The sequence below is a fragment of the Peribacillus sp. NPDC097225 genome (assembly GCF_044761955.1).
In the GTDB taxonomy this organism is placed as follows: Bacteria; Bacillota; Bacilli; order Bacillales; family DSM-1321; genus Peribacillus.
Map to the genome: position 1 here is coordinate 1 of NZ_JBIWDJ010000012.1, position 53,255 is coordinate 53,255.

The window sequence follows — 53,255 nt, forward strand, 5'->3', positions numbered from 1 at the left end:
CCCGTTCCCATTCCGAACACGGCAGTTAAGCTCTTCAGCGCCGATGGTAGTTGGGGGTTTCCCCCTGTGAGAGTAGGACGCCGCCAAGCCATTTCAAAGGTCAGCCATTAGGCTTGGCCTTTTTTTGTGTGCAGAAAGAACGAGTTGCATTATGGAATCTGATCATTGAACTTCAAATGAGAAATTGTTTTTTATGAAAACAATCTCGGAGACGGGGAATTTTTATATAGACATACACCTAATGTAAGCCATTATCATACATTATTAAAAGCAGCCCCGAGTTCTCTTAAACTATTTTAATTCTATGTATGCGGACAATGGTTTTTGGGGAGAATGCAGCTATGGAGGTGGAGATGTTGGGGAAAACAACAACCAAAACAACAGCAGGGGAATCGTGCGTGGTATGTGAACAAGTAAAAGGCATGGGGATACACCTATATACGACTTTCATCTGTGAAGAATGCGAAAGGGATATGATTGGGACGGATACGAATGACCCCAGGTATAAGTACTATTTGAAACAGTTAAGGAAAATTACGAATCCGGAAATTTGTTCATAATGTAAGTAGTTGTAGATAGTTGTAGAGTTAGAGAATAAAGAAATGGCGATTTCTTTATTCTCTAACTCTTTTTCCATGAGGAGGGAAATGAACCGCTTGATTGAACTTTTACCTTTTAGATAAGATAATCTTGGACAAATTTGATAAAATGAAGAACATTATGATGTTGAAGGAAGAGGGAAATGAATCAATTACATACGCCATTGTTCGATGCGATGAGCAATTTATATAAAAAGGGACCCATTTCATTACATGTCCCGGGCCATAAAAATGGTCAAGTGTTCAATGAAAAAGGTCGTGCACTCTATAAGCCCCTACTTGGAATAGACGCTACAGAAATAAGTGGCCTGGATGATTTACATGCTCCAGAAGGTGTCATATTGGAAGCTGAGAGACTACTTGCTGACTTATATGGAGTCCAGAAGAGTTATTTTTTGGTCAATGGAACAACTGTAGGTAACCTAGCCATGATCCTTGCGGCCTGTGGGGAGGGAGACAAGGTACTGGTTCAAAGGAATTGTCATAAATCCATCTTGCATGGCCTGATGTTGGCAAATGTACGGCCTGTTTTTTTACAACCTATATTTTATCGGGAATGGGAAGTAGCGGGTGGCATCAGTTCAGATCTATTGGGTGAGGCCTTGGATGTACATTCGGATGCCAAGGCTGTCATATTGACCAACCCGAATTACTATGGACTTGCTGAAAAAGGATTGTCTGGCCTTGTAAAAATGGCACATGAAAGAGGTATTCCCGTGTTGGTAGATGAGGCACATGGTGCTCACTTTCAATTGGGAAGCCTTTTTCCCGACTCCGCGATACTGGCGGGAGCCGATGCAGTTGTACACTCAGCCCATAAAACATTGCCAGCCATGACGATGGGGTCCTACCTTCATATTCATTCTGATTTGTTGGATTTGGACAAGATGACTTTCTATTTACAAATGCTACAATCGAGCAGTCCTTCTTATCCCATCATGGGGTCTCTTGACTTAGCGCGCGGATATCTAGCATCATTTACAATAGAAGACCAAAACCAGCTCATCAAAAGGATTTCAGACTTCAGAGGGGAGTTGGGCAAGCTCGGCACGATACGAGTACTGGAGGCACCATTGGGAACGTCTGCCGACCCCTTGAAAGTCGTCATCCAGTCCACGACAGGCTTAAGTGGATTTCAGTTACAGAAGTTATTTGAAGGGGAAAACCTATATCCGGAACTTGCGGATCCCTACAATCTTTTGATGACTCTTCCTTTAGTAAAGGAAGAACAGGATTTTCCTTTTAAGGAAATCATCAAAAAAATCGAACGAGCATCAAGTGCGATGAAAGATAGATCAGGAGAACAAAATGAAGAAGTTGTTCCACAAAGTGCACTCGGTAAAAACGCCATGACGAGCCTTGCCTATCCATACTCTGTCATGAAACAAAAAAGTACGGTCCAAGTTGAGTTTGGAAAAGCAATCGGTGCGGTATCTGCGGAAATGGTCATTCCTTATCCTCCTGGCATCCCCTTGATTATGACCGGGGAAATGATTACATCAGAGCATATCGATAATTTAGGGAGACTGTTAGCATTGGATTCAAGATTCCATGGAGGTTCTTTCCTTTCAAGCGGGAAGCTGATTGTTTATGAGGGCAGCCAGGTTGGATAAAATGATATACTACAAACAAAGAACCTTGGAGGTACACCAATGAATCGTGGGATTTTTATAACAATGGAAGGGCCTGAGGGAGCAGGGAAAACAACAATCATTCACATGCTCGGGTACGCCCTCCAACAAGAAGGTTATCAAGTTTTGCTAACACGGGAACCAGGTGGCATCCCGATATCCGAACAAATAAGAGAAGTTATCTTGAATAAAGACAATACAGCAATGGATTCAAGAACGGAGGCTTTACTATATGCTGCTGCAAGGCGGCAGCATTTGGTGGAAAAAGTCATCCCTGCACTAGAAAAGGGGACCATCGTCCTCTGTGACCGATTCATTGATAGCTCTTTGGCCTATCAAGGCTATGCAAGGGGCTTAGATATAGAAGATGTATACAATATTAATAAATTTGCAATTGGTGACATGATGCCTGATGCGACGTTCTTTTTCGATATAAAACCTGAAGAGGGTTTAAGACGGATACAGTCAAACGGGGACCGTGAAGTGAATCGACTGGATTTGGAGGCTCTGGAGTTTCATGAAAAGGTATATGAGGGTTATCAGCTAACCATTAGCAGATGGAAGGATCGTTACGTTATCATTGATGCCGATCAATCAATCGAGGAAGTTTTCCAAGAAGCGAAGAATCAATTAATGATAGCTTTGAAGAAGAGATAACGGTACGCTAGGATTTCCATATTATTCAACTGCACCCTATTCCATGTAAGCACAAATTGTTATAATGGGAGTAAGGTAGTGAAAATTCATAGTAAGCGGAGGATGATGAGAATGAAAATGATCATTGCTGTCGTTCAAGATAAGGATAGCCATCGGCTGCTTAATGAATTAGTGGATCATAATTTCAGGACAACCAAGCTCGCCAGTACGGGTGGGTTTTTAAAATCAGGGAATACAACCTTTATGATTGGCACGGAGGATACACGTGTCGATCAGGCGATTGAGATAATCAAGCGGAGTTGTCAGTCGCGTTCTCAATTAGTCTCCCCGGTCTCACCAATGGGTGGCAATGCCGAATCGTATGTACCATATCCGGTGGAAATTCAAGTAGGCGGTGCAACCATATTTGTCCTGCCGGTTGAAAATTTTCTGCAATTTTAACGGCTAGATATATGGAGGTTCTTTATGAAAATCAACCATGACATACCTATTAATTTGGATAAAGCCCGGCAGGATAATAAACAAATGCAATCAGGTAATGGAAGGTTTCAACAACTGGTTCAAACACAGGACCAGAAGATGCAGGTTCAAACTTTGAATCGTTTAATCGGGGACATTGAAGGGGCAGGTCAGCGCCTGGTCCGATCCCGGACCTTTAGGGAACTAGCCAAATATAAGGCATTAGTGAAGCGGTTTGTGCGCGAAGCTGTTGAGTATGGTCTTGAACTGAAGCAGTCCACGAGCTGGAATCAATACGGACAGAGTCGACCATTGAAGACCGTGGAAACGATTGATGCGAAACTGATCGAGTTAAGCGAGGAAATTTTAAATAAAGAGAAGAGTTCGCTTGAGATATTAGAAATGATAGGCGAAATTAAAGGACTGCTGATTAATTTATATACGTAAGTGAGTGATGATGTTGGATAAAACATGGCAGGAAATGAGACAAATTCAGCCGCAGGTTATGACGATGTTGCAAAATAGCATCACGAAGAACAGAGTGGCTCATGCGTATATATTTGAAGGGGATACAGGTACAGGTAAGAAAGAGGTAAGCAAAACTTTTGCAAAAAGCTTACTATGCGAGAACCCGGTCGAAGGCTTTGAGCCATGCGGACAGTGTAAGAACTGCAAACGAATTTCTAGTGGAAACCATCCGGATATCCATTTGATTGAAAAAGATGGACTGTCCATTAAAAAGGAACAAATTAAGAGTCTTCAAGAGGAATTCTCAAAGAAAAGTGTGGAAGCCAATCGGAAAGTGTACATGATTACCGATGCGGATAAGATGTCAGTCGGGGCAGCGAACAGTCTCTTGAAGTTTTTAGAAGAACCTGTAGGAGATACGGTAGCCATACTGATGACCGAACAAGTTCAGCGCATTCTACCGACCATTTTGTCGAGGTGCCAATTGATCTCGTTTAAACCGTTATCACCGGAGAATGTCAAACGAAAGCTGATGGAACAGGACGTGGACCCACAGATGGCCGCTGTCGTCGCTCATTTAACACAGAATGTGGTAGACGGAATTGACATGAGTCATGATGAATGGTTTGTACAAGGCCAAAAAATAGTGGTAAAATTGTATGAAGTGTTAAAACAGAATTCCCTGAAGGCCTTATTGTTCCTTCAGACGGATTGGTTTTCGCACTTTAAAGATAGAGAACAGGTAGACAGAGGCCTTGATTTGTTACTTCTTATTTATAAGGATTTATTATATATTCAATTGGACAAGAAGGACCTGATTGTATTTCAAAATAAACTGAAGGAATTTGAAACTCACGCTCTTCATCTTTCTCCGAGACGACTCGCTGAACATATGGAGTTTATTTTGGAAGCGAAAAGGAAGTTGATGTCCAACACAAATCCACAGCTGTTGATGGAACAGCTTGTGCTGAATTTGCAGGAGGGATCATGATTTGTATGATGTTGTAGGTGTCCGTTTTAAAAAAGCGGGCAAAATATACTACTTTGATCCGGGCGAATTCGCCATTCCCAAGGACGATTTTGTTATAGTGGAGACTGTCCGCGGTGTTGAATTCGGTAAGGTTGTTACAGCCCGTAAACAAGTAGATGAAAATGATGTTGTCCTGCCATTGAAAAAAGTACTTCGGGTTGCAGATGCGAAAGATAAGCTAATTGTTGAGGAAAACAAGTCTGCTGCAGAAGAAGCTTATTATATATGTTGTCAAAAGGTCGATGAGCATAAGCTGGATATGAAGCTCGTTGACGTGTCCTATACCTTTGATAGAAATAAGGTAGTGTTTTACTTTACTGCGGATGGTCGCGTGGATTTCCGTGATTTAGTCAAAGATTTAGCAGCCATATTCAGAACCAGGATTGAACTTCGACAGATTGGAGTCAGGGATGAGGCTAAAATGCTTGGTGGCATTGGACCATGTGGCAGAATGCTTTGTTGCTCGACATTTCTGGGAGACTTTGAACCTGTTTCCATTAAAATGGCGAAAGATCAGAATTTATCACTAAATCCTACAAAAATCTCAGGATTATGTGGTCGATTGATGTGCTGTCTGAAATATGAAAATGACGAGTATGAGAGTGCGAAGGAAATGCTTCCTGATTTAGGTGAGATGATTGATACGCCTGGTGGCAAAGGCAAGGTAGTGGGGCTTAATATTCTAGAACGCGTACTTCAGATTGAACTAATCGAGCAGGAAAGAGTATTAGAGTATACTTTAGATGAGATTCTAAAAGAGGGAGCCGTTTCTATTCAAGCCACAGATTATTAAGGTGGTGGGAGAGCGTGGATAAGAAAGATATTTTTGAGTCGGTTACCAATATGGAAGCCCAGATAGGCCAATTATATAAACAGCTTGGAGAATTGAAGGAGAATCTTGCGGAAATCCTCGAAGGAAATCAATCGCTCAAGTTAGAAAATGAGCACTTGCGTCATCGATTGGGCCTTGCGGATGCCGAGAGTGAACCTGTTTCTATAAAAGAGAAACAAAAGACGAAGAACCGTACTGAGAGTACGAATAAGGTTATGGATATAGGGGAAGGCTATGATAATCTAGCCCGTATCTATCAAGAAGGCTTCCATATTTGTAATCTGCATTTTGGCAGTTTACGTAAAGAAGGAGATTGCCTGTTCTGTTTATCTTTTTTAAACAAGAAGTGAAAATGGAATAATATAAAAGAATGTTCCATCTCTTTTACGTGATAGATAGACCGTTTACAATATATAGTGATTCGGGGTCTGACGCATACTATGAGTCAGGCCCTTTTTGTTACGAGTGAGGGTTAAAGTAAGGGCTTAATCCTGCTTTTTCTACATATATAGGAGGGTTAATAGCAATGGTAGAACTAAAAGGGGATGAACGGCTGGATTACCTGTTGGCGGAGGATTTACGGATCATCCAGAGTCCATCGGTGTTTTCTTTTTCATTAGATGCCGTTTTATTATCCAGGTTTGTAAGCGTACCGATCCAAAAGGGAAGGCTAGTGGATCTTTGTTCAGGCAATGGCGTCATACCCTTGTTGCTAAGCACAAGGACTAAAGGGTCCATTACGGGCATCGAAATCCAGGATCGCCTATATGACATGGCTCAAAGAACCATGGAGTATAACGGGGTTTCCTCGCAGATTGAAATGGTCCATGCTGATATAAAAGAAATCCCAAAGCAAATAGGATACAGTAAATATGATGTGGTAACGTGTAACCCACCGTACTTCCCGACTCCGTCCATTGAGGAAATCAATAAAAATGAACACTTTGCGATTGCCCGTCATGAAATCATGTGCACATTGGAAGACGTCATGCGTGTTTCAAGTCAGTTACTTCGTCAGGGTGGAAAAGCGGCATTCGTCCATAGACCTGGTCGTTTGATGGATATCCTACGACTGATGAGGGAGTATCGGATTGAACCGAAGAGGTTGCAATTCGTTTATCCAAAAAGTACAAAAGAGGCCAATACGATTCTCATTGAAGGAATTAAAGACGGAAACCCGGATTTGAAAATCCTACCTCCACTCGTTGTGTACAATGAACAGAATGAATATAATCCTGAAATCAGAAAGATTTTATATGGAGACGAATAGGCACTATTTCTACGTCTTAAAATGCAGCGATGATAGTTATTACGCGGGATACACCAATAATTTAGAACGAAGGATCAATATGCATAATCAGGGGAAAGGCGCTAAATATACGCGTGGACGGACCCCTGTGGAACTGATTTATCATGAAACGTTTGAAAACCAGACTTTGGCCATGAAGGCAGAATACCAGTTCAAGCAACTAACCAGAAAACAAAAAGAAAAGTGGATGGCAAAGGAGGAGACATAATCTATGTGGCAGCAAAAGAGTTTTGAAAAAGAGGGGTTGGAACCGGCTTTATATCTAGTCCCTACTCCTATAGGCAATCTTGAAGATATGAGTTTCCGCGCTCTTAGGATTTTAAAGGAAGCAGATGTCATAGCTGCCGAGGATACGCGAAATACAAAAAAACTATGTAATTACTTTGAGATTTCTACACCTATCGTCAGTTATCATGAGCATAATAAGGAAAACAGCGGACGGCAAATGCTTGAGCGACTTCGTTCAGGCCAAGTGATCGCTCTCGTCAGTGATGCCGGTTTACCAACGATTTCCGATCCAGGCTATGAACTTGTGAGGGAAGCAATTGCTGAACAGTTTAAGGTTATCCCCTTGCCAGGAGCCAATGCGGCATTAACGGCGTTGATTGCCTCAGGGCTTTCCCCTCAACCCTTTTATTTCTATGGTTTCCTAAAGCGGGGAGCAAAAGAAAAGAAACAAGAGTTGGAAAAGTTAAAAAAAATGGAAGCTACTTGGATTGTATATGAATCGCCTCACCGCTTAAAGGAAACCTTGAAACATATGCATGAAATCCTAGGAGACCGACAAATAGTCCTATGTCGTGAATTAACCAAGAAGTTTGAAGAGTTTATTCGCGGTACATTAAGTGAGGCAATGAATTGGGCGGCTGAAAATGAGGTGCGCGGTGAGTTCTGTTTGATAATAGAGGGTGCTCAAGAACAGGAAGAAGACCCAGAAGAAGCATGGTGGTCAGCTTTCGACATTGTTGGGCATGTCAACTATTATATCGAAACGAAGAAAATGCCTTCAAAGGATGCCATAAAGCAAGTTGCAAAAGATCGAAATATGCAAAAACGCGACGTATACCAGGCATTTCATATAGATGCCAACTAAATGGACAAAAAAAAACTTCCGATATTCGGAAGTTTTTTATCTATATTAGTTAGAAGTTGCAAAGTTTTGTTGAATTTCTTTAATTAACATTTCTGCACCTTCACGGCTAAGAATTAACTTACCATTAGCAAGTGTAAGATTGTTATCAGAAACTTCACCAGTTACTTGACAAGTCATGTTAGGTTTATATTTTTTTAAGATAATGCGCTCATCATCCACATAGATTTCTAAAGCATCTTTCTCAGCGATGCCTAATGTACGGCGAAGCTCGATTGGAATAACTACCCGGCCTAACTCATCAACTTTACGAACGATTCCTGTAGATTTCATTGAAAATTCCCCTCTCAAAATACAATTTAGTACCTTTTTCTATTTTTTTCGTCATTATTCGACAATTTTTTTTATAAATTTATAATACCAGCCATTCCCATATTCGTCAATGATTTATTTTCATTTTTCTGTAAGAGCTCATTATCGCTTTTTATAAAGGATACGAAAAGTAATAAAGCAAAAAAGCCTTAGTCCTAGCTTGTCTGCGGAACCATTTACTTCACCAAGATTCGACAAACTATGATAATGGAGCTCTATCTCTTCCCTATTATAAGAGTAATGTTATTTTAGTTTCAAATCAAAAATTCGGAATATAGGATAATATTCCTGTAAAACGTCCAAATAGAATGGGAGATGTTGCGCAAAATATGAATAGTAAGGTATATTTTGTTGAGGTAAGAGGAAATGCTGAAAATAGGGTGAAGACAACCTTGCAAGCATTAAGCACTGATTAGAAATTCTTTGCCTTTCATTCGAATTTCAGGATGAAATGATTGTTGATTCTTGTCGCATAGAATGACAGATAGGGTTAAAATAGAGATAATAGTTTTACTGTGCTCTAATTGGCAGGGGCAAGTCCTTAGCCAGTTTTGCAAATGATGAGGAGGCAATAAAATGCAGGAAAAATCAAATACATTTTATATTACAACACCCATATATTATCCAAGTGGTAATTTACATATAGGGCATGCGTATACGACGGTGGCAGGAGATGCCATGGCTCGTTACAAAAGGATGCGTGGCTTTGACGTTATGTACTTAACGGGAACGGATGAACATGGTCAGAAAATCCAGCGCAAAGCAGCTGAACAGGGCATCACACCTAAACAGTATGTGGACAATATCGTGTCTGGAATAAAAGAGCTTTGGAATAAGCTTGATATATCTTATGATGACTTCATAAGGACGACAGAAGACCGCCATAAAGAGGTTGTGGCAAAAATATTCAAGAAGCTGCTGGATCAGGGCGACATATACTTGGATCAATATGAAGGATTATATTGTACACCATGTGAATCTTTCTTTACGGAACGCCAAGTCGAAGAAGGTAATGGGAAATGTCCAGATTGTGGCCGACCAGTCGAGAAGGTTAAGGAAGAGTCATATTTCTTCAAGATGAGTAAGTATGCTGACCGTTTATTGAAGTTCTATGAGGAAAACCCTGAGTTCATCCAGCCTGAATCAAGAAAAAATGAAATGATCAATAACTTTATCAAACCGGGATTAGAAGATTTGGCCGTTTCTCGTACAACTTTTGACTGGGGAATTAAAGTACCGGGAGATCCGAAGCATGTCATTTATGTCTGGATTGATGCGTTGACTAACTATATTACAGCTTTAGGGTATGGGACGGATGATGATTCTAAATACAGGAATTACTGGCCGGCGGACGTTCACCTAGTAGGGAAGGAAATCGTTCGTTTCCATACCATATACTGGCCGATCATGTTAATGGCTCTCGATATGCCGCTTCCGAAAAAGGTATTTGCCCACGGCTGGTTGCTTATGAAAGACGGCAAAATGTCGAAGTCAAAAGGGAACGTGGTCGATCCGGTTACATTGATTGATCGATACGGTTTGGATTCCTTACGTTATTACCTTCTTCGTGAAGTCCCATTCGGTTCTGACGGGGTATTTACTCCAGAGGGATTTGTAGAACGGGTTAACTTTGACTTAGCGAATGATCTAGGTAATTTATTGAACAGAACCGTAGCCATGGTCAATAAGTATTTCGACGGTGTGATTCCAAACTATCAAGGGTCGAATGGCGAATTTGAAACAAACTTGCTTGAAATGAATCAAGATACGGTACATAAATATGAAGAAGCCATGGAAAAAATGGAATTCTCCGTTGCCCTTACGTCCATTTGGCAGCTTGTGAGCAGGACCAATAAGTTCATCGATGAAACCCAACCGTGGACGTTGGCTAAAGATGAAGCCAAAAAAGGGGAACTTGCAAGTGTTATGGTCCATTTGGCTGAATCTTTACGCCGGACAGCCGTCCTATTGAAACCATTTTTAACGCAGGCACCGGAAAAAGTCTTTACTCAGCTAGGCATTCAGGATGAGAACTTGAAGACATGGGATAGTCTCAGCGAGTTTGGATTAATTCCTTCCGATACAAGAGTGTTAAAAGGGGACCCTATCTTCCCGCGTTTAGATATGGAAGAGGAAGTTCAATATATTAAAGAACAAATGCAGGGTGGCACGTCCAAAGAGGAAGAAAAGGAAGAAGTCGAAATTCCGGAAGTTGATGAAATCACAATCGATGATTTCACAAAGGTTGAGTTGCGTGTAGCGCAGGTAATGGAAGTCGAGCCCGTAAAAAAAGCCGACAAACTGCTTAAGCTACAGTTGGATCTTGGGTACGAGAAGCGGCAGGTCGTATCCGGGATTGCTCAGCACTACAAACCAGAAGAATTAGTAGGGAAAAAAGTGATATGCGTGACCAATCTTAAACCAGTGAAATTACGTGGGGAGCTTTCTCAAGGAATGATTTTGGCTGGCAGCCAAGATGGCGTCCTATCTGTTGCTACAATAGATGCTTCCATTCCTAATGGATCGAAAGTGAAATAACTCAAAAAAACATAAAAGTGTTTCATATGAAACACTTTTATGTTTTTTATTTATATGCCCCAGTGCAGCAGGCATCTACTGAGACCATTCTTTAGTCCCTGCCTTCAGGGAGGGACTATGTAATCTTTTTGTTACCTAATTGAGAAACATAAAACTCTCATTACGAAATAAAATAGTGCTAGAAAGGAAGAATAAACATGCTTTTCGATACACATGTACATGTAAATGCAGAGCAATTCAATGAAGATCTTGAAGAAGTCATAGAAAGAGCGCAGGAAGCGGGCGTAAAAAACATGGTTGTCGTCGGCTTTGACCGCCCTACCATCACTAGAGCAATGGAACTAGTGGAAATATATGATTTTATGTTTGCGGCAATCGGTTGGCATCCTGTTGATGCAATAGATATGACGGAAGAAGATCTCCAGTGGATTGAAGAACTCTCCGCACATCCTAAGATAGTTGCTATAGGGGAAATGGGCCTTGACTATCATTGGGACAAATCGCCGAAGGAAATTCAAAAGGAAGTTTTCAGAAAACAAATACGCCTAGCAAAAAAGGTAAAGTTGCCTATCATCATTCATAATCGTGAAGCAACCGCAGATATCGTGAGCATATTAAAGGAAGAAGGTGCTTCAGAAGTGGGAGGCATCATGCATTGCTTTAGTGGTAGTGCCGAAACAGCTTTGGAATGTATCGATATGAACTTTTATATTTCATTGGGGGGACCCGTTACCTTCAAGAATGCGAAGAAACCAAAAGAAGTAGCAGCAGCTGTGCCATTGGATCGTCTATTAATTGAGACGGATTGTCCTTACCTAGCACCCCATCCCTTTAGAGGAAAGCGTAATGAACCATCCTATGTGAAACTCGTCGCCGAGCAAATTGCAGACATCAAGCAACTTTCCGTGGAAGAAGTATCCCAGGCGACAACGAGTAATGCCAAGAAATTATTCGGCATTAATTGACATCATTTTGGGTCACGTTCTCCCGGGATTTGCTATTTAGAAAGCATTTTTTGAAGTTTCTACAAATCTCTCTCCCTACATAGGTGTTTTATGTCGAGAAGTCACCCTTTCCTTTTCTATGAGGAATATGCATAATAGGTAATAATTTCCTAAATGAGAAGTGGATGGGTTGACAGCTCGATAAGTATGTCTATATAATCACCGGGAGGAAGGAGGAGTTTTTCATTCTATCAAAAACTATGAAAAACCTTATTTCCAGACTTGTAGGTAAGAAGCGAATAGCGGTTGCGATATGCACGGCAATTCTCGTCACTACGGCGCTGGGAATACTGATCCATAAAGGAACAATGCATACAGTCACAATCATGCTTGACGGGAAAAAAGAGGTAGTGCGGACACACGCGGCTACTGTAAATGATATGTTAAAAGATTTAGAGATTACGGTTCAAGCCGCAGATTATGTACATCCTTCTGTTGACAGTGAAGTAGCTGATGATCTAGAGGTAGTGTACAAGCAGGCTCGAAAAATTGTCATGGTACAAGATGGTGAGCAAGAGGAAGTCTGGTCAACCGCCGATACCGTAGAGGAATTTATCAAGGAGCAGGAGCTCGGAGTAGATGAGAAGGATAAAGTTACTCCTTCAAAAGACACGAAGCTTAAAGCAGATATGGAAGTTAGCATCGATAGAGCCTTTTCACTGAACTTGGTGGTAGGTGGAAAAGAAAAGCAGGTTTGGTCAACTTCGACTACGGTCGCTGACTTTTTAAAGCAACAAGGTGTCAAACTCAATGATTTAGATCGAGTTGAACCAGGATTAGTGGAAAAAGTTGAAGCAAAGAATACGGTAAACGTTATTCGAATTGAAAAAGTCACCGATGTAGTGGAAGAACCTGTCGATTATGCTGTCATTACTAAAAATGATGATTCTTTATTAAAAGGGAAAGAAAAGATCGAAAAAGAAGGAAAAAAGGGTATTACTTCCAAGGAATACGAAGTGATCAAAGAAAATGGAAAAGAAGTCAAAAGGAAATTGCTTTCTGAAAAAGTTGTGAATAAAAAGCAGGATAAGGTCGTAGCGGTCGGAACTAAGAAGCTTGAAACCCAAGAATCACCGAGAGCAACGAATGTGAATTCTACCAGCGGAAAAGAAATTTACGTCTCATCAACGGCCTATACAGCAAGTTGCCACGGCTGTTCAGGTGTTACTTCAACAGGAGTGGATCTGAAAAGTAATCCTAATGCCAAAATCATAGCAGTCGATCCAAGCGTGATTCCCATGGGCTCGAAGGTCTATGTCGAGGGTTATGGCTATGCTACTGCTGCCGATAAGGGCGGAGCGATTAAGGGAAACAGAATAGATGTATTCTTTTCATCGAAAAACGACGCTTATCGTTGGGGTGTAAAGAAAGTGAAAATCCGAGTACTGGATTAATAAGTTTTCTCTCGCAGGAGATAAATTGTCTCCTGCTTTTTTGACGTTTTATTTTACCATTTGTTGAAACCAACAGTATAAACCTGCTTTAATAAAAGAGACGATTCAATAAGTTATAAAATTTCAGTGTAAACTAAAAGTGAATCGAGTGATGGCGTGAGAAGCCATCCCGATGGAAAAGTCGTGGCAAGGTCTGTTACATAGTAAGTCTTGCGCTTTTCTGTATGGAGGAAAACATGAAAAAGATTAAAGAAATCATTGTTGTTGAAGGTAAAGATGATACAGTAGCGATAAAAAGGGCGGTCAATGCGGATACCATAGAAACGAACGGTTCCGCCGTGAATCAATCCTGTATAGATCAGGTAAGGTTGGCACAAGTCACACGTGGTGTTATCATTTTTACGGATCCGGATTTTCCAGGACAAAAAATCAGAAATATCATTTCAGAACAAGTAAAGGGCTGTAAACATGCCTTTTTAACGAAGAAAGAGGCGTTGCCTAAGTCAGGCAGGGGAATAGGCGTGGAGCACGCTTCACCTGAAGCGATTCGTAATGCCTTGAAAGACGCACAACTCATGGATGAGGAAGCCCAAGAGGAAATATCCCAGCAGGATTTAATAGATGCAGGTTTAATCGGTGGTGCGGGAGCTAGAGAGCGAAGAGAAAGACTTGGTTCCATCTTAAAGATCGGTTTTACAAATGGTAAGCAATTATACAAGCGATTAAAAATGTTTCAAATATCAACTGAGGCTTTTAGCGAAGCGATTGTACAGATAAATCAGGAGGAAAATCATGAATAAAGATATAGCAACCCCTGTCAGAACGAAAGACATCCTAAAGAAGTACGGATTTTCGTTTAAAAAGAGCCTAGGGCAAAATTTCCTAATCGATACGAATATCCTGAAGCGGATTGTCGAGCATGCGGAGTTGACAGAGGAAAGTGGAGCGATTGAAATTGGGCCAGGTATAGGGGCGCTGACTGAACAATTAGCGAAAAGCAGCAAAAAGGTCACAGCCTTCGAAATAGATCAGCGCTTACTTCCGATACTAGCCGATACACTGTCTCCATACGACAATGTGAAAATCATCCATGGGGATGTCTTGAAAGCGGATGTCAAGCAGGCCATCGAGGAAGAGTTCAAGGATATCAAGGATATAATGGTCGTAGCCAACCTTCCTTACTATGTTACTACTCCCATCATTTTGAAGCTTTTGTCAGAGGACTTACCGATTAGAGGCATCGTATGTATGTTGCAAAAGGAAGTCGCCGATCGAATCGCAGCTAAGCCAGGCACGAAGGAATATGGTTCTTTATCGATTGCCATTCAATATTATACGGAAGCAGAGACGGTTATGATCGTTCCAAAAACGGTGTTCATGCCGCAACCGAATGTCGATTCGGCTGTTATTCGCCTCACAAGACGGGTTACACCGATTGTCGAAGTACAAGATGAGGACTTTTTGTTCGTCGTGACCCGGGCGAGCTTTGCACAGCGCCGAAAAACGATATTAAATAACTTAACAAGTCAGTTGCCGGAAGGAAAAGCGAAAAAGGAATTGATTCTTGCTGCTCTTAAGGCCGTAGAAGTCGACCCGACTAGGCGAGGGGAAACATTGAGCATTGAGGAATTTGGACGCTTGAGTGATGCATTACTGCCGAATTTTAAATAACCATTACCAATCTAACGTCGGAAAGGGGTTCTATTCTCCCTCATCCGGCTTTTTTTTTGGATTAGAGCGGGTAGTGAACCGATTCCCGCATATGATATACCCCAATTTTCACTTTCACCATTCGTGGAGCGTTAGCATAACTTAAGAAAGAAAACAATCTAGGGTGGGCTTTAAAATAAGTCTTCTCATGGGGTGGAGCAATGAATGTTCAGATAAATGATATTGTCGGTCGGCTCTCTTATAAATGCGACGTACTATTTCGGGTAATTGATATCCGTGATAATTACGGCAAACGTGAAGCGGTTCTTTACGGGGAAGATATTCGGCTAATCGCAGATGCACCTTTTCAGGATTTGATGATTATAAACGATAATGAGCGAAGTGTCCGTCAAAAGTCCAATGAAGCACTCCAAGAACAATCCTACCGCCTATTAACGCAAGATTTAGAGCTTCAGCAGCAAAAAAGCGGATATCAATCAAGTAATGGGTACCGCTATAGCGGAGAATACTTTCAAATACCAGGCAGAGTGCTACATGTAGACGGGGATGCTTCCTATCTTCGAAAATGCCTGGACCTTTACCAGAAATTCGGCATACCGGTGAATGGCGTCTATTGTAACGAAAAAGAAATGCCCCAGAGAATTGGCAGCCTACTGGACCATTACCGTCCAGATATCCTTGTCGTCACGGGTCATGACGCCTATTCTAAATCAAATGGACCGATGTCCGATATCAACGCCTATCGTCACTCCAAGGATTTCGTGCAAACCGTCCGTGAGGCGAGAAAGAAGGTATCACATCTAGATCAACTAGTTATATTCGCTGGTGCTTGTCAATCCCACTTTGAATCGATCATCCAAGCAGGGGCTAATTATGCAAGTTCCCCTTCGCGCGTGAATATTCATGCGCTTGATCCCGTATATATTGTCGGTAAGGTAAGTTTCACGGCCTATATGGAGAATCTTCATGTTTGGGATGTTCTTCGCAATACGTTAACAGGCGAAAAAGGATTGGGCGGGATTGAAACAAAAGGCATGCTTCGAACAGGACTCCCCTTTAAACCTTTCCAGGAAGAATGATGAGCTGCATTTTGAAAGAATGCAGCTTAATTTATTGCTTGAAATTTCGGATATCAATAATTCTGACAGGATTTTTTTAATCGAAAAAGGGAGCAGAGGACTCAGTAGCGAAAATTTTTCCTTTTTGATAATGAATAGTTCGCTTACATATATTTTCAATTACTAGGAGATAATAAAAATGTTAACGATTTTTGCGGAATTAAGGTAAAAATATATTGACTACATTTTTAACTGCTGATATAATTTATTATTTTGTTTGCGTATATTAACAATTTGTGATATACTATAATTAGTGAGGTGGACCGAAAATGCCAAAAACTCTAGCTGATATTAAAACTGCACTTGATTCAAACCTAGGTAAAAGATTGCTTTTGAAAGCAAACGGTGGAAGAAGAAAGACTGTAGAACGTTTTGGAATTTTGGCGGAAACTTATCCGGCTGTTTTTGTAATTGAACTCGACCAAGATGAAAATGCGTTTGAAAGAGTATCTTACAGCTATGCGGATGTATTAACGGAAGCCGTGGAACTAACCTTTTTAAACAAACAACAAGAGATTTAACTTAGAGGAAGTAGCAGACAATATGTTTGCTACTTTTTGATTTGTCCAAAATCCAGGTGTGACCAGTTCAGGGTGGAATAAGTAAGCATGAAATAGCGTATGTAACAAACAATAGGCATGTGACAGCATGTGAAAGGGGTTGTTTCGCTTGAGTAGAAAAAAAGGGATTATGTCCGAGGACTTTAAAGAGGAATTGGCAAAAGAACTTGGATTTTACGATGTTGTCCAAAAAGAGGGTTGGGGCGGAATTCGAGCCCGCGACGCAGGAAACATGGTAAAACTTGCAATCGAAAAAGCACAACGTCAAATGGTGGATAAAGAATAAAATCTCACTAAAATGAATCATGCTGTCCTTACGAAATGGGCCAGGCTCTTTCTTCAATGTATAGCGATATCCTTTTATGCTTACATTGTAGATACAGGAGTCTGGCCTTTTATTATAAAGAAACATAAGCGAATAACGGGCACTAAGTTGCATGGCAAGTCCTTCAAGAAGGAGCAACGGCCCCCTCTCCCCGCAGTCCTTTTCTCCCCTCTAAGGTATTCTCCACTTCAATACATTGTAAATACGATGAAAAAACCTTTAGAATAGAAACAAATATGATAGAATAGGACAAGAACTTTTAAGAACGTTAAAGTAGGTGGACATATTGAAGCTTATGGAAAAAGCCCCGGCTAAAATTAATTTAGCTTTGGATGTGCTTTTCAAACGGCCTGATGGGTATCACGAGGTGGAGATGATCATGACGACAGTCGATCTTGCCGATAGAATAGAGCTAAAAGAAATAAAAGGGAACCACATTCAAATTCTATCTCATAATCGATTCGTTCCGGATGATCATCGGAACTTGGCGTATCAAGCTGCATTCATTTTAAAGGAACGTTATGGAATTAATAAAGGTGTTTCTATTACAATAGAGAAAAATATTCCTGTAGCAGCCGGACTTGCAGGTGGAAGCAGTGATGCCGCTGCTACATTAAGAGGATTAAATAGACTGTGGAAGTTAGGACTTTCCATGGATGAACTTGCTGAAATAGGGGCAGAAATCGGTTCTGATGTTTCGTTTTGTGTATATGGAGGGACGGCTTTGGCTACAGGACGTGGGGAAAAAATCATGCATCTTCCTACACCGCCCAAATGCTGGGTTATTTTAGCCAAACCGACTATTGGCGTATCTACCGCTGATATATATAAACGATTGCAGGTTGCCAAAATGGATCATCCTGATATTCCCGGTATGATTTCGGCCATAAGGGATAATAGTTATGAACGTGTATGCGACGGTCTGGGAAATGTACTGGAGCAGGTTACATTGCAATTGTATCCAGAGGTGGCCAACATTAAAGACCAAATGAAGACGTTCGGCGCAGATGCTGTCTTGATGAGTGGAAGCGGACCGACAGTCTTTGGACTAGTGGAACATGACTCCCGTATGCAAAGGATCTATAACGGACTACGAGGATTTTGTGATCAAGTCTATGCTGTCCGCATGTTAGGTGACCGTAGCGACCTTGAATAAATGCGGACAATGATGTTATAGTTGCATTATAATATTCGGAAATGACAGAGGGTGTGTTACAAATGAAATTTCGTCGCAGCGAGAGGCTAGTCGATATGACCAATTATTTATTAGAACATCCAGGGGAACTCGTTTCACTGACCTATTTTGCTGAGAGGTACAGTTCTGCCAAGTCTTCAATAAGTGAGGATTTGACGATCATCAAGGATACCTTTGAGCAAAGAGGAATAGGTTCTTTGACGACCGTACCGGGTGCCGCGGGTGGCGTAAAGTATATCGTTTCCATTAAACGGGAGGAAGCCGATACCTTTATAGATGAGCTTTGTGAAACAATCGCTAGTCCTGAAAGACTATTACCGGGCGGCTACCTATATATGACCGATATCTTAGGTCACCCGCAAACTGTGAATAAGGTCGGCCGGATCATCGCTTCCATGTATGCCAAGAAAAATGTCTCGGTTATAATGACGATGGCTACTAAAGGGATATCATTAGCATACGCGGTGGCGAACTATTTGAATGTTCCCGTCGTCATAGTAAGAAGGAATAATAAGGTGACAGAAGGCTCTACCGTTAGTATCAACTATGTCTCTGGCTCGTCTAAAAGAATCCAGACAATGGTCCTTTCAAAGAGAAGCTTGGTTGAGGGATCGAATGTGCTGATTGTGGATGATTTCATGAAGGCAGGAGGGACAATCAACGGGATGGTAAGCCTTCTGGATGAATTTAAGGCGACTGTTGCCGGGATTGCTGTCCTCGTAGAGTCCGAACATACGGAAGAGTGTCTCGTGGAGGATTATGTGTCATTAATCAAGCTGACGCAGGTTGTTGAAAGAGATAAAAAGATAAACGTTAGTCGTGGAAACTATTTTACTAAAAGGGATTAAGGGGGATTTTTCATGAAAAAAGTACACACGAATGAAGCACCAGCAGCAATCGGTCCATATTCACAGGGTATCATTGTGGAAAGTTTATTCTATAGTTCGGGTCAAATTCCTCTTACTGCTTCCGGGGAAATGGTGAATGGAGACGTAAAAGAACAGACGCATCAGGTATTTAGGAATCTTCAGGCTGTATTGAAAGAGGCAGGTGCTACTTTAGACACAGTCATTAAAACGACGGTATTCATTAAAAGCATGGAAGACTTCAGTTCGATTAATGAGGTATATGGAGAGTATTTTTCTACACATAAACCGGCGCGGTCTTGCGTAGAGGTCGCACGTTTGCCTAAGGATGCTCTTGTGGAAATAGAAGTGATTGCGCTCGTTAAATAAACGGGCTCTTTTTTTTTGCCTTTTCTAGGGGGATTGTAGTGGGTACTTTTCCAGTATTTTCAGGATGTTTTTAATATTTTTTCAAAACTAGGCTTAATTTTCTAAAAAACTTACAGATAATAGAAGGATTTCCCGTTTATTTGTTGAATATGTACTTTAAGATTTAACAACTAAAAGGGATGGTGAGCTTAAATGGAAGTTACTGACGTAAGATTACGCCGTGTGAATACGGATGGTCGTATGAGAGCAATCGCATCAATTACACTCGATAATGAATTTGTGGTTCATGATATTCGAGTAATTGACGGAAATAATGGTTTATTTGTGGCTATGCCAAGTAAACGTACTCCAGATGGGGAATTCCGTGATATTGCGCATCCGATTAATTCTTCCACACGCGGGAAAATTCAAGAAGCTGTCTTGACAGAATATCATCGTTTAGGAGAACTTGAAACCGAATTAGAGGAAGCAGGAGCAGGAGCTTCTTAAGTGTTTTACATGGTCCATTATAAATAAGTGCAACCAGAGCCTACTTCTTAAGTAGTGCTCTTTTTTATTTTTATGACTTGTAAATATTGAATCTAGAAAAGTAACTGGTACTATCTTCAAAATTACAAATACCCCTTTTGTTTTATGTATAAACATTTTTTTTAGTAAATTTTATTTTTTATAAGAAAAATAATTACTTACCATTAAAGTAAAAATTGATCAATTGTGATTGATGGTCATTACAAGGGCATTCGCCGCATTGAAAGCATTACTTTTACATAGGGAAATAAGGAATGGAATCACTGTATAAACGCGGGTGTTATAGCATTTCAGGGAATGGACCTGCTACTTGATAGTCGCTTTTCACGTACATGGGTGAGAGAAATGCAGCTCATTTTGCAAAGGGGATTATAATGAATGGGGGAATTTTAATTAGTTTTTATTCCCATATTAAGGTCAAAGGTCTGATGGACAGAGGTTAACATTATCATCTACTTTCAAATGTTACCTTGAAAAGAATCCTTATTTAAGATAATATTTTTAATGGATAAAAAGGTGAAAATGGAGGCCTGTTATGAGTAATCGCTATGCAATAATTTTGGCCGCTGGGCAAGGCACTAGGATGAAATCTAAGCTTTACAAGGTTTTACACCCTGTTTGCGGAAAACCAATGGTACAACATGTTATCGATCAAGTCAATCAACTTCAAATAGAAGATATTGTAACAGTTATTGGGCATGGAGCAGAAAAAGTACAAGAACAACTTGGGGATTCATGCAAGTACGCCTTGCAAGAGCAACAATTAGGTACGGCACATGCTGTTATGCAGGCGGAAAGCGTATTAGCAGGTAAAAGTGGAATAACACTTGTTATTTGTGGGGATACGCCCTTAATCAAAGCAGAAACGATGGAAGCGCTTATCGCTTTACATGAAAAAAGCCAGGCGAAGGCAACCATTCTGACAGCGTATGCAGATCAGCCAGATGGATATGGCAGAGTCTTACGTAGTGAAAATGGACTTGTCGAAAAAATTGTCGAGCATAAGGATGCTTCTGTTGAAGAACGATATGTTAAGGAAATTAATACGGGAACATATTGTTTCGACAATCAGGCCTTATTTAGCGCACTGAAAAAAGTTTCAAATGAAAATGTCCAAGGTGAATACTATTTACCGGATGTTATTGAAATCTTAAAACAAGCAGGCGAAACAGTTACGGCCTTTCAATCAAGTAACTTCGACGAAACTTTAGGTGTAAACGACCGCGTCGCTTTATCACAGGCGGAACAAATATTACGGAAACGCATCAATGAGTTGCACATGAGAAATGGCGTCACAATCGTTGATCCGCTTACGACGTATATTGAATCCGATGTGAAAATTGGCCAGGATTCAATCATTTATCCTGGTACAATGATTAAAGGGCGAAGTGTTATCGGAACAGATTGCCAGGTTGGCCCACAATCGGAAATCATAAATTGTGTAATCGGGAATGGAACGGAAATTCGCCAATCGGTTGCACAGGATAGCCAAATTGGTAACTCTGTGAAAGTCGGCCCGTTTGCGCATATCAGACCGGAATCGGATATACAAGATTCCGTGAAAATCGGAAATTTTGTCGAAATTAAAAAGTCCGTATTCGGAAAAGGAAGCAAAGCCTCTCATTTGAGTTATATAGGGGATGCTGAGGTTGGAGAGAATGTTAATATAGGCTGTGGATCTATTACCGTGAATTATGACGGTAAAAACAAATATTTGACGAAAATTGAAGACGATGTCTTTATTGGCTGCAATTCAAATCTCGTTGCGCCTGTAACGATTGCAAAAGGAGCATATGTTGCTGCGGGGTCAACAATCACCAAGGATGTACCGCAGGAAGCTCTGTCAGTTGCCCGGGCACGTCAAGTTAACAAAGAAGATTATGTGAAAAAATTAAAATTCAATAACTAACCCACGGAGGTCATCATGTCAAATCAGTATTTAGATCCTAATTTAAAAGTATTCTCTTTGAATTCAAACTTTGGTTTAGCCCAAGAAATTGCCGCAACAATTGGCGTTGAACTTGGAAAATGTACCGTAACGAGTTTCAGTGATGGTGAAGTTCAAATTAACATAGAAGAAAGTATTCGTGGGTGTGACGTTTATGTCATTCAATCAACGAGCCAGCCTGTAAATGAGAACTTGATGGAACTTTTAATCATGATTGATGCTTTAAAACGTGCTTCGGCAAAAACGATTAACATCGTTATGCCTTATTATGGATATGCACGCCAAGATCGTAAAGCACGCGCACGTGAGCCGATCACAGCTAAGCTAGTAGCAAATCTATTAGAAACAGCTGGCGCACACCGAGTTATTACATTAGATCTTCACGCACCGCAAATTCAAGGTTTCTTCGATATTTTAATTGATCACCTAGTAGCGGTTCCAATCTTGTCTGACTTCTTCAAAGAAAAAAATCTTGAAGATATCGTCATTGTTTCTCCTGACCATGGTGGTGTGACACGTGCCCGTAAAATGGCGGATCGTTTAAAAGCACCGATTGCTATTATCGATAAACGCCGTCCAAGACCAAATGTGGCTGAAGTAATGAACATCATCGGTAACATAGAAGGAAAAACAGCTATTCTGATTGATGACATCATCGATACAGCAGGAACCATTACACTTGCAGCGAATGCCCTTGTAGAGCATGGAGCTAAAGAAGTGTATGCATGTTGTACTCACCCGGTCCTTTCAGGTCCAGCTATTGAGCGCATTCAAAATTCATCAATCAAAGAATTAGTCATCACAAACTCAATTGTCCTTTCTGAAGAAAAGAAAATTGATAAAATTGTTGAATTGTCTGTGGCTCCATTGATTGCTGAGGCGATCATTCGTGTGCATGAAGAACAATCTGTTAGTACATTGTTCGATTAATAGTCAGTTTTAAAAAACATGGTGGGCCTTATGGTCCGCCATTTTTTTATTCTCTGGTTTTTAAAAAAGTTCTCCCTACTCCCCCTTATTCTTTTTTGGAGTCGTATTTCTAGCGTGCCAATATATGTTTAATCTTTCTCTGATAAGGGAAGATTTAAATATATAGTGAAACTGTAATATTTTATATTCAGGAAGGCGGAGGATGTATGAGTAATCTATTAGTAGCTAAAGAACGTAAGGGGACTAAACATTCTAATTTAAAGGACTTAAGGGAAAGCGGAGAAATTCCGGCCGTCGTATATGGGAATAAAAATGGCAGCACAGCCATTTCAGTCAACAACGCGGATTTCCAAAAAACAATAAAAGAAGTGGGCCGTAACGGAATTATTTCGTTAGATTTAGAAGGAACTAAACATCAGGTCATGCTTTCTGATTATCAGAAGGATCCGTTGAAAAACCATGTATTTCATGCCGATTTCTTAATCGTGGACATGAAAGCAGAACTACAAGCACAGGTACGCATCAATCTCGTAGGTACATCCAAAGGGGTTAAAGATGGTGGCGTCCTACAGCAGTCACTACATGAGGTAACTGTTTCAGCTAGACCTGATGATATCCCGGAATCAATCGACGTTGATGTCACAGAGCTTCAAGTAGGTGAAACAATCTACATATCTGACGTCCAATCAAACCAAAAAGTCACAATTGAAAACAGTGGGGAAGAAGTCATTGCTTCTGTATTACCACCTCGTCAAGAAGAGGAAATTAGTACAGGTGAACAGCAAGATGGTGGAATCCCAGAAAATGAGGAAGGCAGGGAGACTAAGCCTTCACCAGAGTCATGATGCCGGGATTATAGAAGTTAATCATGGTATAATAGGCGTAGCTCTTTATGAGTTGCGTCTTTTTTTGCTTCTCTGCATTCGTTAAGGAGTTATTGCTTTTAATTAGAAATAATTTCTAATTAGTTCTCCGGTCGCTTGCGGAAATACTTAAAATTGAGGTACTATTTTTCTAAGGTCACTTATGATTTTTAGAATCTTCGGTCAAACGTAACTCTCTAAATATCAGGAATGACGGAGTGTGAATCATGAAAATCTTTGTAGGGTTAGGAAACCCGGGTAAGCAATATGAAAAAACACGGCATAATGTCGGGTTTGAAGTGATAGATGAGTTAGCTAAAAATTGGTCCATTTCACTTGACCAAGCCAAGCATAAAGGCATTTATGGTGTGGGAATGGTGCGGGGCGAGAAGGTCTTACTACTTAAGCCTTTAACCTACATGAATTTGTCGGGAGAATCCATATCGGCCGTCATGCAATTTTTCAAAGTGGACGTATCGGATGTTATCATCATTTATGATGATCTTGACTTACCGCCCGGAAAAGTACGGCTTCGTCAAAAAGGAAGTGCAGGCGGACATAATGGGATTAAATCAACCATTGCCCATTTAGGTACCCAGGACTTCAATCGAATTAGAATAGGGATTGGCCGTCCAGTCGGTCGTATTCCAGTGCCTGATTATGTCTTGGGCCGGTTTTCTAAAGAAGATTGGGATCATGTCGGGGCTACAATCGAAAAAAGTGCAGCCGCCTGTGAAACATGGCTAGAAAAACCATTTACTCAGGTCATGAACGAATATAACCAATAAGGTTAGAGTAGATATAAGATAAGGAGAAATTTCTTTCTGTTTCGCTGAATAAATCTCCCCTATTTTAGTACATACTAACGGTATTATTAAATAGGGGGTTATCGAATATGGCTCTCCATTATCGTTGCCGGCATTGCGGAACTAAATTAGGTTCACTTGAGCATGACGCATTGACCGCGGAGCAGTTGGGGTTTAATCAACTTACTGATGAAGACCGTCAAGAGATGATCGTTTATGATTCCGAAGGGGATATGCATGTGAAGGCAATATGTGAAGAATGTTATAATTCACTGCAAAATAACCCAGAATATTATGAAAGCGATTATATTATTCATTAGCGGGAGAGGGCTTTGGACAAAAATCCAAAGCATTTTTCCGTTCATTTTAGTATATATGGATTGAAAAATAGAGAATAGGTTTGATTCGGTTATAGAGAGAGTAAATACAATCAAAAGGATTTACGCATGATCAAGAGAGGAGGGACAGACTGTGGATGGATTACAACACTTGTTCTCTAAACAAGATGATGTTCATTCGTTAATAGCAGGCATAGACGAAGGATTAAAAGAACAAATGGTATCTGGCTTGACTGGTTCTTCAAGATCACTTCTGCTGGCATCTGTATATGAGAAGACGAACAGATCAATCTTAGTAGTGACCCATAACTTACTACAAGCTCAAAAGTTCCAGGAGGATTTATCGAGTTTTATCCCGGAAGATGAGCTATTTATATATCCAGCCAATGAATTAATTGCTGCAGACATGAGTGTGGCCAGTCCTGAATTACGGGCACAACGCGTAGAAGCATTGAATTTCTGGGCAAAAGGTAAGAAAGGAATTGTCATTGCACCGATTCCTGGTGTCCGCAGAATACTTCCTCCGAAAGATGTTTGGAAGAAGCATCAGCTTTCCTTTAAATTAGGTGAAGAAATCAATCTGGAATCCACATTGGGTAAATTCATCGCTATGGGGTACAATCGGGCTGAAATGGTGTCTTCCCCTGGGGAATTCAGCATCCGGGGCGGTATCATCGATATCTATCCGATAACGGACCCGGACCCTATTCGGATTGAGTTATTCGATACGGAGATTGATTCTATTAGAACGTTCTCATCAGAAGATCAGCGCTCCATTAAAAAGCTTCAGACCGTAACAATCGGCCCGGTTAGCGAAGCTTTATTGGAAACGATTCATATTGAATCCATTATTTCGAAACTTGAAAGCGGATTAAGTAAGAGCTTGAAAAAGGTAAAAGATGAAAAAACGAAAGAACAATTGGTCCAAACCATCAGCTATGAACTTGAGCAGCTTAAGGACGGTAATAAGCCTGATCAAATCTTCAAATACCTAAGTTTAGCATATGATAAACCAGCTAGTTTAATAGATTATCTTCCCGTAAATGGATTGGTGTTCCTGGATGAAATCAGTAGAATCCAAGAACTTAATGATTCTTTGGAAAAGGAAGAGGCGACATGGTATACAGACCTTATAAGTCGGGGGCAGATTATCCATGATATACAAATGGCCCATCCAATGCATGAATTAATTGCAAAATCAAATCGGCCGTTTGTGTACCTTTCTTTGTTTTTACGTCATGTGCCGCATACGAACCCTCAAAACATCCTTAATTTTTCCAGTAAGCAAATGCAGAATTTCCATGGACAGATGAATGTATTCAAGGCAGAACTGGAACGTTGGAAAAAAGGGAATTTCACGGTGATCATTCTTGGGCAAGATGAGGAACGAGTAAAAAAGCTCCATTCCATATTAGCAGATTATGATATCGAAGCGGCAGAACTCCTAAATGCAAACAGCATCCTTCCTGGAAAGGTGCAGATATTACGCGGCAGCCTTAATAGCGGTTTTGAATTGCCAATGCAGAAATTCAGCATTATTACGGAAACTGAATTGTTTAATAAGAAGACAAAAAAGTCGATTCGCAGGCAAAAACTATCAAATGCGGAACGGATCAAAAGTTATTCCGAATTGAAAATCGGTGATTACGTCGTTCATGTCAATCACGGGATTGGTAAATACTTAGGAATTGAAACGCTAACGATAAACGGGGTACATAAGGACTATCTGCATATCAAGTACCAAGCGGATGACAAATTATATGTTCCTGTTGATCAAATTAACCTTGTTCAAAAGTATGTTGGTTCAGAAGGTAAAGAACCGAAGCTTTATAAGTTAGGCGGAACAGAGTGGAAACGTGTAAAAAGTAAGGTTCAGTCTTCTGTGGAGAACATTGCAGATGATCTAATTAAACTCTATGCAGAACGAGAAGCAGCAAAAGGCTATGCCTTTTCCCCTGACGGCGATATGCAGCGGCAATTCGAAACTTCATTCGCCTATAATGAAACGGAAGATCAACTGCGATCCATTACCGAGATTAAAAAGGATATGGAACGTGAAAGGCCGATGGACCGTTTGCTATGTGGTGATGTGGGTTATGGAAAGACGGAGGTGGCCATTCGTGCCGCTTTTAAAGCAATCATGGATGGTAAGCAGGTCGCTTTCCTTGTTCCGACCACGATTCTTGCTCAACAGCACTATGAAACATTGAGGGAGAGATTCCAGGAGTATCCAATATCCATAGGGCTAATGAGTCGCTTCCGTACAAAAAAACAGCAAACGGAAACGATAAAGGGAATAAAAGCTGGCACAGTGGACATCGTTGTCGGCACACACAGAATTCTATCTAAGGATTTGGTATATCGTGATTTAGGCTTGCTGGTGATTGATGAGGAACAACGCTTCGGTGTAACTCACAAAGAAAAAATAAAACGATTGAAAACCAATGTCGATGTATTGACTTTGACTGCTACGCCTATTCCAAGGACTCTTCATATGTCGATGCTGGGTGTTCGTGATTTATCCGTCATAGAGACACCTCCGGAAAATCGTTTTCCAATCCAGACCTATGTAATGGAGTATAACGGAGGCTTGGTCAAAGAAGCAATCGAACGTGAGTTAGCGAGAGATGGACAGGTTTACTTTTTATATAATAGGGTAGATGATATAGCAAGAAAAGCAGAAGAAATTTCCATGTTAGTACCGGATGCCCGCGTTACCTTTGCTCACGGACAAATGTCCGAGCAGGAGCTAGAAGCCGTCATGTTTGGTTTTCTAGAGGGAGAATATGATGTTTTAGTAAGCACAACCATCATAGAGACCGGTGTGGATATTCCCAATGTTAATACGCTCATCGTTAATGAAGCAGATAGAATGGGCCTTTCCCAGCTTTATCAGCTACGGGGACGAGTTGGACGTTCAAATCGGGTGGCCTATGCATTCTTTACTTATAGAAAAGATAAAGTGTTGACTGAAGTTGCCGAAAAACGTCTCCAATCTATTAAGGAATTCACCGAACTAGGATCAGGATTCAAAATTGCCATGCGGGATCTATCCATCAGGGGAGCAGGAAATATATTAGGTGCTCAACAGCATGGATTCATCGATTCAGTTGGTTTTGATTTATATTCTCAAATGTTACAAGAGGCTGTTGAGGCAAAACGTTCGGATAAACCAATCGAAGAAAAGTCTACACTTGAAATTGATGTTGAAATTGATGCATACATCCCAGATGCCTACATAATGGACGGACATCAGAAAATAGAAATGTATAAACGGTTCAGAGGCGTTGCTTCTCTAGAAGAAGTTGAGGAATTAAAAGAGGAGATGCTCGATCGATTTGGCGAGTACCCGGAAGAGGTTGCTTATCTATTTTTAATCGCTGAAATGAAGGTGTTTGCTAATACGGCTGGTATTGAGAGCATCAAACAGCTTAAACAGGAAATCACCATCCTCCTTAGGGAAGAAGTAAGCAGCATCGTGGACGGTCAAAAGGTCTTTGAGCTTGGCTCGAAATACGGCCGTATGGTTGGCTTCGGTATGGACGGTAATCGAATGAAACTTGTTCTGCACATAAAAGGTGTAGAACAAACCAAGTGGTTACCTATACTTTTCGAGATGACCAAAGGCCTCCAGTTCGTCAAAAAAGAAATACAAGCGACAAAAAATTAATGAGAAGATGGTTCTCTTGAAGAAGCCTTCTGGCACACTTATAAAAAATACATCAAAAAGAAATATTTTTTCAAAGTGTATAGAACTTACCATTAGAAAAATACTAAGTTCAATAGCTGGTGATGTTTTTGCTTTACAAAAGAGGATATATCAAATCAATTAGATGAAAGTGAGGCAACATTAGATGAAAGCAACTGGTATCGTTCGGCGAATTGATGATTTAGGTAGAGTTGTCATCCCAAAAGAAATTCGAAGGACTCTCCGCATCCGTGAAGGTGACCCATTAGAAATCTTCGTGGACAGAGATGGAGAAGTCATTCTAAAGAAATACTCCCCTATTAGTGAACTAGGTGATTTTGCAAGAGAATATGCAGAAGCAATATATGATAGCCTAGGAAATCCAGTTATGATATGTGATCGTGATACTTACATTGCTGTAGCGGGCGGGTCTAAAAAGGACTATTTAAATAAAAGCATCAGTGACTTGGTAGAAAAAATCATGGAGGAAAGAAATCCTGTCCTTGAATCACCGAATGGACAAATTTCCTTCGTGGATTCAAATGATGAAGAAGTTCAATCTTATGCAGCAGCTCCGATCATAGCCAGTGGTGACCCGATAGGTGCGGTTCTGATTTTCTCTAAAGATGGCGCATTAGGTGAAGTTGAACAGAAGTCGGTTGAAACAGCAGCTAGTTTCCTTGCAAGGCAAATGGAACAGTAAGTCAGGAAATGCAATTATATATATGGATGTGTAAAGGGCAGCGATCGCTGTCCTTTTTGTTCTTTTAAAAAAAGATCATAACAGGAAGTCCCATGAATAAATGGAATCGTGATTTTGGGTGGAGGATCGTGTTAAGAGGGGACCCTGTAAGTAAAATAACTTCAACAAATTGTGCTATAATAACAACCACATATAAGTGAAAAGGGGAAAAAGAATGGCTGAAAAGCCTTATAAAACTTCAAGGGATATCTTTCGAGGAGCCTTGATTTTAAGTGCTGCGGCCATTATCGTGAAAATTTTGAGTGCAGCCTATCGCATTCCATATCAAAATGTCGCCGGGGATATCGGGTTCTATATTTATCAACAGGTATATCCTTTTTACGGAGTGGCTTTGACACTCTCTACGCTTGGTTTTCCCGTGGTTATATCAAAACTCATTGCAGAACGGGGCTCTTCCGAAAATGACTACACGATAAAAGACATTCTGTCGACTGCTTTGGTTGTTTTAGGTTCCATCGGTTTATTGTTATTCATGGCTTTATTTCTCGGAGCGGATTGGATTGCGGAGATCATGAGAGACCCAGAGTTATCAGGGCTTTTGAAAATCATAGCATTTTCCTATTTACTCATGCCGTTTTCATCCGTTTTAAGAGGATTCTTTCAAGGGGAAAATGATATGATTCCAACGGCTGGCTCCCAGGTCGCTGAACAAAGTATCCGGGTTGTAACCATCCTTGTATTATCGACACTGTTTGTGCATATGGGCTATTCTCTGTATGATGTCGGTAAGGGCGCGGTCTTCGGTTCGATTACGGGAGGGATATCAGGGCTTGTGCTGTTGTTTGCCTTCGTGCTTTTGAGACGGGAGTGGAAGCTGTTTAAGCCAATGGGTGTTAAGTGGCCCCACTTCATCCGTATTTCCAGGAGCTTAATCTTTCAAGGTTTTGCCTTTTGTGCGACCGGCCTTATACTCATCCTGTTTCAATTCGTGGATTCCTTGCACCTCTACTCGTTATTGAGAGGGTCCGGGATGGGTGAAGGAGAAGCCAAAGGGTTGAAAGGGGTCTATGACCGGGGACAACCTTTGCTTCAGTTGGGGACCGTCGTGGCGAACTCTTTTGCATTGGCGCTTGTCCCTGTTATCTCCGGGTTTGCCCGGGACCGTAATGATCAAGAAATTCTAGGAAAGGTTAGATTGGTGTTGCGTGTGAGCGCAACGATTGGATTGGCTGCCGCCGTGGGTTTGATGGCAACGATGAGACCGGTCAATTACATGTTGTTCACAGACTCAAAAGGTACAGTCACCTTAGCCATCTATTCCATATCGATATTATTTACGTCACTAATCATGGCAAAAGCTGCGGTGATACAATGTCTGGGTCATTCGGTAGCCCCGGTAATCATCACGCTAATCGGGGTAGGGAGCAAGTGGCTATTAGATCTTGCCCTTATCCCTCGCTATCACATTGCAGGGGCGGCATGTGCTACCGTTCTGGCTTTCTTTATCATGACGATTTTGTTTTATATAGTAGTAAAGGTACATATCAAAAAGCCTTTATTTGAAAAGAGGCACCTGTATATTATTTTAGGAAGTACGGCTTGCATGGGATTGGCAGTCCTGCTATTCAATGAAGCATTCCGCTGGGTGATGTCACCTGAAGAAAGTAGGATGCTTGCTACATTCCAAGCATTAGGCGGAGTGGGCATGGGAGCAGTGATCTTTTTATTCATGATCATCCGTACTGGGTTGTTCACGGAAGAGGAGCTTGCCTTGATACCAGCAGGGTTAAAAGTTAAACGGCTTATTAAAAAGAAGAATCGAGGTACTGAAAATGTTGACGAATGAGATAACGATTATAGGTCTTGGTGCGGGCGATTTAGACCAGCTCCCATATGGAATCTATAAGAAACTGACTCAAACAAAGGAATGCTTCGTCCGGACAATGGACCACCCGGTCATCACGGATTTGACGGCGCTAGGAACTAAGTTCCTTTCTTTTGATTCAGTATATGAAAAACATGACCAGTTCGAAGCTGTATACGAGGAAATATCAGAGACGTTATTAAGCGAAGCCATGAATGGTCCTGTTCTATACGCTGTACCAGGCCACCCGATGGTTGCCGAGAAGACGGTCCAGCTCTTACTGGAGAAAGGACCGGACCGTGGAGTTGCCATCAAGCTTGAAGGTGGTCAAAGCTTCCTTGATCCTCTATTCCAGGCCGTGAAGATTGATCCGATTGAAGGATTTCAACTTCTGGATGGAACGGATCTTTCCCCGGACGACTTACATATCCGGCAACACATGATCATCGGGCAGGTATACGATGCCTTCAGTGCTTCTAACGTGAAATTGACGCTGATGGAGAAGCTTCCTGATGACTATACAGTGTATATCGTAACAGCGGCAGGAAGTAGCGAGGAAAAGGTTACCCAATGTGCGCTTTATGAGTTAGATCGGCAAATGGAACTGAGCAACCTAACGAGTGTTTATGTACCGCCCGTTAAAGAAGAGGCCTTGCAGTACCGGGAATTTTCCAAGCTTCGTCAAATCATTGCGCAGCTTAGAGGACCTGATGGATGTCCGTGGGATAAGAAACAAACACATGAGAGCCTAAAAAAATATTTAATAGAAGAGGCTTATGAACTGATAGACTCAATCGATGAAGAAGATGATGATGGAATGATTGGGGAATTGGGGGACGTGCTGCTACAAGTGATGCTTCACGCGCAAATTGGTGAAGATGAAGGCATGTTCACTATAGATGATATAATTGGCGGGATTTCGGCTAAAATGGTCCGGCGCCATCCTCATGTGTTCGGAGATGTAGAAGTGAGTGGCGAGGAAGACGTTTTAGTGAACTGGCAGAAAATCAAAGAAGAAGAAAACGGACAAGACGCAGACAGGGATGTCTCCCTTTTAGATGGTGTGGAGAAGTCACTGCCAAACTTGCTTCGTGCCGAGGATTATCAGAAAAGGGCAGCGAAGGTCGGGTTCGACTGGGGAGAGGTTTCCGAAGCATGGAAAAAGGTTATAGAAGAAGTGCAAGAATTTGAAGACGAAATGAAGGATCCTAACCCAAATAAAGATCGGATAAAGTCCGAATTGGGCGACCTCTTTTTTGCGCTTGTCAATGTTTCGCGCTATTATGACATACAAGCAGAAGAAGCTGTCCATAAGGCAAATCTTAAGTTTTATAAACGGTTTACATATATAGAAGAATGTATCAAAAAGGAGGAAAAGAATTTCTCTGATTATACACTGGAGGAATTGGATTCCTATTGGAATGAAGCCAAAGCAAAAGGACTTTAAATTATAAGGGGATGTAAACATGCCAATGAGATTAGATAAATTCCTTAAGGTATCAAGATTAATCAAGCGAAGGACCCTTGCAAAAGAAGTTGCGGATAAAGGTCGTATCACCATCAATGGGCAACAGGCAAAGGCGAGTTCAAATGTAAAAGAGGGTGACGAATTAACGGTGCGTTTTGGTCAAAAGTTGGTTACCGTCCGCGTAGAGAAAATCCAGGAAACGACGAAGAAAGAAGCAGCCGCCGAGATGTTTTCAATCATTAAGGAAGAAAAGCTGGCAGAAGAGTAGGGACAGGCTTGTTCTAATTCATCCCATCTGCACATACACTTGTACAAAATCAATGGTATTGTGAGGGATGGAAATGAGCCAATATATTGATCCAAATGCTGGTTATACAAAAGGAACGATTCAGGAACATGATGTCACGATGAAGGGCCGTCGTTTATTGGATATTACCGGGGTGAAACAAGTGGAAAGTTTCGATAACGAAGAGTTTCTGCTTGAAACATCCATGGGCTTCTTATCTATTCGTGGACAAAATTTACAAATGAAGAATCTAGATGTGGATAAAGGGATTGTTTCAATCAAGGGGAAGGTATTTGACCTCGTATACTTAGATGAACAATCTGGGGAGAAAGCTAAAGGCTTCTTTGGCAAATTGTTCAAATGACCCTGACGATTCAATTTTATACGTTGCTTGCGATGATTGGAATGGGCAGTTTGTTTGGTGCTGCCCTAGATACGTATAACCATTTCTTGAAGCGTTCAGAGAGGAATAAGTGGATTGTTTTCCTCCATGACTTTCTTTTCTGGATCATTCAAGGCCTAGTCATTTTTTATGTCCTGTTTTTAGTGAATGAGGGTGAGCTACGCCTCTATTTATTTTTGGCCTTATTATGCGGATTTTCTGCCTACCAAGCTCTTTTTAAAGATTTGTATCTTCGATTATTGTCATTTGTCATTTCTTTGGTGGTCAAGTTGTTTAGATTTCTAACAGAACTGGTCCGCCTGGTACTATTTGAGCCAATTAAATGGATCATCATGACCATGTTTGTATTCATCATGGGGATAGGCAAGGGTGTCGGAACGCTTTTAAAAGGGATAGGTAAAGTGATTCTCTTTGTATTAAATATATTCTGGAAGCCTCTAAAATGGATATTTTTAAAAATGTGGAATTTATTTCCGGTTTTTGTTACAAAAAATGGCGAGAAGTTTTATAATAAAGGCAAAGGGATTTTATTGAAAATGAAGAATTCTATTAGTGAGACAATCCATAAATGGAGAAAAAGAAGAAAATGAGGAGTGATAGGACCATGAGCAGCCTCAAGAAAAGGAATGTAGCAAAAATCGAAAATCCTTATGTCGCTCAACAAGAGAAAAAGGTACAAACAGTCAAAAAAAAGAAACGTGGTTTAGTCCGCCGACTAACGCTATATTCCGTTTTCGCTGCTATCTTTTTGATTGTGGCTGTGTCCACTCTCGTTACGCAGAATATTGCCTTAGATGAAAAAGTACAGCAAAAGGAAGAACTAGAAGGAAAGTTAGCGAAAATGGAAAAGAAAGAGTCACTTCTTAAAGAAGAGATCGTAAAACTGAATGATGAGGAGTACATCGCAAAGATCGCGAGAAGGGATTACTTCCTATCAGATAAGGGTGAAGTCATCTTCAACCTTCCAAAGGCGAAGGAAGATAGCGACTAATATTGACACTATTTTTTTACTTTAGCTATAATATAAGTGAAGAGATTTTTTAACATTTCTAAGGAGGAACATTTTTTTTATGTCAATCGAAGTAGGCAGCAAGTTACAAGGAAAAGTAACGGGCATTACTAATTTTGGTGCATTTGTAGAGTTAGCCGAGGGTTCTACGGGTCTTGTCCATATCAGTGAAGTAGCGGATAATTATGTCAAAGATATTAATGACCATTTGAAGGTTGGGGACATAGTTGAAGTGAAAGTCATCAATGTGGAAAAGGACGGTAAAATTGGCTTATCCATAAAAAAAGCAATAGACCGACCTGAGGGAGAGAGAAAACCTGCGTATACACCACGTCCGCGCCAGGGAAGAGGGAATGATAATCGTTCGAAAGACTCTCGTTCTAAAGGGAATGGTTTTCAACCTAAGGAAAACTTTGAGCAAAAAATGGCTAAATTCTTAAAGGATAGCGAAGACCGCTTAACGACACTCAAGCGAAGCACCGAAACAAAGCGTGGAGGGCGCGGAGGAAGACGCGGATAAACTTGCTGCTGAAATGGATTAGCAACGTTTCTGTTAATAATTCATAGTATGAATACAAATATAGATCATGGATAAAGGCAAGCCTACTAGGCTTGCCTTCTTTTAATATAGTGATAGGTTCAAAAAACTGATCTTAGCTATGGCAAAAAGACTTATGCCAACTAAAAAGCGCCTCGGTTTACTCTCCTAATGAAGAGGGAACCGAGGCGCTTTTTTTTATGGGATGACCCGTACGGGAATCGAACCCGTGTTACCGCCGTGAAAGGGCGGTGTCTTAACCGCTTGACCAACGGGCCAGAATTAGTAAAAAGATAGCGGCAGAGGGGATCGAACCCCCGACCTCACGGGTATGAACCGTACGCTCTAGCCAGCTGAGCTACGCCGCCATAATGATAAGTGCTACTGAAGCACAAGTTATATCTTACAGTCGTGCTAGAGGATTGTCAACAGAAAAAAGAAAAAATGTCACTTTCCAAATTTAACTTAAATATTCAGGGCATTTTCCACAAAAATAACCTAAAAACTTTGCTTTTCTTCAGAAATAAAAGAACGCCTGTTCCTCTATTTAAGAAAAGCGTTTAAAAACCTGTATACAAATGAACGTTCAAGAAGAATTTCGTCGAACGTTTTTTAGTATGACTTATAAAATTATGACAAAAAAATAGAGATGTCCTCTATATAATAAAAATCAATAATACGAATGGGGTGTTGAAATGGAGAAAATCGAAAGACCTATGATGGAACCGCTTGGAGATGTTCAGTTAAAGGAAGCGAAGGATGGGGCGATCAATTGGATTCAGACGCTTCAGGCAAAAACGGATGACATATTTATAAAGAAGGGAATTTCATTAGCCATTATCGGTTTTTTATTAGGACGAGCCTTGATTCTTTCACAATTATCACCATTTGCCCTTCCGTTTTTCGCTGCTGTGTTTCTCATGCGTCGTGATCGAGCGCCACTTGCACTATTCGGTTTAATCGCAGGGGGGCTGACCATTCATTACTCCAATAGTTTAGTGATCTTTGCATCCGCGTTCCTGCTCCTTCTTTTTAATAAGATTAAGAGACCGGGAGTTGAAGGACAGTTCAAGACGATGTCGATGTATGTGTTCGCTTCACTCTTCCTGGTCAACCTGGCCCAGCAATATCTGGTCTTCCGAACGATTCAGCTATACGACATGATGATGATCGGGGTGGAGGCGGGACTCGCAATGATTCTTACCCTAATATTCATACAGTCCATCCCGCTGCTATCCATACGTAAAAAATCGCAATCATTAAGGACGGAGGAAATCGTCAGTATAATCATCCTGCTTGCATCAGTGATGACCGGGACAATAGGCTGGATGATTTATGATTTATCTCTCGACCATATATTTTCACGATATCTGGTCCTCCTATTCGGGCTGGCAGGAGGGGCCGCCATAGGCTCCACTGTCGGCGTCGTCACCGGTTTAATATTTAGCCTGGCAAGCATCGCGAGTCTCTATCAAATGAGCCTCCTTGCCTTTTCGGGCTTGCTTGGGGGATTACTGAAGGAGGGAAGAAAGGTCGGCGTTGCCGCAGGCCTATTAATTGCAACGCTATTAATAGGCCTGTACGGAGAAGGAACCAACAATATCATGGTCACACTATATGAATCGCTTATTGCCGTCTTATTATTCGTATTAACACCGTCATCCATCATAAATAAAATTGCCAAGCATATACCCGGAACCGCTGAAAATTCAGATGAACAGCAGCAGTATGCCCGGAAAGTGAGGGACGTGACCGCCCAAAGGGTAGAACAGTTCTCACATGTATTCGAGGCGCTTTCCAATAGTTTCTCACAAGTCGATGAAAGAGGAAGAGTGGAGGAGGATGAAAAAGAGTTTGATTACTTTTTAAGCAATGTTACTGAAAAGACCTGTCAGATCTGTTTTAAGAAGGATCAATGCTGGGCCAAGAACTTTAATACAACCTATGATGGAATGCAGGAAATTATGATTCAATTGAGTGAAAATGATGGACAGCTTCCCCAAAAAACGTCAAAGGAGTGGGATAAGTACTGTACGAGAGGTCCGCAGGTCGTAGGGGCGATAGCCCAGGAACTTAATTATTACGAAGCCAATCAAAAACTGAAAAGGCAGGTGAAAGAGAGTAGGAGACTAGTAGCTGATCAGTTACGGGGTGTATCAGCCGTAATGGAGGACTTCGCCAAGGAAATTCAAAGGGAAAGGAAAAATCATCATCTGCATGAGGAATCTATAATGGAGGCCATTCAGGATTTTGGTCTAAATATTGGGTATGTGGAGATTTACAGCCTTGAACAGGGAGGTGTCGATATAGAAATGAGCGTCCCTTACTGTCAAGGAAGGGGGGAATGCGAGAAATTGATTGCTCCTATGCTTTCCGATATTTTAGGGGAAACGATTGTTGTTCATTCTGAGGAATGTGCCAAGTATCCACAAGGCCAATGTGAGGTGATATTCAGGTCGGCAAAAAAATTCACGGTTGAAACGGGTGTAGCACATGCTGCAAAGGGAGGAGGGCTTGTATCAGGGGATAGTTATACGACAATGGAAATTGGCGCCGGGAAATATGCGATTGCCATAAGCGACGGGATGGGCAATGGGGAGAGGGCTCATTATGAAAGCACGGAAACATTGAAGTTACTTCAGAAATTTTTACAATCCGGAATAGAAGAAAAGATAGCCATAAAATCTGTAAACTCCGTATTATCTCTGCGAACGACTGATGAAATATTTTCTACTCTTGACCTAGTAATGATTGACCTTCAAGATGCAAAGGCTAGATTTTTAAAAATCTGTTCCATACCAAGCTTTATTAAGAGGGGGGATAAAATCATTAAAATAGAATCCAGTAACCTGCCAATGGGCATTATTCAAGAAGTTGATGTAGATGTCGTATCCGAGGAACTGAGGGATGGCGATATATTGATCATGATGAGTGATGGAGTGTTCGATGGCCCATCTCATGTGGAAAACATTGAGTTTTGGCTTAAACGGAAAATCAAGGAAATGGAAACGGACGACCCACAGGAAATATCTGATCTAATCCTAGAAGAAGTCATACGGACAAAAGGAGTCATAGATGACGACATGACAGTGGTCACTTCGAAAATCAAGCATAATACACCGAAATGGGCATCGATTCCCGTTTCGGCCAAACGAAAAAAAGCCCAATAGAGGAGGAGTGCCTATAAAAACCATAAGGAGGAATCAATGTGCCAAGTTGGTACCTTTTCACCCGATATAACAAGTTCGCAGGAACTAAGATTTACATAGGCAACCAGTCATAGAATGTTGACTGGTTGCCTATGTATTTTATTGTATAAATTCCTCCCTTTTAGTCAAGTATGGTAACAGATTGAAAGGAAGGGAGAGCCAAACATGAAAGCAGGTACATTAAGACAGGTTTTGCTTATAACGGACGGCTGCTCGAATCATGGTGAGGAGCCTGCTTCAGTAGCTGCACTAGCAAGGGAGCAGGGCGTCACCATCAATGTCATAGGAGTATTGGAAAACGATGTAATAGATGAAAAGGGCCTGAAAGAGATCGAGAAAATTGCGGGTGCCGGGGGCGGCGTCAGCCAAATCGTTTATGCTCAACAATTATCACAAACCGTTCAGATGGTGACTCAAAAAGCCATGACGCAAACTATACAAGGAGTTATTAATCGTGAACTTCAACAAATATTAGGTGACTCTAGAACGATGGAAGATCTCCCGCCAGATAAAAGAGGAGAAGTGATGGAGGTGGTCGACGAGCTAGGAGAAACGAGCGAGCTTGAGGTGCTAATCCTTGTCGATACAAGTGCGAGTATGAAACATAAGCTTCCGACCGTGAAGGATTCCTTGTTAGACCTTTCCCTCAGTATGAATGCAAGAATGGGCGATAGCCGGTTTTCCGTCTTTGCATTTCCCGGGAAAAGGAATGATGTGGAAAAACTGCTTGATTGGACGCCGAACTTGGAAGCGTTGACGAAAATATTCTCCAAGCTTAGTACGGGAGGGCTCACACCAACAGGACCAGCAATACGGGAAGCACTTTCTTATTTCAATAAAAAACGTTCGTTGAGGGGATTGTTATCGAATGATGATGAACAATACTTTGAGGAATCTATGTAAGCTCCCCCCTGGAAGTATCATTACTGGAAAGTGGAATAAGAACCATTACACAATTATCAAGGAGTTGGGCTGCGGTGCTAACGGATTTGTTTATCTAGTAGAAAGCAAAAACCGTCATTATGCTCTGAAGCTCAGTGATAATGGGACATCGATCATTTCAGAGATGAATATTCTAAAATCCTTTTCCAAGGTCCAGGGGTCTACCCTTGGACCTTCATTTTTGGAAGCGGATGATTTTATGACCAAAGGAAAGCAACTCCCGTTTTATGTAATGGAGTATATTCACGGTCATGATTTCTTGTATTTCATTGAGAAGAAAGGGTTCTCGTGGATTGGGGTCTTGGCCCTTCAATTATTGACTAGTTTATCTGCCTTGCATGCAAATGGGTGGGTCTTTGGCGATCTAAAGCCAGAGAATTTGATCGTGACTTCCCAGGACTATAAAGTACGATGTGTAGATGTCGGCGGAACGACCTTGATTGGGAGATCGGTGAAGGAATTCACCGAATTCTTCGATAGGGGATACTGGGGGTTGGGGTCAAGAAAGGCTGACCTACAATATGATTTGTTCGCTGTTGCCATGATTATCATCAATTCGGCCTATCCAGCGCGTTTTCAGAAAAAAGGGGAAGGGTATAGTCAACTAACAGACGTGATTAAACAGAAAAAGGAATTGCAACCATATAGAAAGATGCTGGATAAGGCGCTTCTCGGGAAGTATGACTCCGCCTTACGGATGCGTGAGGACCTAGTTGTCTTACTTAGTGACAAGAATCATTCAAAGAAAAAGACGTCGAGTCAAGCTACTACGAGACAAGCAAGAAGAAGCCAGAGGCAGCCGAAGAAAAAGAAGGGGGGATTTGTAGAGACTTTTTTAGTGGTGGCCGTCATCTCGATAATCTATGTTCTTTACATATATGAACAGTTGTTATGATATAGTTAATAAAGTGTAGAGGTGGAATATTTGAAACCCATTACACTTTTTAAACGTAGAAACTAATACCTGTACATAAAGAAGGAAGATCCCATGTTAAAGGAAAAAGTTCTAAAGACCATTCATAGGAACCACTTGATTCAGGAAGGTTCGAAATTGCTCGTAGGTGTATCTGGAGGGCCTGACTCATTGGCACTTTTACATTTCCTTAAGGAAGCCCAACCTATTTTTCATTATGAGCTCATTGTTGCGAGTGTTGACCATATGTTTCGGGGCGACGAATCCCTTGCCGATTATCAGTATGTCAAACAAATGTGCGAACAGTGGGATATTGTTTTTGAAGGCAAAAGGATTGATGTGCCAGCATATATTGAAAAAACCGGTCAGAGTTCTCAATTGTCATCAAGAATGCTGCGTTTTGCTTTTTTTGAAGAAATGATGGATAAACATCAGGCAGATACGCTCGTTTTGGGACACCATGGCGATGATCAAGTCGAAACGATTCTCATGCGTTTGACTCGAGGGGCGACAGGTCAAGCGAGAGCAGGAATCTCCCTGAAAAGACCTTTCCATGGCGGTCAGCTAATCAGGCCTTTTTTGGAAGTTACCAAGGATGAAATCATCGAATACGCAACCGTTCATCATCTTGAGCCTAGATACGACCCAAGTAATGAAAAGAATGATTACCTGAGAAATCGTTTCAGGCACGAAGTCCTTCCGTTCCTAAAGAAAGAAAATAGGCTTGTTCATGAACACTTCCAGCGCTTTAGTGAAGAGGTAATGGAAGATGAGAAGTTCTTACAGGATCTGGTCAGGAAAGAAATGTCCGAGATATGGGTTCAACAGGATAGGAAACATTCTGTAATTCGGATAGATAAGGTACTTGCGATGCCTAAACCTTTACAAAGAAGATCTATTCAACTAATATTAAACTATCTTTATTTGAAGAGACCTTCATCGCTTTCGGCATTACATATCGATCAACTTTTAGCTTTGTTTTTAAATCCTCAACCTTCAGCAGAACTGCATCTCCCGGAAGGCCTTATTGTAGAAAAATCCTATCAAACATGCATCTTTAGTTTTTTTCGCCAAGAAAGCCAAGAATATTCTATTATAGTACAAATTCCCGGTGAGACTATTCTTCCGAATGGATATAAAATTAAAGCACACTATATAAAAGATGAAATTCCCTATAGTAAAGGAAATGATTCTTTTATACTCCCTGAATCGGCTGTTCGACTCCCATTGATTGCCCGCACAAGGCAGGAAGGCGATAGAATGGATGTTAAGGGATTGGGTGGAACGAAAAAGTTGAAGGGGATTTTTATCAATGAGAAAGTCCCGATGCTAGAAAGAAATGCATGGCCGATTATCATCGATCAAGCAGGGATGGTCATTTGGCTTCCCGGTTTAAAGAAATCGGATGTTGAGGCGGACCAGGTTTCTGATGAATCATCTTTAATCTACTTAGAATATAATAAAGCTTAATCTTCTTGGGGGGCAATTAATTACAATGACCATGCAAAATGACATTGAAAAAGTGTTAATATCTGAGGAAGAACTTCAACAGAAAATCAGAGAAGTGGGAGCACAGCTTGAGGCTGATTACAAAGATAAGTTCCCACTGGCTATCGGTGTTTTAAAAGGCGCTATGCCATTTATGTCAGATTTATTGAAACGTGTTGATACACACCTTGAAATGGACTTCATGGATGTTTCGAGCTATGGAAACTCCACTGTATCATCTGGTGAAGTGAAAATCATCAAAGACCTTGATACATCAGTAGAAGGCCGTGACGTACTAATCATTGAGGATATCATCGACAGTGGTTTAACTCTAAGCTATCTTGCAGAGCTCTTCCGCTACCGCAAAGCAAAATCCATTAAAATTGTTACATTGTTAGACAAACCAACAGGCAGGAAGGCTGACATTACTCCGGATTACGTTGGATTTATCGTCCCTGATGCATTTGTTGTAGGATATGGCCTGGATTATGCGGAAAGATATCGTAATCTCCCATACATCGGCATATTGAAACCTGAGATTTACACGAAATAATAGTATTCAGTTAAAAGAGATGGCCAGATAAAAACAGCGGTGTTAAATTATTGTAATTCATTAATTTTGTATGATAATATTTACTATAGTTTGTTTACCCGTGGGAGGAGGTAAGGGATGAATCGGATCTTCCGTAATACCATATTTTATTTACTGATATTTTTAGTCATCATTGGGATTGTGAGCATCTTTAACAATAACAATGAACCTCAGGAAAAATTGACCCAAGATCAATTCTATAAGCATTTGGAGAGTGGGGACGTCAAGTCATTAACGATGCAACCCGAAGGCAGTGTTTTTGAAATTACAGGGAAGCTGAAGGAATATGATGAAAACAAGTATTTTGTTGCATACGTTCCATTTAGTGAGTATGCACAGAGTCGCATTGGCGAAGCTGTAGAAAAACAAGGTACTGAAGTTGTTGATGTTTTACCTCCAAAACAAACAAGTGGCTGGGTTACATTCTTTACTTCGATCATTCCATTTGTAATCATTTTCATACTATTCTTCTTTTTACTTAACCAAGCACAAGGCGGCGGTGGCGGCCGAGTGATGAACTTCGGGAAAAGTAAGGCGAAGCTGTATAACGATGATAAGAAGAAAGTTCGTTTCAATGATGTTGCCGGGGCAGACGAAGAAAAGCAAGAGCTTGTAGAGGTCGTGGAATTCTTAAAAGACCCTCGCAAATTTGCTGAGCTTGGTGCCCGTATTCCTAAAGGGGTCCTATTGGTGGGTCCTCCAGGTACAGGTAAAACCTTACTTGCACGAGCGGTAGCTGGTGAAGCAGGCACGCCTTTCTTCTCAATCAGTGGATCTGATTTCGTAGAAATGTTCGTTGGTGTCGGTGCATCTCGTGTTCGTGACTTATTTGAAAATGCAAAGAAAAACGCACCATGTATCATCTTCATTGATGAAATCGATGCAGTAGGTCGTCAAAGGGGCGCAGGCCTTGGCGGCGGTCATGATGAACGTGAACAAACGTTGAACCAATTGCTTGTTGAAATGGACGGTTTCGGTGGAAATGAAGGCATTATCATCATCGCCGCAACAAACCGTGCAGATGTATTGGATCCAGCATTGCTACGACCTGGCCGCTTCGACCGTCAAATTACAGTTGGGCGCCCAGATGTAAAAGGCCGTGAAGAAGTATTGAAAGTTCATGCTCGTAACAAGCCTTTAGCAGAAAGCGTGGATTTAAAAGCAATCGCTCAACGTACACCTGGATTCTCGGGTGCCGATCTTGAAAACTTACTGAATGAGGCGGCTCTTGTTGCAGCCCGTCAAGATAAGAAAAAAATCGATATGTCCGATTTGGATGAAGCGTCGGATCGGGTAATTGCAGGTCCTGCAAAGAAAAATCGTGTGATATCGAAAAAAGAACGGAATATTGTTGCCTGGCATGAAGCGGGTCATACAATTATCGGTCTGGTCCTCGATGATGCAGAAGTGGTTCATAAAGTTACGATTGTCCCTCGTGGTCAAGCTGGTGGATATGCCGTCATGCTTCCGAAAGAAGACCGTTTCTTCATGACCGAGCCTGAACTAAAAGATAAGATCGTTGGTCTTTTAGGTGGTAGGGTAGCCGAAGAAGTTACTTTTGGTGAAGTGAGTACGGGTGCTCATAATGACTTCCAACGTGCGACAGGCATTGCCCGTAGTATGGTTATGGAATATGGAATGAGTAAACTTGGACCTCTTCAGTTTGGAAATTCACAAGGACAGGTGTTCTTGGGCCGCGACTTCAATAATGACCAAAACTATTCCGATGCAATCGCTTATGAGATTGATTTGGAAATACAACGCATCATTAGAGAAGCTTACGAAAGATGTAAGAAAATCCTTACTGAAAATCGTGAAAAACTTGATTTGGTTGCCAAGACCCTGCTAGAAGTGGAAACGCTGGATGCAGAACAAATCAAAGGGCTTTTCCAAGATGGTAAATTACCAGAACGGGATTATACAGCTCTTAATGGGAATTTGACTACTGATGAAAACGTAAAAGTTAACATCAATACGAAAAAGGAAAAAGAGGCTCTTTTAGATCCATTGGATAAAAGAGAACCTGAGGACCTTGAGATAACGGAGGAAGGATTGAATACACCTCCGATTGAAGAAGGTACACCTCAAGATAAGCCACTTTCTTTCCCAAAAGAAGATGACAATAAAAAGTTGTAAGTTGACTTGAAACCAAAAGGGTATTTCCTCCTCGGAAATACCCTTTTCTTTACACTATAAATATGAGAAAGCCTACAAAATTTTCAGCTGGCATATTTTTACCTTTTGAGAAGCGCGACTAATAGCATCGAAAATAACAGTATGGTATGATGTGGGAGAATAATTTAGCGGAGTGGTGAAAACAATGATTTTTGTACTAGATGTTGGGAATACGAATACTGTATTAGGCGTATACGATGAAGAAATACTGAAATATCATTGGCGAATTGAAACAAGCCGCAATAAAACAGAAGATGAGTATGGAATGGTCATAAAGTCTTTACTGCAACATGAAGGTCTCTCATTCGACCAATTTGACGGCATCATTATATCATCGGTTGTACCGCCTATAATGTTTGCGCTTGAACGCATGTGCAAAAAATACTTTGGAATCAAACCACTTATCGTTGGACCTGGTATTAAAACGGGATTGAATATAAAGTATGAAAACCCTCGCGAAGTGGGAGCGGACAGAATTGTGAATGCCGTAGCAGGCATACAGGAATTTGGAAGCCCTCTCATCATCGTCGATTTTGGAACCGCAACGACATATTGTTATATAAATGAGGAAAAGCAGTACATGGGGGGAGCAATCGCCCCGGGGATCGGAATTTCTACAGAAGCGCTTTACTCGAAAGCATCCAAGCTACCGAGAATTGAAATTAGCCGTCCAGACGGAATAATAGGTAAAAATACGGTTTCGGCCATGCAGTCAGGTATTTTATACGGGTATGTAGGCCAAGTCGAAGGAATCGTAAACCGCATGAAAGCACAAAGTAATTTAGAGCCGACAGTCATTGCCACTGGTGGATTGGCCACGTTGATTGCCAATGAATCCACAGTTATCGATGTTGTGGAGCCCTTCTTAACATTAAAAGGCCTACAGCTAATTTACAAAAGGAACCGAGAGCAAGTAAAGAAGTAAACCTAAAAAAACAGCATGGGAGGACATATAAATGAAAGATTATTTAATAAAGGCGTTAGGATATGAAGGTCAAGTGCGAGCGTATGCGGTCTCCACAACAGAAACTGTAGGGGAAGCGCAACGGAGGCATTATACCTGGCCGACAGCATCGGCTGCACTTGGGCGTGCTATGACTGCCGGAGTAATGATGGGTGCCATGTTGAAAGGTGAAGAAAAGCTTACGATTAAAATCGAGGGCGGAGGACCTATAGGCTCCATCCTTGTTGATAGTAATGCAAAGGGGGAAGTGCGTGGATATGTAACGAACCCACAAACTCACTTTGATTTAAATGAACAAGGAAAATTGGATGTCAGAAGAGCGGTTGGAACCGAGGGGTTATTAACCGTCGTGAAAGACATTGGTTTACGTGATAATTTTTCTGGGCAGGTTCCTCTAGTTTCGGGAGAATTAGGTGAAGACTTCACGTATTATTTTGCAACATCAGAGCAGGTACCTTCCTCGGTGGGAGTGGGCGTATTAGTGAATCCTGATAACTCGATTCTAGCCGCAGGTGGTTTCATCATCCAACTAATGCCCGGTACTTCTGACGAAACAATTACGAAAATCGAACAACGTCTAAGCACCATCGTTCCTGTTTCTAAAATGATTCAAAATGGTTTAACTCCGGAAGAAATCCTAACAGAACTATTAGGGGAAGGAAATGTACAGGTTCTAGAAAAAATAGATGTAGAATTCTCATGCCCATGTTCAAGGGAAAGGATTTCTAATGCCTTAATAAGCCTCGGGCAAGAGGAAATCAGGGATATCATCGAGACGGAAGGACAGGCTGAGGCCCAATGCCATTTCTGTAATGAGACATACCAATTTTCCAAAGAGGACCTTGAAGAACTAGAAAAGGAAACACAAAAATAAAAAAAAGACGGGAGAAAAGGGTTTTGTCTAAACAAAAGCTTAGGGCAATCATTGCTGGTCTTGCCTTGTTGAACCTATTGACAATCCTAATCTTTGTCATCTGGCCATTCATCGCTTCCAAAATCACTTTAGGAGAGGAAACGGCAGCGAAGATTGGCTCTAAAGATATTTCCCGGGAAGCATGGATCAATGAACTTGAAAAACGATATGGTAAAGACGTGCTTGAGGAAATGGTTGATAAAGAAGTAGTGGGACAAGCAGCGAAAAAATACAAAGTGACCATATCCGAAGATGAAGTGGATCGGGAACTGAAGATGATGAAAACGATGTATGGAACTGCTGGTCAGAATCTAAGTAAAAGCAAAGCCCAATGGAAGCAGGAAATTCAATCGAATCTCCTGCTCGAGAAGCTGCTTACAAAGGATGTCACAGTTTCAGAAGCGACCATGGAGGACTATTATGAGAATAATAAGGACATCTATCGAATACCCACTACCTATCATATTTCTCAAATAACTACATCGACTAAGGCTCAAGCAGAGCAAATAATAAAAGAACTGAATAAAGGCGTTTCATTTCCTGTGTTAGCCATGGAGAAATCTCTTGATGAATTCACAGCAAATCAAGGGGGAGACATGGGGTATATATCGCAGGATAATGAACAAATCTCGAAAGCATATATTTCCGCTGCCGAAAAGTTAAAGGTGGGAAATTGGAGCCAACCGGTTGAGACGGATGAAGGATGGGCTGTTCTCTATTTACATGAGAAAATTGACGGTAGGCAATACTCGTATAAGGAAGTAAAAGAGCAAATACGCCGCCAAAAAGCCTTGGAACAAATCCAGGCGCCGGTATCCGGTAAGATTTTCTGGGATGAGTTTGATGTAGATTGGGTATATGGATCAGAAGATCAAAAGTAGGTAAAAGGATATAAAAGAAAATTTAGAAAATTGCAGATAAACATTGACAACGAACTAGTGAAACTGGTAACTTTAAATTAATAAAACCAATAAACATACTCGGTATTAATAAAAGGAGTGGAGAACATGGCACGTATAGTTAATTCAGTAACGGAATTAATCGGGCAAACGCCTATAGTAAAATTAAACAAGCTTCAAAACGAAAATAGTGCAGATATTTATTTGAAACTTGAATATTTTAACCCAGGGAGCAGCGTTAAAGACAGAATCGCTCTTGCTATGATCGAAGCCGCAGAAAAAAGTGGAGATCTTAAACAAGGCGATACGATCATTGAGCCTACAAGTGGTAACACTGGGATTGGCCTTGCGATGGTAGCTGCAGCAAAAGGGTATAAATCAATCCTTGTAATGCCTGAAACGATGAGCTTGGAACGTCGCAACTTGCTTCGTGCTTATGGAGCTGATTTAGTTCTAACGCCTGGACCTGAAGGAATGAAGGGTGCCATTGCTAAAGCGACTGAGTTATCTAAAGAACACGGATACTTCATTCCACAACAATTCGAAAATAAAGCGAACCCTGAAGTTCACCGTAATACTACCGGTCCAGAAATCATTGAAGCGTTTGGTGAAGATGGCCTGGATGCATTTATCGCAGGAATTGGAACGGGCGGTACGATTACTGGTGCAGGTGAAGTACTTCGTGAAAAATATCCTGATATTAAGATCTACGCTGTAGAGCCTGCCGATTCACCTGTATTGTCAGGAGGAAACCCCGGCCCACATAAAATTCAAGGAATCGGTGCAGGATTCGTTCCTAGCATTTTAAACACAGATCTTTATGATGAAGTTATTCAAGTAAACACGGATGAATCTTTTGAATACGCCCGTCGTGCTGCAAAAGAAGAAGGTATCCTAGGTGGTATTTCATCCGGTGGGGCTATCGCTGCCGCTGTTAAAGTTGCTGAGAAACTAGGAAAAGGCAAGAAAGTCCTTGTAATCATTCCAAGTAATGGTGAGCGTTACCTAAGTACACCTTTGTATAACTTTGAATAAGAGTAAAAGTTAACCGAGAAGCAAAGCACCTCTAGGGTGCTTTGCTTCTCTTTTTTGTGTAGTAATGAGGTTCTGGATTTTAAGGTGCTTGCGCTTTGCCTGGGTATATAGGTAAACTCATATATATACGTAGATTTTTTAATGAAGGAGAACGTCCTATGTCATTAGCTAGTACATCGAAGATCAAATGCGGTTCATTAGAATTGGATTACGGCAAAAAGACTTTAATTATGGGGATTTTAAATGTTACGCCTGATTCATTTTCCGATGGAGGAAAATATAATCGGGTAGATGCTGCATTAAGACATGCTGAGCAGATGGTTGAAGATGGTGCGGATATCTTGGACATCGGTGGTGAGTCGACCCGGCCTAATTATGAACGGATAACGGATGAGGAAGAGATAGAACGTGTCGTACCTATCATTGAAGCGATTTCCCGTACTTTTGAAATTCCTATCTCCGTTGATACGTACAAGTCCAAAGTTGCAGAAGCGGCATTGAAAGCAGGAGCGCACATCCTGAACGATATTTGGGGAGCAAAAGCAGATACACATATGGCAAAGGTAGCGGCTATGTACCAAGTTCCGATTATTTTAATGCACAACCGAGACAATATGGAGTACCAACAATTTATCCGTGATTCTTTGCAAGATCTATTCGAAAGCATTAGGATTGTGAAGAAAGAGGGAGTCTTGGATGAGAATATCATTCTAGATCCAGGTATCGGGTTTGCAAAAGATTTGACACTGAATTTGGAAATGATGAGGAATCTTGATAAGCTGGTATCATTAGGGTATCCAGTACTGCTCGCTACATCGAAAAAATCCATGATCGGACAAGTTCTTAATCTACCGGCACATGAACGTTTGGAAGGGACGGCAGCAACGATATGTCATGGGATTCTTCAGGGCTGCCAAATGGTCCGGGTGCATGATGTAAAGGAAATGGGACGTACAGCTAAAATGATGGATGCTCTTATAGGAAAAGGTGAGTTTAATGGATAAGATATTTGTGAATAAGATGGAATTCTACGGATACCATGGTGTATTTCCGGAAGAAACAAAGCTTGGCCAGCGATTTAGGGTGGATCTGACTGTAGAAGCGAATTTGGCCAAAGCGGGCATGAGCGATAATCTCGAAGACTCCATTAATTATGGTGAATTATATGAAGTCTGTAAAGGTATTGTTGAAGGGGAACCGTACAAGCTGGTGGAAGCTGTTGCAGAAAGGATTGCATCGGAGTTACTCACCAAGTTTCCGAAGATCATGGTGTGTACAGTGAAGATATATAAACCAGACCCTCCTATAGCAGGACACTATGAATCGGTTGCCATAGAGATTGTAAGGGGACGCTAAAATGAAAAATATATCGTATCTATCAATTGGTTCGAACATGGGGGAGAGCTTCGATACATTTCAAAGGGCTTTCCAATTATTGAGTGAAGATCCACATATTAAACTTGTCTCTTGTTCATCATTATATGAAACGGACCCTGTCGGATATACTGACCAGGATTGTTTTTTGAATGCTGTCATTAAGGTGGAAACCGATTTAACACCAGAGGACTTATTGCGAGCATGCATGCAAGTTGAACAAGAATTAGGAAGAAAAAGGAATGTTAGATGGGGTCCTCGTACGTTAGACCTTGACATTTTGTTATATAATCATGAAAATGTTGAGACGGAGATTCTTTCAATCCCTCATCCTCGGATGCATGAAAGAGCATTTGTGATTATTCCTTTAATGGAATTGGAATCAGATATAATTCTTCCGAAAATGAATACATCCTTGAGCGACCTGCTTGAAAAGATTCCGGATAAAGAAGGAGTTCGATTATGGAAGCTGAAAAATGGGGAAGGCGTATTCGCGCTTTTCGAAAGTTAAAAGGTTTTACCCAAGAGGAGTTCGCAAAAGAGATGGGTGTTTCTGTTTCTTTGTTGGGTGAAGTTGAAAGAGGGAACCGAAATCCCACAGAGGAATTTTTACTAGAAGTGGTGGATGTTCTTAAAGTTTCAATTGAGGATCTGCAACCACTTGAGGATAAATGAAAGAGTGGTATAGGGGGTCACGATGTGTTAAAAATAGGCGATATTGAAATGAAGAACCGGGTAGTTCTGGCTCCGATGGCGGGGGTATGTAATTCGGCTTTTCGTTTGACTGTCAAAGAGTTCGGTGCAGGATTGGTATGCGCAGAGATGGTAAGTGACAAGGGAATCGTTCTTCAAAATGCCAAAACGCTGAATATGCTTTATATAGATGAAAGAGAAAAACCGCTAAGCTTGCAAATCTTTGGTGGTGAAAAGAAAAATCTAGTTGAGGCAGCGAAGTTTGTAGATAAAAATACAACGGCAGACATCATTGATATCAACATGGGATGCCCTGTCCCGAAAATCACTAAATGTGATGCCGGTGCAAGATGGTTACTTGACCCAAATAAGATATATGAGATGGTTTCGGCAGTTGTGGATGCCGTAGATAAACCTGTTACTGTTAAAATGCGCATTGGCTGGGATGATGAACATGTATTTGCTGTTGAGAATGCCAAAGCGGTAGAACGTGCAGGGGGCAAGGCAATTTCCCTTCATGGCAGAACCCGGGTTCAATTGTATGAAGGGAAAGCTAATTGGGACATTATTCGAGAAGTGAAAAATTCCATTAACATTCCCTTGATTGGAAACGGTGATGTGGAAACCCCGCAAGATGCTGAAAGAATGCTAAAGGAAACTGGCGTTGATGGAGTCATGATTGGTCGGGCGGCCTTAGGGAACCCGTGGATGATATACAGGACAGTGAAGTATTTGGAAACTGGACAATTGATGGATGAGCCGACAGTCCGTGAAAAGATGGATGTATGCATTCTTCATATGGATCGTCTGATAGCGTTGAAAAATGAGCATGTTGCTGTCCGTGAAATGCGCAAGCATGCTGCCTGGTACCTTAAAGGTGTCAAAGGCAATGCAAAAGCACGTAAAGGTATTAATGAATGTGAGACTAGAGAAGATGTTACGCGACTTCTGTATGGACTCGTTGATGAATGTGAAGCGAGGGAACAAAACATCCAAATGGTTTGATGTTTGACATTACCTTCCTGTTTTTCTATAATACGTTTATCGAAAACTGCCAGTGAACCTGGCAGTTTTTATCTGTCCATATATTAGAATTTAAGATAAAAAGCTGTTGAAATCCTTTACTTTATGTAAGAATAAATAGGTATGCAATTAGAAAGTTCAAATAGTTATATGAGGCTTTGATTAATAGAGATGGAGATGATTTTCGTGAGTCATGAAGAATTGAATGACCAACTGCAGGTAAGACGCGACAAAATGCAGGCTATGATTGACAATGGACAAGACCCGTTCGGCAGTAGGTTCGAGCGTTCCCATACTTCGCAGGAGATTGTTGATGCATATGGTGCATTGGAAAAAGAAGAGTTAGAGGAGAAAGAAATAGAAGTTACCATTGCAGGTCGTGTCATGACCAAACGTGGTAAAGGGAAAGCTGGTTTTGCCAATATACAAGATATAAGTGGCCAAATCCAAATATACGTCCGCTTAGATAAGGTTGGAGAAGAGTCATACCAAATTTTCAATCAAACGGATCTTGGTGATATTGTGGGAATCACGGGTGTCATCTTTAAAACGAAAGTCGGCGAACTTTCCATTAAAGCTAAAGAATATGTGTTCCTTTCTAAAGCATTGCGCCCACTTCCCGATAAGTTCCACGGTTTGAAGGATGTAGAGGAGCGTTACCGGAAACGCTATGTTGACTTAATTACAAATGAAGAAAGTAAAAACACTTTAATCATGCGCAGTCGTATTGTGCAGGCTATGAGACGTTACTTAGACGATCAAGGATATTTGGAAGTGGAAACACCGCTATTGCACTCTGTAGCAGGTGGAGCGGCTGCACGCCCATTCCTGACTCACCATAATGCATTGGATATGCCCTTAAACTTAAGGATTGCCATTGAACTTCACTTGAAACGCCTGATTGTCGGCGGCTTAGAGAAAGTCTATGAAATCGGTAGAGTATTTAGGAATGAAGGGGTCTCCACTAGACATAACCCGGAATTCACTCTTATTGAATTATACGAGGCGTACGCGGATTATAAGGATATCATGAGCTTGACAGAGAACTTGGTTGCCCATATTGCACAAGAGGTTCTTGGAACCACAACTATCCAGTACGGAGAATATGAGATCGATTTAAAACCAGAGTGGAAAAGACTCCATATGGTTGATGCTGTAAAAGAATATACTGGTGTAGACTTTTGGACTACTATGAGCAAAGAAGAAGCGCAACAACTTGCGAAGGAAAATGGGATTGAAGTGAAAGAGTCCATGGAATTTGGTCATATCGTTAACGAATTCTTCGAACAAAAAGTAGAAGATAAGTTAATCCAACCTACATTCATCTATGGACACCCAGTAGAAATTTCACCTTTAGCGAAGAAAAACCCAGAGGATGATCGATTTACTGATCGATTTGAATTGTTCATAGTGGGAAGAGAGCATGCGAATGCATTCACGGAATTAAACGATCCAATTGATCAACGCCAACGCTTTGAGGCACAATTGAAAGAGCGTGAGCAAGGAAATGACGAAGCTCATGAAATGGATGAGGACTTCTTGGAGGCTTTAGAATATGGTATGCCGCCAACCGGAGGATTGGGAATTGGGGTCGACCGTCTGGTTATGTTGCTGACGAATTCGCCTTCGATTCGTGATGTTCTGTTATTCCCGTTAATGAGACATCGTTAAGCCATAAGGAAAACCGGTGAATCAGAACCGATTTAGGAAGTGTGTATATGAGCAGCGACTCATGGCACACTGTTCTAAATCGGTTTTTTGTTTTTTGATTATAATTTTGTTAGGTTGTTAGGGTTTGATTTTTAGCTTTTAAATAAAAACTTTTGCTATTTCAAAAAAACTTTAAAAAAGGTATTGCGCAGTTTGCGTAATGATGTTATATTTATATCTGTTGTTACGAACGAGTTTCACACGGATTACAAACTTCGAAAAAGTTTTAAAAAGTTCTTGACTCTGAGTTAACAAGATGTTATAATAAATAAGCTGTCGTAAGGCATTGCTCTTTGAAAACTGAACAAAACAAAGCGCCAACGTAAATTTTGAGTGAGCACACACTATAAAAAAGCAAAATGAGCAAGTCGAACATTTCTTCGGAGAGTTTGATCCTGGCTCAGGACGAACGCTGGCGGCGTGCCTAATACATGCAAGTCGAGCGAATCGATGGGAGCTTGCTCCC

The 53,255-nt window shown here is 41.1% G+C and carries 54 protein-coding genes, 2 tRNA genes and 2 rRNA genes; 55 read left to right on the forward strand and 3 right to left on the reverse strand.

From position 1 onward, the window contains the following. The 12 genes from rrf to rsmI form a co-directional block, all read left to right on the forward strand. Positions 1–89 (forward strand): 5S ribosomal RNA (rrf, locus tag ACIQXH_RS19285); the annotation flags it as partial. Between the two features lie 264 nt (positions 90–353). Continuing rightward, positions 354–560: a sigma factor G inhibitor Gin gene (locus ACIQXH_RS19290; RefSeq protein ID WP_403125368.1), complete on the forward strand. Its 207-nt coding sequence runs from the start codon at positions 354–356 to the stop codon at positions 558–560. Between the two features lie 182 nt (positions 561–742). Next, positions 743–2,212: an aminotransferase class I/II-fold pyridoxal phosphate-dependent enzyme gene (locus ACIQXH_RS19295; RefSeq protein WP_403125349.1), complete on the forward strand. Its 1,470-nt coding sequence runs from the start codon at positions 743–745 to the stop codon at positions 2,210–2,212. A gap of 39 nt (positions 2,213–2,251) precedes the next feature. After that, complete coding sequence (gene tmk, locus ACIQXH_RS19300) at positions 2,252–2,887, forward strand: dTMP kinase (RefSeq protein WP_402875868.1); 636 nt, start codon at positions 2,252–2,254, stop codon at positions 2,885–2,887. Positions 2,888–2,998: 111 nt separating this feature from the next. Beyond that, complete coding sequence (locus tag ACIQXH_RS19305) at positions 2,999–3,328, forward strand: cyclic-di-AMP receptor (RefSeq protein ID WP_402875870.1); 330 nt, start codon at positions 2,999–3,001, stop codon at positions 3,326–3,328. A 24-nt stretch (positions 3,329–3,352) separates the two neighbouring features. After that, a complete protein-coding gene (locus ACIQXH_RS19310) occupies positions 3,353–3,793 on the forward strand; it encodes a YaaR family protein (protein ID WP_402875872.1) in 441 nt (146 codons plus the stop codon). 13 nt (positions 3,794–3,806) lie between these two features. Further along, the gene (holB, locus tag ACIQXH_RS19315) at positions 3,807–4,805 is read left to right on the forward strand and encodes a DNA polymerase III subunit delta' (RefSeq protein WP_402875874.1); all 999 of its coding nucleotides are present in this window, start codon (positions 3,807–3,809) and stop codon (positions 4,803–4,805) included. Between the two features lies 1 nt (position 4,806). Next, positions 4,807–5,637, forward strand: coding sequence for a competence/sporulation regulator complex protein RicT (gene ricT, locus ACIQXH_RS19320; protein ID WP_402875876.1), 831 nt, complete (start codon positions 4,807–4,809; stop codon positions 5,635–5,637). Positions 5,638–5,651: 14 nt separating this feature from the next. Continuing rightward, positions 5,652–6,026, forward strand: a complete 375-nt coding sequence (gene yabA, locus ACIQXH_RS19325; protein ID WP_402875877.1) for a DNA replication initiation control protein YabA — start codon at positions 5,652–5,654, stop codon at positions 6,024–6,026. Positions 6,027–6,202: 176 nt separating this feature from the next. Next, positions 6,203–6,946, forward strand: coding sequence for a tRNA1(Val) (adenine(37)-N6)-methyltransferase (locus ACIQXH_RS19330; protein ID WP_402875879.1), 744 nt, complete (start codon positions 6,203–6,205; stop codon positions 6,944–6,946). Next, entirely contained in the window at positions 6,933–7,193 is a 261-nt protein-coding gene (locus tag ACIQXH_RS19335) for a GIY-YIG nuclease family protein (protein ID WP_402875881.1), read from the forward strand. Before ACIQXH_RS19330 ends, ACIQXH_RS19335 begins: the two co-directional genes overlap by 14 nt. Before the next feature lie 3 nt (positions 7,194–7,196). Further along, positions 7,197–8,078, forward strand: a complete 882-nt coding sequence (rsmI, locus tag ACIQXH_RS19340) for a 16S rRNA (cytidine(1402)-2'-O)-methyltransferase (RefSeq protein ID WP_402959594.1) — start codon at positions 7,197–7,199, stop codon at positions 8,076–8,078. Between the two features lie 45 nt (positions 8,079–8,123). On the opposite strand, the gene ACIQXH_RS19345 is transcribed toward rsmI, so the two are convergent. Continuing rightward, entirely contained in the window at positions 8,124–8,408 is a 285-nt protein-coding gene (locus tag ACIQXH_RS19345) for a transition state genes transcriptional regulator AbrB (protein WP_402875885.1), read from the reverse strand. Between the two features lie 615 nt (positions 8,409–9,023). On the opposite strand from ACIQXH_RS19345, the gene metG reads away from it, so the two are divergent. The 26 genes from metG to ACIQXH_RS19475 all read left to right on the forward strand — a co-directional run bounded on the left by metG (position 9,024) and on the right by ACIQXH_RS19475 (position 34,841). Beyond that, positions 9,024–10,985 carry a methionine--tRNA ligase gene (metG, locus tag ACIQXH_RS19350; protein ID WP_403125352.1) on the forward strand — a complete coding sequence of 654 codons (1,962 nt, stop codon included), beginning with the start codon at positions 9,024–9,026 and terminating at the stop codon, positions 10,983–10,985. Between the two features lie 197 nt (positions 10,986–11,182). Further along, positions 11,183–11,950, forward strand: coding sequence for a TatD family hydrolase (locus ACIQXH_RS19355; protein WP_402959597.1), 768 nt, complete (start codon positions 11,183–11,185; stop codon positions 11,948–11,950). A 347-nt stretch (positions 11,951–12,297) separates the two neighbouring features. Further along, positions 12,298–13,383, forward strand: a complete 1,086-nt coding sequence (locus tag ACIQXH_RS19360; RefSeq protein WP_402959599.1) for a ubiquitin-like domain-containing protein — start codon at positions 12,298–12,300, stop codon at positions 13,381–13,383. A 236-nt stretch (positions 13,384–13,619) separates the two neighbouring features. Beyond that, on the forward strand, positions 13,620–14,183 hold the full coding sequence (rnmV, locus tag ACIQXH_RS19365; protein ID WP_402875892.1) for a ribonuclease M5: 564 nt from the start codon (positions 13,620–13,622) through the stop codon (positions 14,181–14,183). Then, positions 14,176–15,054, forward strand: a complete 879-nt coding sequence (gene rsmA / locus ACIQXH_RS19370) for a 16S rRNA (adenine(1518)-N(6)/adenine(1519)-N(6))-dimethyltransferase RsmA (protein ID WP_402875893.1) — start codon at positions 14,176–14,178, stop codon at positions 15,052–15,054. Before rnmV ends, rsmA begins: the two co-directional genes overlap by 8 nt. A 200-nt stretch (positions 15,055–15,254) precedes the next feature. Continuing rightward, on the forward strand, positions 15,255–16,133 hold the full coding sequence (yabG, locus tag ACIQXH_RS19375; protein WP_402875895.1) for a sporulation peptidase YabG: 879 nt from the start codon (positions 15,255–15,257) through the stop codon (positions 16,131–16,133). A 308-nt stretch (positions 16,134–16,441) separates the two neighbouring features. After that, on the forward strand, positions 16,442–16,693 hold the full coding sequence (gene veg, locus ACIQXH_RS19380) for a biofilm formation stimulator Veg (protein ID WP_402875897.1): 252 nt from the start codon (positions 16,442–16,444) through the stop codon (positions 16,691–16,693). Between the two features lie 148 nt (positions 16,694–16,841). Next, positions 16,842–17,018, forward strand: coding sequence for a small, acid-soluble spore protein, alpha/beta type (locus ACIQXH_RS19385; RefSeq protein WP_402875898.1), 177 nt, complete (start codon positions 16,842–16,844; stop codon positions 17,016–17,018). A 325-nt stretch (positions 17,019–17,343) separates the two neighbouring features. Beyond that, positions 17,344–18,213: a 4-(cytidine 5'-diphospho)-2-C-methyl-D-erythritol kinase gene (ispE, locus tag ACIQXH_RS19390; RefSeq protein ID WP_402875900.1), complete on the forward strand. Its 870-nt coding sequence runs from the start codon at positions 17,344–17,346 to the stop codon at positions 18,211–18,213. Between the two features lie 62 nt (positions 18,214–18,275). Next, positions 18,276–19,100 (forward strand): pur operon repressor, encoded by an 825-nt coding sequence (gene purR / locus ACIQXH_RS19395; protein WP_402875902.1) that lies wholly within the window; start codon positions 18,276–18,278, stop codon positions 19,098–19,100. Positions 19,101–19,112: 12 nt separating this feature from the next. Then, a complete protein-coding gene (ridA, locus tag ACIQXH_RS19400; protein ID WP_403125355.1) occupies positions 19,113–19,487 on the forward strand; it encodes a 2-iminobutanoate/2-iminopropanoate deaminase in 375 nt (124 codons plus the stop codon). 192 nt (positions 19,488–19,679) lie between these two features. After that, positions 19,680–19,976 carry a septation regulator SpoVG gene (gene spoVG / locus ACIQXH_RS19405; RefSeq protein ID WP_034316332.1) on the forward strand — a complete coding sequence of 99 codons (297 nt, stop codon included), beginning with the start codon at positions 19,680–19,682 and terminating at the stop codon, positions 19,974–19,976. A gap of 574 nt (positions 19,977–20,550) precedes the next feature. Beyond that, positions 20,551–21,924 (forward strand): bifunctional UDP-N-acetylglucosamine diphosphorylase/glucosamine-1-phosphate N-acetyltransferase GlmU, encoded by a 1,374-nt coding sequence (glmU, locus tag ACIQXH_RS19410; protein WP_402875905.1) that lies wholly within the window; start codon positions 20,551–20,553, stop codon positions 21,922–21,924. A 15-nt stretch (positions 21,925–21,939) separates the two neighbouring features. Continuing rightward, on the forward strand, positions 21,940–22,893 hold the full coding sequence (locus tag ACIQXH_RS19415; RefSeq protein WP_402875907.1) for a ribose-phosphate diphosphokinase: 954 nt from the start codon (positions 21,940–21,942) through the stop codon (positions 22,891–22,893). A gap of 206 nt (positions 22,894–23,099) precedes the next feature. Then, a complete protein-coding gene (locus ACIQXH_RS19420) occupies positions 23,100–23,738 on the forward strand; it encodes a 50S ribosomal protein L25/general stress protein Ctc (protein ID WP_402875909.1) in 639 nt (212 codons plus the stop codon). A gap of 245 nt (positions 23,739–23,983) precedes the next feature. After that, positions 23,984–24,544, forward strand: a complete 561-nt coding sequence (gene pth / locus ACIQXH_RS19425; protein WP_402875912.1) for an aminoacyl-tRNA hydrolase — start codon at positions 23,984–23,986, stop codon at positions 24,542–24,544. Positions 24,545–24,651: 107 nt separating this feature from the next. Continuing rightward, positions 24,652–24,882 carry an anti-sigma-F factor Fin gene (gene fin, locus ACIQXH_RS19430; RefSeq protein ID WP_402875914.1) on the forward strand — a complete coding sequence of 77 codons (231 nt, stop codon included), beginning with the start codon at positions 24,652–24,654 and terminating at the stop codon, positions 24,880–24,882. A 151-nt stretch (positions 24,883–25,033) separates the two neighbouring features. After that, positions 25,034–28,570, forward strand: coding sequence for a transcription-repair coupling factor (gene mfd / locus ACIQXH_RS19435; protein WP_403125360.1), 3,537 nt, complete (start codon positions 25,034–25,036; stop codon positions 28,568–28,570). Positions 28,571–28,754: 184 nt separating this feature from the next. Further along, positions 28,755–29,291 carry a stage V sporulation protein T gene (gene spoVT / locus ACIQXH_RS19440; RefSeq protein WP_402875918.1) on the forward strand — a complete coding sequence of 179 codons (537 nt, stop codon included), beginning with the start codon at positions 28,755–28,757 and terminating at the stop codon, positions 29,289–29,291. A 214-nt stretch (positions 29,292–29,505) separates the two neighbouring features. After that, a complete protein-coding gene (locus ACIQXH_RS19445; RefSeq protein WP_403125362.1) occupies positions 29,506–31,137 on the forward strand; it encodes a putative polysaccharide biosynthesis protein in 1,632 nt (543 codons plus the stop codon). Continuing rightward, a complete protein-coding gene (gene yabN, locus ACIQXH_RS19450; RefSeq protein ID WP_402959602.1) occupies positions 31,124–32,602 on the forward strand; it encodes a bifunctional methyltransferase/pyrophosphohydrolase YabN in 1,479 nt (492 codons plus the stop codon). Before ACIQXH_RS19445 ends, yabN begins: the two co-directional genes overlap by 14 nt. Positions 32,603–32,627: 25 nt before the next feature. Continuing rightward, the gene (locus tag ACIQXH_RS19455) at positions 32,628–32,891 is read left to right on the forward strand and encodes an RNA-binding S4 domain-containing protein (protein WP_402875960.1); all 264 of its coding nucleotides are present in this window, start codon (positions 32,628–32,630) and stop codon (positions 32,889–32,891) included. Positions 32,892–32,964: 73 nt separating this feature from the next. Further along, positions 32,965–33,273 carry a sporulation protein YabP gene (yabP, locus tag ACIQXH_RS19460; protein ID WP_402875924.1) on the forward strand — a complete coding sequence of 103 codons (309 nt, stop codon included), beginning with the start codon at positions 32,965–32,967 and terminating at the stop codon, positions 33,271–33,273. After that, positions 33,270–33,902, forward strand: a complete 633-nt coding sequence (gene yabQ / locus ACIQXH_RS19465; RefSeq protein ID WP_402959604.1) for a spore cortex biosynthesis protein YabQ — start codon at positions 33,270–33,272, stop codon at positions 33,900–33,902. Before yabP ends, yabQ begins: the two co-directional genes overlap by 4 nt. A 14-nt stretch (positions 33,903–33,916) precedes the next feature. Beyond that, positions 33,917–34,303, forward strand: coding sequence for an FtsB family cell division protein (locus ACIQXH_RS19470; RefSeq protein WP_402875928.1), 387 nt, complete (start codon positions 33,917–33,919; stop codon positions 34,301–34,303). A 79-nt stretch (positions 34,304–34,382) separates the two neighbouring features. Continuing rightward, positions 34,383–34,841, forward strand: coding sequence for a S1 domain-containing RNA-binding protein (locus ACIQXH_RS19475; protein ID WP_402875930.1), 459 nt, complete (start codon positions 34,383–34,385; stop codon positions 34,839–34,841). A 224-nt stretch (positions 34,842–35,065) separates the two neighbouring features. Here ACIQXH_RS19475 and ACIQXH_RS19480 read toward each other — a convergent pair. Both ACIQXH_RS19480 and ACIQXH_RS19485 read right to left on the reverse strand, forming a co-directional pair. Next, positions 35,066–35,137: transfer RNA gene (locus tag ACIQXH_RS19480), tRNA-Glu, on the reverse strand. A gap of 16 nt (positions 35,138–35,153) precedes the next feature. After that, positions 35,154–35,227 (reverse strand) — tRNA-Met (locus ACIQXH_RS19485). A 327-nt stretch (positions 35,228–35,554) separates the two neighbouring features. Between ACIQXH_RS19485 and spoIIE the strand changes: the two genes are divergently transcribed. The 17 genes from spoIIE to ACIQXH_RS19570 all read left to right on the forward strand — a co-directional run. After that, entirely contained in the window at positions 35,555–38,029 is a 2,475-nt protein-coding gene (gene spoIIE, locus ACIQXH_RS19490) for a stage II sporulation protein E (RefSeq protein WP_402875932.1), read from the forward strand. A gap of 204 nt (positions 38,030–38,233) precedes the next feature. Continuing rightward, positions 38,234–38,971, forward strand: coding sequence for a VWA domain-containing protein (locus tag ACIQXH_RS19495; RefSeq protein ID WP_402875934.1), 738 nt, complete (start codon positions 38,234–38,236; stop codon positions 38,969–38,971). Continuing rightward, positions 38,937–39,905: a protein kinase domain-containing protein gene (locus ACIQXH_RS19500; RefSeq protein ID WP_402875935.1), complete on the forward strand. Its 969-nt coding sequence runs from the start codon at positions 38,937–38,939 to the stop codon at positions 39,903–39,905. The genes ACIQXH_RS19495 and ACIQXH_RS19500 overlap by 35 nt, the downstream gene beginning before the upstream one ends. Positions 39,906–39,998: 93 nt before the next feature. Beyond that, entirely contained in the window at positions 39,999–41,393 is a 1,395-nt protein-coding gene (tilS, locus tag ACIQXH_RS19505) for a tRNA lysidine(34) synthetase TilS (RefSeq protein ID WP_402875937.1), read from the forward strand. 31 nt (positions 41,394–41,424) lie between these two features. After that, positions 41,425–41,964, forward strand: a complete 540-nt coding sequence (gene hpt, locus ACIQXH_RS19510) for a hypoxanthine phosphoribosyltransferase (RefSeq protein ID WP_402875962.1) — start codon at positions 41,425–41,427, stop codon at positions 41,962–41,964. 117 nt (positions 41,965–42,081) lie between these two features. Further along, positions 42,082–44,139 carry an ATP-dependent zinc metalloprotease FtsH gene (gene ftsH, locus ACIQXH_RS19515; protein ID WP_402875938.1) on the forward strand — a complete coding sequence of 686 codons (2,058 nt, stop codon included), beginning with the start codon at positions 42,082–42,084 and terminating at the stop codon, positions 44,137–44,139. A 184-nt stretch (positions 44,140–44,323) separates the two neighbouring features. Continuing rightward, positions 44,324–45,103, forward strand: coding sequence for a type III pantothenate kinase (locus ACIQXH_RS19520; protein ID WP_402875963.1), 780 nt, complete (start codon positions 44,324–44,326; stop codon positions 45,101–45,103). Positions 45,104–45,134: 31 nt separating this feature from the next. Beyond that, the gene (gene hslO, locus ACIQXH_RS19525; protein ID WP_402875940.1) at positions 45,135–46,016 is read left to right on the forward strand and encodes an Hsp33 family molecular chaperone HslO; all 882 of its coding nucleotides are present in this window, start codon (positions 45,135–45,137) and stop codon (positions 46,014–46,016) included. Positions 46,017–46,039: 23 nt separating this feature from the next. Continuing rightward, entirely contained in the window at positions 46,040–46,936 is an 897-nt protein-coding gene (locus ACIQXH_RS19530; RefSeq protein WP_402875944.1) for a peptidyl-prolyl cis-trans isomerase, read from the forward strand. Positions 46,937–47,062: 126 nt separating this feature from the next. Then, positions 47,063–47,989: a cysteine synthase A gene (gene cysK / locus ACIQXH_RS19535; protein WP_402875947.1), complete on the forward strand. Its 927-nt coding sequence runs from the start codon at positions 47,063–47,065 to the stop codon at positions 47,987–47,989. A gap of 158 nt (positions 47,990–48,147) precedes the next feature. Next, complete coding sequence (folP, locus tag ACIQXH_RS19540) at positions 48,148–48,993, forward strand: dihydropteroate synthase (RefSeq protein ID WP_402875949.1); 846 nt, start codon at positions 48,148–48,150, stop codon at positions 48,991–48,993. Beyond that, positions 48,986–49,345, forward strand: coding sequence for a dihydroneopterin aldolase (gene folB, locus ACIQXH_RS19545; RefSeq protein WP_402875951.1), 360 nt, complete (start codon positions 48,986–48,988; stop codon positions 49,343–49,345). The genes folP and folB overlap by 8 nt, the downstream gene beginning before the upstream one ends. A 1-nt stretch (position 49,346) precedes the next feature. After that, on the forward strand, positions 49,347–49,874 hold the full coding sequence (folK, locus tag ACIQXH_RS19550) for a 2-amino-4-hydroxy-6-hydroxymethyldihydropteridine diphosphokinase (RefSeq protein ID WP_402959614.1): 528 nt from the start codon (positions 49,347–49,349) through the stop codon (positions 49,872–49,874). After that, a complete protein-coding gene (locus tag ACIQXH_RS19555) occupies positions 49,826–50,038 on the forward strand; it encodes a helix-turn-helix domain-containing protein (RefSeq protein ID WP_402875955.1) in 213 nt (70 codons plus the stop codon). The genes folK and ACIQXH_RS19555 overlap by 49 nt, the downstream gene beginning before the upstream one ends. Positions 50,039–50,062: 24 nt before the next feature. Then, complete coding sequence (gene dusB, locus ACIQXH_RS19560; protein ID WP_402875956.1) at positions 50,063–51,061, forward strand: tRNA dihydrouridine synthase DusB; 999 nt, start codon at positions 50,063–50,065, stop codon at positions 51,059–51,061. Positions 51,062–51,256: 195 nt separating this feature from the next. Then, complete coding sequence (gene lysS, locus ACIQXH_RS19565) at positions 51,257–52,750, forward strand: lysine--tRNA ligase (RefSeq protein ID WP_402875958.1); 1,494 nt, start codon at positions 51,257–51,259, stop codon at positions 52,748–52,750. Between the two features lie 416 nt (positions 52,751–53,166). Beyond that, positions 53,167–53,255: ribosomal RNA gene (locus ACIQXH_RS19570) — 16S ribosomal RNA — on the forward strand; the annotation flags it as partial.

Bases quoted from the DNA above. Each gene is read 5' to 3' on its own strand.
- ACIQXH_RS19290 (WP_403125368.1), top strand. From the start codon at position 354: ATGTTGGGGAAAACAACAACCAAAACAACAGCAGGGGAATCGTGCGTG.
- ACIQXH_RS19295 (WP_403125349.1), top strand. From the start codon at position 743: ATGAATCAATTACATACGCCATTGTTCGATGCGATGAGCAATTTATAT.
- tmk (WP_402875868.1), top strand. From the start codon at position 2,252: ATGAATCGTGGGATTTTTATAACAATGGAAGGGCCTGAGGGAGCAGGG.
- ACIQXH_RS19305 (WP_402875870.1), top strand. From the start codon at position 2,999: ATGAAAATGATCATTGCTGTCGTTCAAGATAAGGATAGCCATCGGCTG.
- ACIQXH_RS19310 (WP_402875872.1), top strand. From the start codon at position 3,353: ATGAAAATCAACCATGACATACCTATTAATTTGGATAAAGCCCGGCAG.
- ACIQXH_RS19330 (WP_402875879.1), top strand. From the start codon at position 6,203: ATGGTAGAACTAAAAGGGGATGAACGGCTGGATTACCTGTTGGCGGAG.
- ACIQXH_RS19335 (WP_402875881.1), top strand. From the start codon at position 6,933: ATGGAGACGAATAGGCACTATTTCTACGTCTTAAAATGCAGCGATGAT.
- rsmI (WP_402959594.1), top strand. From the start codon at position 7,197: ATGTGGCAGCAAAAGAGTTTTGAAAAAGAGGGGTTGGAACCGGCTTTA.
- ACIQXH_RS19345 (WP_402875885.1), bottom strand. From the start codon at position 8,408: ATGAAATCTACAGGAATCGTTCGTAAAGTTGATGAGTTAGGCCGGGTA.
- metG (WP_403125352.1), top strand. From the start codon at position 9,024: ATGCAGGAAAAATCAAATACATTTTATATTACAACACCCATATATTAT.
- ACIQXH_RS19355 (WP_402959597.1), top strand. From the start codon at position 11,183: ATGCTTTTCGATACACATGTACATGTAAATGCAGAGCAATTCAATGAA.
- ACIQXH_RS19360 (WP_402959599.1), top strand. From the start codon at position 12,298: ATGCATACAGTCACAATCATGCTTGACGGGAAAAAAGAGGTAGTGCGG.
- rnmV (WP_402875892.1), top strand. From the start codon at position 13,620: ATGAAAAAGATTAAAGAAATCATTGTTGTTGAAGGTAAAGATGATACA.
- rsmA (WP_402875893.1), top strand. From the start codon at position 14,176: ATGAATAAAGATATAGCAACCCCTGTCAGAACGAAAGACATCCTAAAG.
- yabG (WP_402875895.1), top strand. From the start codon at position 15,255: ATGAATGTTCAGATAAATGATATTGTCGGTCGGCTCTCTTATAAATGC.
- veg (WP_402875897.1), top strand. From the start codon at position 16,442: ATGCCAAAAACTCTAGCTGATATTAAAACTGCACTTGATTCAAACCTA.
- purR (WP_402875902.1), top strand. From the start codon at position 18,276: ATGAAATTTCGTCGCAGCGAGAGGCTAGTCGATATGACCAATTATTTA.
- ridA (WP_403125355.1), top strand. From the start codon at position 19,113: ATGAAAAAAGTACACACGAATGAAGCACCAGCAGCAATCGGTCCATAT.
- spoVG (WP_034316332.1), top strand. From the start codon at position 19,680: ATGGAAGTTACTGACGTAAGATTACGCCGTGTGAATACGGATGGTCGT.
- glmU (WP_402875905.1), top strand. From the start codon at position 20,551: ATGAGTAATCGCTATGCAATAATTTTGGCCGCTGGGCAAGGCACTAGG.
- ACIQXH_RS19415 (WP_402875907.1), top strand. From the start codon at position 21,940: ATGTCAAATCAGTATTTAGATCCTAATTTAAAAGTATTCTCTTTGAAT.
- ACIQXH_RS19420 (WP_402875909.1), top strand. From the start codon at position 23,100: ATGAGTAATCTATTAGTAGCTAAAGAACGTAAGGGGACTAAACATTCT.
- pth (WP_402875912.1), top strand. From the start codon at position 23,984: ATGAAAATCTTTGTAGGGTTAGGAAACCCGGGTAAGCAATATGAAAAA.
- fin (WP_402875914.1), top strand. From the start codon at position 24,652: ATGGCTCTCCATTATCGTTGCCGGCATTGCGGAACTAAATTAGGTTCA.
- spoVT (WP_402875918.1), top strand. From the start codon at position 28,755: ATGAAAGCAACTGGTATCGTTCGGCGAATTGATGATTTAGGTAGAGTT.
- ACIQXH_RS19445 (WP_403125362.1), top strand. From the start codon at position 29,506: ATGGCTGAAAAGCCTTATAAAACTTCAAGGGATATCTTTCGAGGAGCC.
- yabN (WP_402959602.1), top strand. From the start codon at position 31,124: ATGTTGACGAATGAGATAACGATTATAGGTCTTGGTGCGGGCGATTTA.
- ACIQXH_RS19455 (WP_402875960.1), top strand. From the start codon at position 32,628: ATGAGATTAGATAAATTCCTTAAGGTATCAAGATTAATCAAGCGAAGG.
- yabP (WP_402875924.1), top strand. From the start codon at position 32,965: ATGAGCCAATATATTGATCCAAATGCTGGTTATACAAAAGGAACGATT.
- yabQ (WP_402959604.1), top strand. From the start codon at position 33,270: ATGACCCTGACGATTCAATTTTATACGTTGCTTGCGATGATTGGAATG.
- ACIQXH_RS19470 (WP_402875928.1), top strand. From the start codon at position 33,917: ATGAGCAGCCTCAAGAAAAGGAATGTAGCAAAAATCGAAAATCCTTAT.
- ACIQXH_RS19475 (WP_402875930.1), top strand. From the start codon at position 34,383: ATGTCAATCGAAGTAGGCAGCAAGTTACAAGGAAAAGTAACGGGCATT.
- spoIIE (WP_402875932.1), top strand. From the start codon at position 35,555: ATGGAGAAAATCGAAAGACCTATGATGGAACCGCTTGGAGATGTTCAG.
- ACIQXH_RS19495 (WP_402875934.1), top strand. From the start codon at position 38,234: ATGAAAGCAGGTACATTAAGACAGGTTTTGCTTATAACGGACGGCTGC.
- ACIQXH_RS19500 (WP_402875935.1), top strand. From the start codon at position 38,937: ATGATGATGAACAATACTTTGAGGAATCTATGTAAGCTCCCCCCTGGA.
- tilS (WP_402875937.1), top strand. From the start codon at position 39,999: ATGTTAAAGGAAAAAGTTCTAAAGACCATTCATAGGAACCACTTGATT.
- hpt (WP_402875962.1), top strand. From the start codon at position 41,425: ATGCAAAATGACATTGAAAAAGTGTTAATATCTGAGGAAGAACTTCAA.
- ftsH (WP_402875938.1), top strand. From the start codon at position 42,082: ATGAATCGGATCTTCCGTAATACCATATTTTATTTACTGATATTTTTA.
- ACIQXH_RS19520 (WP_402875963.1), top strand. From the start codon at position 44,324: ATGATTTTTGTACTAGATGTTGGGAATACGAATACTGTATTAGGCGTA.
- hslO (WP_402875940.1), top strand. From the start codon at position 45,135: ATGAAAGATTATTTAATAAAGGCGTTAGGATATGAAGGTCAAGTGCGA.
- cysK (WP_402875947.1), top strand. From the start codon at position 47,063: ATGGCACGTATAGTTAATTCAGTAACGGAATTAATCGGGCAAACGCCT.
- folP (WP_402875949.1), top strand. From the start codon at position 48,148: ATGTCATTAGCTAGTACATCGAAGATCAAATGCGGTTCATTAGAATTG.
- folB (WP_402875951.1), top strand. From the start codon at position 48,986: ATGGATAAGATATTTGTGAATAAGATGGAATTCTACGGATACCATGGT.
- folK (WP_402959614.1), top strand. From the start codon at position 49,347: ATGAAAAATATATCGTATCTATCAATTGGTTCGAACATGGGGGAGAGC.
- ACIQXH_RS19555 (WP_402875955.1), top strand. From the start codon at position 49,826: ATGGAAGCTGAAAAATGGGGAAGGCGTATTCGCGCTTTTCGAAAGTTA.
- lysS (WP_402875958.1), top strand. From the start codon at position 51,257: ATGATTTTCGTGAGTCATGAAGAATTGAATGACCAACTGCAGGTAAGA.